Raw genomic sequence first — 56,710 nt, 5'->3', positions numbered from 1 at the left:
CGCCGTGCACTTTGCCGTTAATTGCCACGCCAGCGGCGGCACCATCGACCGACTCTGATACCGCAAAGCAGTTTGCATCATTGGCAACCCGCACTTCACGCTGCAACAATTCCCCTAAATCCACATCGAGGGGATGACCATTGATCCACGTTGAGTTGGCGTTTTTCACTAAACCTGAATAGGGCGATACCACGCCAGGAATTCCCACACCGACTGTGCCTTGCTCGCCGAGTGTCGCTTCCGCTTCCTTGACCAGATTGGCCACCGCAGCTAGCGTGCCCTGATAGTCACGTGGCGTCGTCACACGTTTGCGAAATAGCTCATTGCCTTCATCACTCAGTGCGACTAATTCTATTTTTGTTCCGCCTAAATCGACGCCCATGCGCATCATGAATACTACTCCAGTGTTTAGCCCGCCCTTTAATCAATAAGTATCGATGCTAGGCGGTCGTTATTTCACCCAGTGTTGCGAGCCGTGGTGTTTGAGCAAGAGAGACTACAAGGCTGAGCATCGCGGTTAGTGTCCAACTTTGTAGTCTCTACCTCACCCTCCGAGAACGGCGTATTCGTTGCCGACGGTTAAAAAGTCAGAGTCTACAGCGCCAGCTATTAACACCGTCTGCCGTATTTTATTTCCAACCACTTCTACGGCCCCGCTTGCTGAGGGAATAAGTCTTATTGAGCTGTTGCCACAAATTGCACAGGGGAACAGTATTGGTTTGTTGTTAGCAAACTCGAGCGTATATAACCAATTTTCCCCAGCAAAGCCTCCTGACGAAATAGCTTTAACAGTTACTGTTTCTCTAGGCTTATCTGCCTCGATGGCATAGCAATTGTCTAATGTTCTGGGGAAGGATAACAACTCACGTCGTGACGCTGAGGTTTGCTGTACAAAATCTACACGCCTGAATGCTTCTGAAATTATTGTTGAGTCTGCTATGTCAATGTATACATAGGTAGCCGTGGAAAAATCGTCTACGTCTTGCCAATGGATAATTTCATCTACCGCTGCGGCGCTTAAAATTCTAAAAACGGGATTGGATTTTGCGACAAACCCACTGCGGGTTTTGGCGCCGGCACCGCCCCACCCTTTTGAATAGCAGATATACTGAGCCAGACTATAGTCTCCACCAGCTACTTTAATCCCACCATAACAAGCTCTTGAGTTGTGTGAAAGCCTGGTTGCATTACCTGTGACCGATGCAGAGAGTTCCACATTGACCGCTATGTTAACAGCTCTATTGGCTACTACTGATGAGTTAACAAGCTCTGCTACACCGCTACCAGGCCATGTTTTATCCGATGTGATATCGACCGAACCTGACAGGAACGCATCACACTCACCAAATGATTTGCTTGACACCATAACACCAGTCAAACCAATCTTAGTACCGCTGCAATTGTAAACCTTACAAACTGATTTGACTGGAGATGAATTATCGACTCTTATAATGCTGGCCGCATCTCCAACAGTTGGGTTGAAAGCGACAACCGCCGCACTTGTTGCGCCGAACGCATTGCCCAGATCCATAGAGGAACCATTGGCGTAAAACCCAACCCAACGACCCCCATTGATATACGCTTTAACATCTTCTCCGGTAGCTCCTTCTCCAAGAAATCCCATCTTTCCACAATATTCGGCAGAGCCTATTACATTTCCATCTTCGGGTCTCTTGTGCTCCGTTGCAACAGCACTTGTTCCTGAGGTTATGTGAATGAAATCACCAATACCTACATCATCAGGCGGGCCACACCACGTATCTGCATTGTATGCAGAACAGCCAAGGCTAGCGCAGTATGCATTACCCCCGAGAGCAGCCCCCCTAGAAGAAGCAAAATAGATAGCCGCAACAGAACCAGCCAACGCTCCAGCTACATTTATATGATTATATTTTGAACGGACCACGGCTATTGCATGGCCTCCATTTTCAGCTATCCAACTAGCACGACCGTCATAATCCAAACTGGATGACGCATCGGTATTCCCCCACTTTTCACCTTTTGCAAAACAGGTAAAGTTTTCAGCGGTATATGTACACTTGTCAAATGTTATCGTTGACGGAAACCCCACAGAAACTGGAGATACACTGGCGTTGGCCGCATAAAAACCGCCATTTCTTATGGTAAATTCTTTTCCGACAAGCTTAAGTGGTGAAAGGTTACCTCCACCATAAACCCGAAAAAAACCACCCTGCAAATCTATCTCAAAATACCCATCATGTGCCTGAGCACCTGACAACATCGCTAGAGCTTGTTCGGTATTGTCTACATTTGAACCTACAGTTAAACCATAATCACCAGCCTTAAAGGTTTTAACTGGATCGGCTTTAAATTTTACGGCGACGCCTCCAACATTCAATCCGCTGTCTGTTATAGCCAATACCTCTCCTGATGCAAATGGATATATCTCATGTATATTTCCATTTGCATTGACGTGAGTAATTGGCAACCCACCATTGGCATCTGATGATGGGATAAAATCTCCGACTTCTAAATCCCTAAACAAGGGCCATATTCTAGCGTTTTCCCCCAACACCCTTTCATAACTTAAAGCTAAATTATTAAAAGCATTTGCTAGGTTTTTATCGCTTTCTGAATCAAAAACCACTCCTGCGGCGCTTAATGCATTCTGAAACTCGGCTATCACATGGTTAAACCAATCCGCACCTGGGTAGCTGGGAACATTGTTTTCACCTGACTCGGTAAACCAGCCTGCTAGGCCTGTTCGTGGCTTGTTTGCTGGGCGCTGTTCGGCTTGTGAACCATTGTGTAACGGATGCATGTTAACTCTCCTAATCGAAATTCATTTAAACGCCGTTTAAAGCGGTTTTGTTGATGTTGAAAAATGCCTAAACGGCGTAGTAAAACTCGTAAAATAATCCGCCCACTTTGTAACGCTGTAGCGTGCATTCGAGCACACGGGCATCGGACGTTAACAAAGGGGTTAATACATCATCCAAACAGGTCATGTATGCGCCTGGTATGCCGTACACATTCACCCGCAATATGTAGCGATATTTCTGTTCCCATAATGGGTAAGTGCATGAGCGTAAACAGTGGTGCGGGAACGTCTCATCAACCTCAACCGTAAAGCCCAAATCAGTGGCTAATTTCTGGATATTCCACGCTTGCAAACCACCCTTACGGTGGTACTTCTCAACCACTGCATAACGACGATATTCAATGCTTGATACTGGCTCTGCTACGCACTCCGGAAGCCCTAAATAGTTTTCCCAATCTTCTAGTAGCTCTAACGTGGTTTCTGGCCGCATCTCAAGCAGCAAGTTATCAGCGCTTTGCTCAGCACGTTCTAGCCTTGGCGCATATCCTTGGGTGTACTTATATAGGTCGAGTGAGGTTGCTCGCTGCCACAACACTCCGCGTGGCATTTGCGCTAATAAAGCGTTAGTCCACTGTGCTACGGAGTGCCCCATGTAATGGCTCCCAATGCATGCAGTTCAGTGTCTATTGCAGTGACATCAGCGCTTAAATCCAGCTCATAATCATTCACACCGACGGTTGAGCCTATGGCCGTTCGTACAGCACTTAGCAATAAAATTGAACCTGGGCTTAGTGTCTTAAAATAGCCCTCAATACTGGCTTTAACGCTCTGCTGCAACTCAGTGGTATCGGGGGTTAATGCAATGGCTAAGTTGGTGGTTTTGAGGGTGAGCGGAATGTAAACCGCTTCTATGCCACCTGGGCGACCTACATCCGTTCCGGTGGCTGGGTCTTTGTGGCGATAGATATAATCGGCCATCGTCAACTGGTCGATGTAGGTGGGTAAAATATCGGGGCGAGAATCGAATACAAAGGCATAGCCAACTGTGGCGGGTCCTTGGTAATTATCCACTGCCCACGCGCGATCAACGCCTGCCACTTCACGGCACCAACCTACATAATCATGCACAGCACCACCCATGGGCGGGTTGCGCTTACGGAACAATAAACGTTCAAGTACTTTTAATGGGGTTTCTAGTTCTGCTCCGCCCGTAATGCTGCCAGCAATGCCATTTGGTTGAATGCCTGGCACAGTTGAAATTAGCGTAAGCGTTTGACCTGCTAACACGTTGCCAGCAATCCCTGCTGCCTCTGCTTCTACTTGTACAACTACATTGCCACCGGATGGCGCATTCGATAGCGTCACTTTAAACAAGCGGCCATCTGAATGCGTCATCACAGTGTCAATAGGGATCGTGGTATTACCCACAAATGTCACGGGGCCTGCGGCGCTGGTTGCCAGCTTTTGAATGATTCCCTCAGAGCGTGCAGTGTCGATAATCGTCTGTTCTTCTGACTCCGATGAAGGGATGATCTGGCGTACTATCCAGCTTTGATAATCATATAAATCACGTAGGCTTCCGCTGACTGCTGAGTTAAGCGCTTGCTCGATGCCAAACTTAGGTAAAATTGAATCTAACGACGCTTCAATGTCGATTAAACCGCTTTCAATCAGTGTTCTAAGCGTGGGTACATTAAACGGCACTTTGTGTCTCCCATCGTTTTGATACAGTAAAAGAAATCACTGCGTTGTCGGGTTTAGTGATCACAATATTTAAGGCTAGGGTTTGAAACTTGGGGATAGAACCTGTCACAACAACGCTCTTTGCCGTTACGCCATAACCGTCATCACGCAGCATCCAAGCGAGCGCGTCCTGTGCATATTTAACGGCTTTATTGCGCACTTCGGTGGTCATCTTTTCACGGTATAACAACCACAACTTGCTACCCCAAGGGGATGAAGAAAAGGTATCGCCAGGCCAACCGCGTAGGTCGCTTGAATCATCGGGTAAGGTGTCTGAATCATCAGCGCGGGCGTCGGTGAACAATGAGATCAAAGCGAGGGTGGATATCTCGTTTCCGATACCGTCACCCTCGCCATTATTGAACTCAATTAGCAGCCCTGTATTTTTCATCATGTCGAACACGATGCTAACGCTCATAACTAACTCACTCTGGTGGTGTAGTCGGTCTGCTCTCAGCGTCTTTGTGGATGTGCCCAAGGTAAGTAATACTGTTCGCGCTTAAATCAGATCCAGTGATAACACTGTCTGAAGTAATACCGCTTACCGCATAAATCCCGAGGTCTGTTGATATGCCACCAGTGACGTGTAAAGGACCTTGAATTAAAGACTCTGGTGAGATGATAGTGAATGAGTTGGAAGCATTGAAAATAACGTCGGTTGCTCCAATGGTGAAGCTGTTTTGGATTTCAAAGATAACATCAGTAGCAGTAAGGATAATCTTACCGTCTTCGGTTAAGCGGATTTTGTGACCTTCGAGATGGTATAGAAAAACGTCGCCAAGTTCACCCTGTGGCCGACATTTTTTATCTTCAACCGCAATCGCCACCAAGCCAGATAATGAGCCACCCAATGCCGCCACAATCGCCTCAGCACCTTCTGGTGGGTATGAACTCATGCCATAGTTTTGGAAGCGTTCAATATTGTCTGCTGACTCATCTGCATGCATCTTAACTTGCAAGTTCTGGCGCTGTAGGTCCTCCACTATGCCGCTCACTACCGCACGGGTAAGCATGCCCGTAATGCGGCGGCGGATAGGGGCAAGCAAGCGTTCAATATAGCGTTCAGTTACCATTTGGTTGTTTCCAATCTGAGCCTGTAAGCTTAGTGGCTTTAACGACTTCCGCAGGAATGTCCATAGCATCAGGGCGCACTACGCTAATCACAGCTAAACGGCCTGATTCATCTTCACTGAACATGATTGATAAAATCAGCATTTCTTCATCTAGCCCCATGATCTCATCAATCACAGGCACTAGGGTGTTGATGTTCCAAAGCTTGCCCGTTTGCGGAATACGCCAACCTGTCACCGTATATTCAACGCTGTTGGCTTTAGCGATACTGCGCTGGCGTTCCCACTGGCCACGCTTAGCTGCACCTTCAGCGGTAGTGATTTCTTCATTAACAATAATCAACGGGCGATAGCGGCCAATCTCATTATCTTTCACATCGGCTTTAATGCCTCCAACTGAAGTTAAAGCGGCAGGATCCCAATCCTTTCCATGTGCCGCGCCTGCGGCTTTAATGGTGAAATTACTGTAGCGCTGGCGCCAACTAAAACGCCCCCGAGCCGCTTTAACGTTTTCACCCAGTATTAACGAAACACCCGCTTTAACTTTGCTGGCACGGGTAATCACTAAGTTGCCAAAGGTATCGCTGGTTAGTAGCACGCCACGCTGCTTAGCGAGGCGTGATAACAGTTCGTGCGGGGTTTCACCCTGTTCGATTTGAATACGTTGGAATAACTCACCCACATCGGTATTCACAATCACTTTAATGCCGAAAGGCTTACATACCACCTCAGCAATTTGGGTTAACGTTTGGCTGTTGAATTGGCCGCTTGGATAGTCAATAGAGCAATCAACAAGGTCAGCAGTTTTATCGCGGCCACTGACGCTAATGGTCACAGTGCTATCATCGTAACTTGGCACCCAGTCATCTACGTAGCCGGTGATCACGCGCTCGCCACCGATATCAATCGTGCAGGCTTGTCCTTGGGTGATTGGCTCCTTAAACTTCTTATACTGCTGTTCGTCTCCTTGCCACTTCCATGTGAGTTCTAAATCAAATGCACCCGACATGGCATCGAGCGAGCGGGTAACGCTTATCTTGGTCCAGCCCTGATAAATATTGCCACCGGCTTTTAATACGATTTCCTCACTCATTAGCTGATCACCTCAACGGTATCAGTGGGCAAGATAAATGCGGGGTTAGCAAAGCCGTTACGTTGTACTATGCTGTCACGGCGCTCGGTATTACCCGTTTGCTGCCACGCGACCAAGGCAACTGGCACGCTTTCTTTAGCTTGATACAAACTCACTTGCGGTAACAATTCAGCACGGGCACGAGTATCGGCCAATACAGCTTGGCGTAATACGCGCATCTGCCGCCAGACTGCCGAACTACCCGAATCAACAGCAGCTGCTGCATAAAGAGCAAGTTGATCGGCAATGCCATAGCCAAGACTTTTTAATTGCTGCCCAGTTAAGATCGCGTTGCGTTCTGCACCCGATAAGCTCTCAATTACTTGCGCTTCATCATTCAGTTTTTTAACAATCTCAGCATCACTTAAGGCAGAACACTGAGCCACAATGGCACTGTTTAAGGTCAGCGTTTTAAAGGTTTGGGCATTCGACAGCATAGCGTCATTTTTTGAGGGGTTAGCAAACTTAGGCACAGATCCAGCCATGCCACCGTCACTTGATATATTGCGAGCAAGCCCACCTGTCACAGCGAGTTCTGCGCGCATACCGTCCCAACGGTTTTGCACATTTGAGTAAACATCTAATGCACGGATCGGGTCTTTGACTACGCCTTTAATATCCTCAAGCAAGCCCATTGTTTCACGGGCTAAGTCGCCAGGGTAAGCGAGTAGATCACCAATGCTATCTTTAGTGCGCATAAGGCGATCAGTCCATTGGCGCAGGTCATCAGGTAGCGAGGGTAAATTGCGGGTGAGTTCATCTAAGTCATCTAAAAATACATCAACCATGTCGCCCATACCATCAAGCGTATTGGTATCAAAGTCATTCTCAAATGCTGTATTAACCGCGTCTTTAGTATTTGCTGATTCTGTTTTTACTTGAGTAGCGGTATCAGATTTTGAATTGGGGAATAAGTTTTCACCCACTTCAAATACTTCAAAGTTAATAGTCGCAGTGCCGTCAATGCGATTCACTAATTTATGGCTTACCTTGCCGACTTGAACTTTACGAATACCAAACCAAGGGTGAACTAATTCCCCTGGTCCTTGTTTATTCAATGCCTCAAGAATGGCTTGTAATTGCTCAAAGTAATTATCACCGACAACACGGCCACTAATACGCTCTTGCGTTAAGACCTTGCCGTTGTCTTCGGTGTAGCCAATTTCTTTTTTAGGGTAAGCGTGGGGGATAGCACGACGGCCACTTTCGCCGTCGGCCTCTTCTAGTAAAAATTCAACACCCCGAAACGAGGCGGTTAAACGGTCTTCGAATGCCATTTAAAACTCCTTTGCGTGGGGTTAGTTGATACCCGTATCAGGGTCAACGGAGATGCCAATGGGCGCTTTAGATACGCTAAGCTTTGCCCGTTCATCAGTTAAGTGGAGTTTAAGATCAATGCTACCTTCAAGGGCTCTGGCATAGCTGTTGATATCTGATTGAGTTTTTGCGTCAAAACTCGTGTTAGGTTTGGCGACATCTTTAATTTTTTCTTCACCGAAGATACTTGGAAATACATCTGATAGTGTGGTGGCCTTAGCCCATTTAGCAAAATCAGTATCACCTACCGAAGCATCAGCAATAGATTCAATAATGGGGTACATTAATAATGCAGCTGCACCTGTTTTGGCTGCTGAACCAACTTTGCTCCATTTGCTTTTCCCTTTACTGTCACCACCCATGGCATCAGTAATGTCAGCACCCATAGCGCCACCCATACCACCTGCGCCCATGTTGACGACATACACAGGCATCACGCCCATATCAGCAAAGCCACCCGCACCACCTTTGCCATTTTTGCCTTTACCTTTGCCGCCAAAGTTATCGCCAACCCATGACACAGCATCAACGGTCTTTTTAGCCGCCACTAAGCCACCGACTACCCATAGCGCTGCTTCGCCCCATTTGAGCCAGTTATCTATGGTCTTATCGTCCACACTGTTTATGGCATCAGCAAGGTCTCTAATCGGTTGTGATAACCGACTTTCGGCAAATTGACTAAATGACGTGTTTAACGACTTAATGGCATTATTAAATTCAGCCGCATTTTTAGCAGCGGCTTTTTGGGTTTCCCCATATTCACCTGTAGATTTGTTCATTTGCTTGATTAAATCTTTATTCTCCTCAGAAAATAAAGACGTCAAACCTTGGATTGCTGTTTGGTCGAAAACATCACCTAATGCCATTGGATTATTTTGTGCTGCTTCTAAAATCTCTAACAGTAACTCAATTGGTTCGCGTAATTCTTTAGTGCCTTTTTTAAATACATTGATACCTTTTGAATTTAAAAACTCAACTTTATTTTTATCACTGAATGCAGCAAATACACCTTGAATCGAGGTGAGTGATTCGTTGGCATTACCTTTAGTTTTTGCAAACAACTGAACCAATGAAGCCATTTGGGTAATGGCCGCAGGGCCTTTACCTTGGTATACCGCAAATAACTGCTCTGATATTGATGCTAAATCTTTTACGTTTACGCTACCCACGGCGAACTGACTGTATAAGTCATCAATCACGTTCATCACTTCTTTAGCGTCTTTAATACCTTTCTCGCGGAACTGGGCAAATAACGCGCCGCTTGATTTGGCATCGGCACCAAACGCTTGCATGAATAAACCCATGTTCTCAAGGTTATTCTGCACAAACTCAAAGTCCCCCGTCTTACCTAACAGCTCGTCAACAGCGGCGGTAAATTGGGTGGTATCAATGCGGATGTCTTTTTGATTGGCTAGCTCAAGGATGTTGCCTTTCAGCGTGGCAACTTGGTCATCAGTCAGTTTGGCGTTAGTGCCTAGGCGGGTCATCTGCTCACTAAAGTTGCCAATACTACGCACTGTGGCACCCGTAGCAAATGCCGCAGCAATCCCCACATAGCGATTGCCTAACGTATCAATACCACGGCCAGCCACTTCGGTAGAGCGCTTAATCATGGTCATTGCCGTGTCATTCTTTTTGGCAAAGTCACTCATCGATGTGCCGTACTGACGCGCTTTAGCCGCAAGATTGCCAGCAAGGTTTAAAATAATATCTGTTTTAAGTTGCTGGGCCATGGATTAACTCTCTTAACTTTCGGTAGGTACGAACAAGGCGACGCAGGGACATTGCAGATGAGACGCTTAGCGGAATACGAGAACTCATAGCAAGCTGTAAGTCCTCGCAAATATCGGCTAGCGCCTTAAGATCGCCCCCGTTCTGCTAGCGCCTCTGCAATCATCTGGTCTAGTTCGCTGGCCTTAACCTGTAACATAGTGAAGTCGTCTTGGTGCAGCTTGCGCAGTTCCTTCACACTAATAGGCCCGTTTACTTTGCCGATGTATTCGACTTGGCGTACTAATAGCTCCAAGCCGTACAGCACATCTGAGGTGTAGCAAATCGCCTTGCCGTCTTGGACGATCACTTTCTCGGCGGCTAACTGGGCATCAATATAATCACCCGAGGTGAGCTCACGTAGGCCCACCTCAAGGTTAACTGTTTCGCCAACTTTGAGGCCATGGGTGAGGTTAAACGTCATGTCAGCCATTAGATGCGCTCGACCTTATCGCCGTGAAATGTGCCTGTAATATCGCCACTATCACTCATAGAAAACGGCGCAGTTTGTGTTGCTCCCGTCATCATGAAGTCCACGCCGTTATCACCTTCCCATGTCAATGTCGCATTTTTAATTTTTGCGATATCAAGCACGTCAACATCTTCAGCGGCGGCGATAACTACAGATATAGTTGGAACGGTATATTCACTTGAGAATCCCCAGTTTTTCCCATTCCCAGTATGCGGAGTAGTTGTTGCGCCACCTGGATTTAATGTTGAACCTTTTTTGGTTTTCAATTCTTTGTTGTTGGCACGTATTGTTACTTGCCCAAGGATAGTTTGTCCCATTGTGATTGCCCCCTAATTAGAGTTTGAACTGCATCAACGCAGCAAAGATACGGAACTGGTTAACGATGTCAGGATTGAACACGCAGTTAAGGCGGTTTTGATCGCTGCTATCGCGGTAGACCTGCAACGTCTCTTTAAAGCCGTCAAAGTCTTCTATTAAGCCTTTTGGAACCCAGTCATTATTTGCAAGTGCAAGCATGGCGTTACGCATGATCTTAGGCGTGACAACAGGCTGACCTGGATCAAGCCGCGCTAATACATCGTCTCCGGCTAACTTGTGGCGCGGAAAACTATTAGTCACCATCACGCGCAGTGAATAACGTAGGTAGCCCAAGGTCGCTGGGGTGGTGATATCCAAATAGCTTGGGTCTGGATCGCCGTAGCTGTTCTCGCGGTACATAGACACTTCGCGCTCAATCGCCACTTCACCGCCTGGCGTTACCATATAGGTGGCAATGCCGTCACCTAATAACAAGTTGCGTTCGGTTGGGTCCCATTGGATTTCTTTAGCAGGCGGCAACAGGCTAGTCATCACCAGCGTTTGCAGTGGTCGAGCTGGATCAATACCTAATGAGTAAGACGCTTGACCAGCGTAAGCTGCTGCCCATTCCCAGGGTGAGTGGGGCGCTTTGTTGGTACCCATACAGGTAAACAGGTAGTCATTTCGAGCAACACCAAACGCGCCAGACTCAGCAAAGGTGCCACGGAACGCAGTGTATGCAATGCCTTCAATCATCTTAAGTGGGCCCCAACGATTTACCAGCTCATCACGTAGCTTGTTCATTGATTGGGTGTCGTTATAAGGCATCACCAAATGGTTGTACCACTCGTTCGGAATCGTCGCGATAACCGCATCCATATCTGGTGTTCCTGCACCGCCCGTCATTTCAACCACGGTTAAGGTGACACCCTGCGGCAGCTGCTCGCCATCATAGTAGTTGTAACGAATATCGATATCGTTAGTGGTTTGTCCCTTCCACTTGGCGGTTAACTCAACAGTTTCGGTGGTGGCGGCTTTAAGTGCTGCGGTAACGGGTAGATTTGCATTAGCGTTAATCTTGGCAATCATGGCCGTGGCAATAGTTGCCGCTGTTGCGGCTTCGTCTACGCCCACTTGTACCGACTCACCCGCGATTAACAATGCAATCACGCCCGCTTTAGCCGTGGTGGCCGCGATAGTGATCTCACCCTTGGCGGCACTTCCTGCGCTTAAGTCGGCCACACCCAAGGCATAGACATCGGTATAGCCGTTAGACTTGCGGAACATTTTCAGTGTTCGCGCCAGCATCGAGCCTTTGCCATACAGCGCATCCATTTGGCTTTCGCTGTTGGTGATGCGGTTTAAGGTCAGGGCGGTGGCGGTTCCTGCTACCAGCTGCTGACCGATCACTAATACTTTTTGCGCAAGTGCAGGCGTACCCGATAGCGCGTTAGAGTTTTCGATCTCGATATAAACGAGAGGGGCCTTAATATCGTTAGGGATGCTACCGAGTGACATGGTTATGCTCCTGCTTTAGTGGTTGCTGCTTTGGCAGCTTTAACTTCGACTACATCGACATCGTTTAAGCGACGCACCCAAAAAGATGAACGCTCAACCTTTTCGCCTTCGGCATTAAGGTATTCGCCGTTCGGCTTGCGTACTGGTACCGCAGCTTTAGCGGGCTTTATGTGGATTAACATCTTCTAACTCCTGATTTTCATTTAATGGATGGTCTGATTTAACGCACTCATAAACAACATTACCTACGTAAAACCCTCCTAACTTTTCACATTCCATTGCAACGGTATGATGAGCTTGCAACCAACCAAACCAGCATCCAATCAAACCAAAAAATAAAGCTGTTAATGCAAACGAAACAAAACTCATAACCACCTCTACTGCGGTAATTCCACCACGCCTTCGAGTACTGGCGAACCGTCTGCTAATTCGGCTTTAATGCCAAACCGTTCGAAGTTATCGAGCGTGCTTAGGTCGATTTCTTCATCTAAATACCATTGCTGAGTCCAGCTAACCGACCATACTGCAAGGCCAAGGTCATCAATCTGCGCGCCATACATGTTGTCACCGCGTACCGCTTCTGCCTTACTGTAAGCGGTTGGCAGGGCCCCACGGCGCAGCAATAAGCCCGCGATCTTTCCCGCAATCACTTCGGCGCGTTCGTCTTTCTGGTACCCAAATTGGTCAGTCGTAAAGACGTAAGCGGCAAAGTTCACAGTACCTATGATGCGATTACCAATGCTCTCGTACTGGGGCACACGTAGCGCTGCGATACGAACGCCGCCATCACGGTTAGCTATCCAGCGCTTAATATCCGTCGGCGTATCAAACTTGCCTATGTGGCGCTCAACCGTTTGCACTCGATCAAGTTGCTTATCTGTGCCCTCAAGCTCTGGCTTTAGATAATCAACTACTTGTTGGCATGCCCAAACGGTTGAGCCTACGACACTAAACGTGGGTCTGGTTGTCATTGGATCAGTCCTTCAAAAAAGCTACCCAGTACGGCATACACTTCGTTTTGGTTGTCACGGCTTAAGCCTAAAAACTCTCGCTGTGGGATATTCATTAGCCGGCTAAAAGCCCTGACTGATTGATAGACTGGGAACGCCAACGCTTTGCCAAATGCCTGTGTAATAAGGCGCGTGTGCGCATCCACTTGAACCGCACCGCTAAAGCCGTTTTGAGGTACATGGGCATAGGCCAAAGGAGAGCCAATATGGACTTGGTCCTTTGCAACCACGTACTGGATTGAATCGAGCAAATCCCCGTCACCCTGTAATAGCGACTGATTACCGTGACGAGTCTTGGCATACGCACTAGACCACGCAGCCCAAGGCTTACCATCAGGAGATGATTTTTCATCAGCAATACGTCTCCGAGTCTGGCTTTCAACTATGCCGCCGAGGGCATCTAACAATTCCGCTTTGTGCTTAGGATCGCCAAGGGTATCCATGAGCTGCTGATAGCGTTGCAGCTCATTGGTCCCTGTGACCTGTACACTAATCGACATTACAGAACGCCCCGTAAGCTATCGCGGGTAAAGATGCGCTCATTGCTTTGCACTAACTCCACTTTGCCCAAACTGGTTTCAGTTGGCTTATCAGCCTTAGGTAAGCCCAAGTCGCGCTTACCCATACCGATTGCATTCAAAGTAGTTATGGCTTTGTCATAGCGTTTTTCTAATAAGTCAGTGGCTTGATGATCACGATCCGCTAACCAGTAGAAAGTGATAGTGATGGCCAGCTTATTCAACATGCTTGGCACAACGGCCAAGGGCAGTGCATAGCGCGTTAAGAATGAGTTGATCTCATCATCGGCTTGCTCCAACGCTTGATTGATGAATGTATCGCTTAGCTCGCCTGTGGTGCGGTCAATCGCAAAATTCCACAGCATCGACTCATCGCGATCAATCAGGTCTTGCTTAGTTGCATAAACTGCCATCACTGCCGCCTTACTGTTCTATTACGCTAGCTGGATCGATAAGGCTTTCGAGTTCCACGTCGGCCACGACCAAGTGGGGTTCACTGTGGACACGCTGAGCCTTTTCAAGACTGAGGCACACCACGCGCTCTGCATCATGCTCAAGCGTAGATACATCGTTTTGGCCGACATGATCCCCATCAACCACGAGCACCAATGTTTCTGTGAGACGATGGAACTGCACACCCGAACGCCAAAATCCAGCGTCCGTTTTAGCGCGCACTGTAAAGGCTCCAAGGATGTGCAGAGCATTACCGTTAGCGCCATTAGTGACATCATTACCTTGCGATACATGACCTTCATTTGAACCTTCCTGATTAGTGGGTTTTAGTTTGGCCTGTTCGTCCGCTTTGGCTTTCGCCTCAGCTTCGGCTTTAGCCTGTTCTTCTGCTTGCTGTTTAGCCTTGGCTTCTTCCTGTTCCTTAGCTAACGCATCTGCTTCTGCCTTAGCTTTTGCTTCTGTATCAGCTTTGGCTTTGGCTTCATCACTACTTACGGCCGCGTTCTGTTCGGTTTGCGGCGCATTGATGGCAGTATCCGTTGCCACTGGTACAACTCCATTGGCCGTAACGGCCTTAGCTTTCTGCGCTTTAGTTTGTTGTCCACTCACGTTGAACTCCTTTTAAACAAGGTTTAAACCATTCAGTTGCTAATTAATGGGGCGCATCCTTGCGCCCCATTAATGCTTGTTTCGGCTTGGGGTTATGCAGTAATCATTGGTGAAATAACAATCTCAACATCGTTGAAGTAGATGTTAGTGTCGCCACCTTCAATCAACATGCGGCCGATCAACTTCTTCGCAGCGGCTTCGTTATCAGGACCAACAACTAACTTAGTGGCACGGGTACCAATTGGCGTACCGTCAACCTTTTTCATCTTCATCAACAGCTTTTTAGCGGCTGCATAGTTGGCTTCGTTCAATACTGCTTTAGAACCAATCGCCAGTTGTGGGAAAGAGAAACCGACGTTACAACGGCCATCAACACCCGCCGCATACTTGTTATTAAACCAAGTGTATTCTTCGTTCGGGTTCATGTTTTTAAACACGAATGGGCGACGGTTCTGGAACACAATAGGCTTAAGCACTTTGGTGTCATCAATCAGGAACCATGGCTCACCTGTATCAGTGGATGGCGTACCGATAACGTTTGAGAATACGCTAGCTGGCGTAGTTTCTAACGGATGGTCAGTGTCAAAGTAGTTTTGGCCGTCATAACATAAGGTCGTAAAACCAGCCGCTAACAATGGATATGCCAAGGTGTCTGGGAAGTAAGCAACCTGATCACCATAGTTCTGCGCAATCACACCGTACTGACCAATTTGGTCATCATCTACGTTATCGCGTGAAATAGAGATTGAGCTTTCAAAGGTTTTGTTTTCGACTGAGTAGCCGCGCTTACCCAAGTCAGCTAATTGGCGAGCACCTGTCCATTCAACAATGCCAGGCAAGTCTTTTAGCCAGCCATAAAAGTTAGCGGCGCTTGCACTTGGCACTTCAGTTGCAATCATAGTCCACTGCGGTTTTGCAGCAGATAAACCTTTGGTATAGGCCGCTGACATCGTGGCCTGTAGTGCTTCTAGCACTTGTGCTTCAGTAGCCATTAGTTAGCTCCTACGTTCATTTGTTGTTTTGCCGCTAGGAAATCTTCTTTAGAGACACCCATCTTGCGACACATTGCGATTTCATGTTCTTCAAGCGCCGCCACGCCATTAGTATCAACAGGCAGCTTCTTCTGTGCGTTGGTCGCAATAGCTGGAGCCGAACCCACAAAGTTTTTGAACTGCTCGATGCCACCCTCTGTGCGACACATGCCAACAAACATATCTTTGTTAGCGGGTGCGACCTTGCCAGCATCAATGGCAGTTTGTACCAGTGCATCAATCTCTTTATCTGCAATGGTCTTGAGCGCAGTCTCTGCCGTAGTGGCACGGTTAAGCGCGACTTGGTGCGTCTCAATTGGAATGAACTTGTTTAAGTCCGGTGTATTGGTGCGGTTAAGCGCAATCTGTTCGGCTTGCTTAATTGCGTTAATCGCAACTACGGCTTGTTCTGCGCTGGCATCTTCTGCAAGGCCAAGCAGATCAGTCAAAAGCTTTGGCAGCTTCATTGGGTCATCCTCTTTTCTGTTAAGGGCTGGTACATCTAGGTTTGGGCTGTTAGTGAGTCCAGCGCTTGCTAGGCTGTAGACAATGCCTGTCGCTGGATCATGGGCAAAGCCTGGTGAGTAGAAGGCATACTTCTTCTCATCAATCATTTCGCGGCCTTCGGCGTTCCACTCGACATAACCCCAAATCTCACCAGCACGGTTTTCAACTTTGGTTATCCAACCATAAGCCGGAGCGGGTTCGCCGTTTGGCGCTTTTAGATGGGTAGCGTGTTCAACATCGAAGGGGCGTTTTTTGGTAAAGCTAGCGACGACAGCATCAGGATTAGGGTTCATCCATGAACGTCCATCAATCCCTGTAAAGTTTCCGGCTGGTATCATCGGCAGCCAAATGCCTGGCGCATTGGCTTCGAGTGCCATCATGTTGAAGCAAAGCGCTGTTAGGGCAGTGACTGGCATGGGTTAAACTCCGTTAAGAATTACATATCAACCTCCTAATCGTGGTTGGTATGGGTAATCTGATATTGATTAACAACGGAGTTCAGCATGCATAAAAAAAGCAACTGACGATAAATAACGTCGGTTGCTCTAATAGTGGGGTTCAATTATCGGGGGAAGAGAGACGAATGCAGATTGATAGCACGAACATGAGGGCTTAAAGATTACCCTAAAAAAACAGGTTGGCAAGCGCGTAACTGCAAGCCAACCTAAAACACCAAGTCAAACCATGTTTAAACCCTGTTTAAATCTTCCTACAGACGTTTAAACTTTTTTGCGAGTAACTTTGTAGCCAGTAGTCAGTTAAGCATCAGTAGCGAGCGTTTGACGCATTCGCGCTTCTTTTTCAGATAAGTCATTGGCAAGCATACTTTCACGCCCTTTGCCTGGGTTGTAGTTCCAACCTGGATCAATCCCCTCCGGCAGTTCTTCCACTTCCCCTGTGCGCCGATTTACCCAGCGCTTATTTTTACTGGCGGGTGAAGTGGTAGACACTTTACCCGATGCGATCAACTTGTCGGCCTCGTACTGCGAGACTTGCCTTATCCAACACTTGCAGCCCCAACCGTTCGGTGTCATGTGAACGTCCCACCACGGATCATCCGCAGGCAACAAAGTGTTATTCCACTTTAGATGCTCAATGCGGTGTTGTTCACTTGGACCAAGTTGATATAGCAAATAGGGCAAGGTGCGCTTAGTGCGTTGGATACGTTCCCATTGACCTGCGCTTCTGGCGGTGCGCATGTTGGTTTTGTAAATGGTTTTTATGCGACCTTCGCTACCCAATTGCACTAGCTTGGTTTCGTCGGTCAATGGATCTTGCATGGTCTGCACCCCCCACCAACCTGACTTCACTAATAGCGGTTTAAGGATATCGCGGAACTGTTCAAAGGTTTGGCCGCTGGCAATCGCGTCTTCAACAATTTGTTTTACGTCAACCAGTAGATCGGCGTTCATCATCTTAGCGACGGTAAAAGCGTTGGCCTGTTCTTCTTTCCAGACATCCAGAAAGTCGAAGCCTGGCTTAATGCCTTTGCGCTTGAACCATGCTAGTGCTTCTTTAGGTATCAAGGGTTCAGCCATCTTGGTTGTCTCCTAGACCACGTAGCTGGAACATGTACTGCGCCATCTGGGCGATAAACACTTCCGCGCCGAGCTGCTCTTGCAATGCTGGCAAGCCTGCTGCGAACTGCTCATAGCTGGCTGACTTGTTAGCAAGTTCAATAATCGGATTCATAAACTCGTCGGCGACTTGTTCCCACTCGCTCATAGCCTCATTAGTCAGTGCATCAATCTCGGCTTCCGCAGTATTCATCACGCGGTTAATGGCTATACGCTGCTCATGCTGGCGATTCGTTGCAATCGGCATATCAAGCATACTGGCAGACTGTAGCGGCATTAAGATTTCTTCACCGTCTTTCACTGTGCTCAAACCAAACTTATCAGACATTTCAGAGGTCGAGACTTTTAGGCCACGGTCAACCAATGGCGTGATGCTTTCGACAAACATCTTTAAGTCTTCTGGCTCAGGTACCTTGATCCGCACTTTCGGATAACGCAGCTGCACACCCCAGTTAAGTATGATGTATGGCTTGATCAAGTACTCATTGATTGATGACTCAAGTTGCCGCGCATCCCACTTGGCAATGTCAATGCGCACTTCGTTATGCACAGTTGCTTGGGATTGCGAGCTGCCGTTATCGGCGGTCATGGTTTGGCCGAGAACGGCTTTTGATACTTGCTCATCACACCAACGGGCCATGTTCTCAAACAGGGTATTACCGCCATTGCCTTTGGCCGTTTCAACCATTTCAATTTTCATCGACTCAGGGATCACGGCACCCGCATCGCTGGCTATCCGGCCAATAGCATTAATCAATGTATCAATGTCATCTGTGCTGGCGTTCGCGCCGTACTTACCAATGCGCACTGGGATGCCAAACACCTCAGCGAACGCCCACCAATCTCGAATGGTGAACGACTTAAGCATGTACATCACAGCCACTAAACGCGCTAGGCCATTGCGCCACACGCTACCCGACTTAGAACGCGGCGTGTGCAATATAAACTTATATGGATCAAGTGGCGCACCCATGGGCGCATCTTCACTAATGAGCAATATCTGCTCAAGCGTTTCTTGATCTTGGCGCAAGTAACGTGGGTCTACCCATTTATAATCCTGAGGTTTCCATGGGGTGGATTGGGTATCCCAAAGAATTTGCACCACGGCCAAGCCTTTCCCTAGGCCATCGAGCAAGTCGAAAAACAACTCAGGGATTTGGTCATCGTCCATGATCTCCCGCACACGTTCAGCCATAAGCACATCAATGGCTTCATCACTGGCCGCTTCTACTGTTGGCGCTATTGCGGCCACAGCTAACTTGCGCGTTCGCAGCTGCGCCGAGTAATGCAGATCACGCTCTTCAATTTCTTCGGCCAGCGTCATGTAGGCTTCGGGGTCGTTACCGTCGATCACACTACGCAGCACAGCCGCCAGACGGTGGGGCGTTAAGCTTGATGCCACTGGGTTAGCGCGTGGATTGCGCACCCCAGTGGTATAAGCACGGGCAATGTCTTGACTCATTACCTGCTGATCGACTTTAAAAGGCTTGCCCGTAGACGGGTCTAAAATGCTGCTCATAGTCTTATCCCTTTGCCGCGTAAGTCTTGGTGCGGTCTGTCTTCAAATCGGTTGTTATCGGCGGCTGTGCCAAAGAATTTGCGGTGTTGCTCATCTTGCTCGGCTTTGATTGTGTGCAGTTCATAACGAGTGATGTCGGCTTTAGACGCCAAGATCCCTAAGAAGATAGCGACTGCACTATCGCCGTGGCGCTTGTTTCCGTCACTGCCAGTGGTGCGGCTATCGTCAATGCCTGGCACACCACGATAGATTTGGATCTGGCCTAAGTCGGTAATCACATCTTCATGCTTAGGCAGCAAGATCTCATCGTCTTCAAATAAGGCTTTAAAGCGCGGCATGTTCTCGCGATAGAAGGCCACAGACAGCATGACCTCAACCACCTCAGCACCGTATTTATAACGGGCTTGTTCGGCTAAGTATTGGCCGTTACCACGGGCATCGAGATAGATACCGTCTCGTCTTGGTAGGCGATCACAGATGTAATACAGCGCTTGTTCTTGCTGCTTGAATGGCACGTTTTTTAACTCAACTAAAAACGGCACAGTGCGCTTAGTGTTTTCTTCAACAGTGATTGGGGCGAACACGGTTAAGTCGCCACTCCGCGCAAAGTCTTCACCGAGTGCATGGCGCAAATTTACAGGCAAGTTCTTAAGTACAGGCTCAAGCTCTTGCTCTAACCACTCTTGCATCTCACCCTTACGCGCATGTTCGCTTGCTTGGTTAAACAAAGTTGATCCGGTAAAGCGCAGCACGGGGGCATCGAGTATCGCGGCGCGTTCACGTAGGCCACGGCTAATGTAAGCGCCGCCACCGTTCTTAGGTACACAGTAGTATTCTTCTTGGGCGTCTTCTTCAGTAGCAGTGGCTTTGATCAAGCCTGCTTTCCATTCATCCTCAGCCGCTTGGCTCCACTCTTTACCGCGAACCTGGCATATACGTTTGTATAGACCATCCGCGCAGGCATCATCTAAGGTGATGCGGTGCACTGAGTAATCTTTTTTACCCGCACGGGAATCGTTAATCAGGGTATTAAATAGGTTATCTGTGCCATTGTGGGTTGAGATCAAGCGTATCTTTGCGCCCCACATAGTGAGCGCTAAAGCGGCCTTAAGGACTTCGGCTAGCTTCTCGTGGAATGCGGCCTCATCAATGGTGACGTTACCCTGCATACCCCGTAGGTTTGACGGGTTACTGGATAACGCTTGAATTTTAAAACCGGATGCAAAGTAAATGCAGAAGGTCAGGATCTCTTTACCGTCCTGACCATCGTCAATAAATAATTCTTCTTGGATCTCGCCAGCCGCTTTATTGAATACCTTGGCCCACATGGCCGCAGCATCAATAAACTCCCGCGCCATTTCTTTGTTGGAACCCACATAGAAATGATTGGTCCCACCTTGGCCGCGTGCCGCACTGGCACACAGTGAAGCATCACATGCCTCAGCCCAAGTTAGCCCCGTTCGGCGTGACTTCTCGCCAATCTTTAATGGGGCTTCATCAGCTATCCAATCTTTTTGGTAGCCGAGCAATACCGCAGTAGGATCAAAGCGACTAAGAACTGACGCTTCATAAGTAGGATCAAAGGTACTGGCCGAACTGCTCAGCGCTAAAGCAACACCAGCAGCGGCACCTAATACCTTTTGCTTAATGCTCATTATGCAATCCCCAATATTTCACGCTTAAGTAACTCAACCGCATCTTTAGTTAAGCCAGCTGTCTTGGCGACTTTCACCGCTTTATCGGCGGCTTCAATTGCAAAGGCACTACGGATCTCTTTCTCAACTTTAATGCTCGACATAGCGGCGGCTTCGATGCGCTGCACCACAAGCGCTAACTGCCCAAGTGCTTTGGGGGAAATGGGTTCAGCGTCTTCTTCTTCGGCGGCGTCCATCATCTTCATTGAGGTTTCAAACGCCATTGTGCGCACAAATTCTTGCAGCAGCTTGCCCACATCAGATGTGGGCGCTTCGCCTAGCTTGGCTGTCCATACTTCGGCAACTTCGCGGCTTTGGCGAATACGTTCACCTATGGTTTCAAACTTTTTAGCAAAGCGATTAAACCCGGTGCGCGATAGCTTGGCATCTTCTGGCAAACCCGCTTCATCAATCATTTGATTGACGGCTTCAAGGATATCTTTTTGATGCATGCTGCCACTGCGTAACAGCGCATGCAGTTGATCGCGAATTTCCTGCGGCAGCAAATTCACCTTTGACTTACGGCTACTCTTTGCATTAGTAAGATTAGACATAGTGCCCCCTTATGCCCGTGGGCGTTTAACACCTGGCACTGTTGCTTGACCGGATGCCACATCTTCACCACGGCCAGTTAAGCGGGCAATTTGACACTCGGATAAATTACGCACTGATACTAAGCCTTGTTCTTCGAGCCATGCTAAATGAGTGCGTACTTGGTCGCGGCTAATGTTATGGCCGTAGGCTTCAAGACAAGAATCAACAATTGATTCATTGGCTTCATAGGCTGGCATCTCACGCAAAGAGCGTAAGATCACTAGCCGTTGGTCTTCGATTAATAGCTCTTTAAATGACATATGATCCCCTATTTATCATCCTTTAAACGCTGTTCTAATAGCAGTTGTGCAAGGTGTTCTACTGGTCTAATTTTGGCTTCGAGTGATTCAATTTTTCCATTGGTTCGCTCTAATGCAATTAGCAGATCCGTCATCTGCTTTTGAGTTGGTAAGTTATCAACGTGAGCTTTTAACTCGTCCACTTTCTTTTCAACCTTGGCTAAGTCTTCGCGCTTGGCATACGTCTTAGAGAGCAATGTTAGAATTACCATCCAAGCAATACCGAATAATGTAGATACCATGGGCCAGTTAGATTTAAGCCAGATCTCCATTAGCGTTCCTTAGCCGTTTGGCAATCAATACAGCGCACCGCATTTTTGTTAGCAGCTAAACGCGCTGACGGGATTGGCTCGCAACAGGCGACACAAAAACGGCTACCGTGTTTATCTATTAAGGGTTGTTCAACGGCATGGTCTAACTGCCGAGCAATGGCGTTATCTCTAAACACCTGCTCAACTTCCTGTGCGCGATCAAATGGGTTAGTCATTAACGCCCCTTGATAATGTTGGCGCCAACGTTCATGAGTGTACCAACCACTTTTTGGCCGCTGCCCTTGGGGTGCGGGGCAAAGCCGTCTAGGGTACGTAAGCCAAGGTAAGCCCACGCGGGGCTCGATAGCAGCGCAGCAACTGACACATCAATGCCCACGCCATAGCCAAAGGCATTAAGTACTTCCATCAAAAAGCAATAGAGGATCACTGCCCACATGGACTGACGCGCCATTAATGGCCGAGTGGTACGGATGTAAGGATCTTCGGCTTTATCGCCACTGCGGATTGTCTCTTGAGTTTCGTGGTGCTCGACCTGCTTATCGTTAAGCGCAAGCTCTTGGCGGCGGGTGATCTCCTTTTCCATTTCCACTTTAATGCGCTCAAGTTCCACCATCGACTCGGGTGATAGCGTTTGCATTTTGCGAGTAAGCGCCATTTCTTTTTGCTCACTGCTAAAGCCAAGTACGTCATCGACTTGCTCAACCATTCCTGCGATTTTATCGGCGGTATCACTGCCGCCAAAGAGTGATGAAATACCACGAATTGCAGCAGGGCCAACCTGCATAGCCATTTGTGCCACAGCCATAATTAGAGGGAGTGCCATTGTCGTAAGCTCCTAAGTTTGGATAATTTGTCAGTGCCAGTGGGCACAATAGATTGATTGAGATGAATGCGGATATCGCATTGAGAAACGTTATGCCAGGCATGATTAAAGTGCGCTTGCATAGTGCCGCAATGGCTAAACAACGGCGGCTGAGGTACAGGCTCGCCAGTGTGATAAAAACGCAGTTCAGCATTAAGGCGCATCTCGCGCCCCTTAGCTTTTGAGTAGTCCCAGTTCTTACCCATCTATTGGATCTCCCACGCCGCACTAGTCAGGCTGACTAAGCGGTTATGCCAGCCTTCAATAAAACGACCTTGGGTAATATTCTTTATGATGATACGGGCATAGAAACGCGCACGGCGCAGGCCATAACGGGCACAGAGGTATTCAACATCGCAGCCATTCACAGCGGCGCGAGTGGCGGGGCCAATCTTGCCATCGGCTTTAGTGCCAGCGATTTCTTGCAGCATCAACAGCGCATTGGGCACTCCATGCTGTACAGCAGCATCGAAGGTATACAGCGCAACAGGGCCAGACCACTGCGCACAGAACGCGGGTTTCCAATAATAGGTGTGATAAATAGAAACGATTTTATCTAAGGTGAGCGCGGCGATGTCGAGGTTAGGGAATGCGCGTTTACTGATACCGCCTTTGGTTTCACCGCCAGCATCTTTGGGATCATTCACATAGCCAAGGTTCGGTTTGGGGGTACCGTCTTGATTGAGTGCGCCTTCTTCAATCAGTATAAAGCGCACAGCATGAATAAACTCAGGCGAGTATCCAGCGGTTGAAAACGCTATGCCGACAAAAGAGTGAGAGGATGAAAACATAAAAGCACAACCTGATTAAAATAGCCTAATCGGATTGTGCTTTTTATAGTGACTGGGGATTAACTAACGAGAATTATTCACTTACTGAAACTGGTAAAAAATAACTATCATGCATAGTTGCATTTATTTTGCAAAAATCAAGGCTCTCTTGTTTCCCTGCCACAAGAAACCCATTAATACCATTATCGTCACCACCAACATATATCCAGTGTGTATGGCCGCTTCTATCATCTTTTATTTTAAACTCAATATCATAAGTCCAACCGTATTTTTCTGATCGGTATCCAAGCATACCAGCTTCTTTAATTGGCTTAGTTAGATCTAGTTCCTCATCACCCCAACTACCTGTTTTGTTTTTAGATTCATATCCAATAACGACATCGCTCTGATATGAAGCATTTACACTGTTAGCCTTCTTTACTGGAGGACAAAGCTGAGATAAAACAGAACCAGCATCTTTAATTTTCTCTGAATGTTCAATGTCACGTTGATTAATTTCAAAGGAAAAATCATCATCTGAATTACTACATCCAAAAACAAATACTGTGGAAATTAAAAATAATAGCGGCATTTTCTTCATAACACTGTCCCTTAAAACAATTCTGGTTGTCGGTTCTTCACTTCGCGTTTGCGCATCTTAGCAATAACGCGATAGATATGCTGCATACTCTTATCGTATTTGCGCGACAGTTCCTCAACGTTATCGCCTTTGAACTCATGCCAAATTGACAGATTCATGATCTCAGATTCAAGTTGACGGCCACGGGGTAGGTACAGCTGCACACCACCGAACTCACGACAAATACGATTTAGTAATGCAATGGCAATTCGAGTATCAGCATCATGCACTTCAAGTTCATGTTTAAACATGACATAGATTTGGCGCATCGCTTCAGGCCACCGCTGTGACTCTTCATCATCAGCTATGCGTTCAACATCTTCTAGGCTGACATTATCGTAACCAAAAAAGTCGCCGTTATCTTCGTTTGCCGCATTGTGTATATGAGTTGTTGATTGAGTCATTGCCGCCACCTTTCACCAGATAGAAAAACACCCCGCATGGCGAGGTGTGTTAAGTATACGGCATAGGTGATCCCATCTTCATGGGATTGGGTTTTGGTCTGGTTTGCGCTTAATGTAAAACTCTTCATAGTGGGCGGCTAATTTTTCATAGCCTGCCTTGTCTGTCAATTTATCATTAAGCGGAACGCGGCCACCACGGGCGATGATGGCATCAGCCATACAGCGCCAATGCCACTTCTTTAACGCTTCCAATACCATCACAGCCTGTGCTGACTTTAACCATTCTATACGGTCAATGCCTTGGCCGTTGCTAGTTTTAGTCATGCGTTTAACGTAGGTATTAAGTGCGACTTCTGTTCGACTACGCACAAAGCCTTGGTCATACATGGTTAGCCAAATGGCGTGGATCTTCGGCACCTCCGCCGCCTGTGGTTGAGGCTTAGGCTTTGGCTTAAAGCCGCGCAACTTCATTGCGGCCACGACTGCATTGAGTTGGGTTTCACTCAGTCCCTTAGCACTGCGTTCGCCGGTGATCTGTTCTAACAAATCGCGATACATGGCATCGTCCAGTTGCAGATCACGTTTACCGATTTGGACCAGCTTAAGAGCGTTAGACATAGTTAACCCCTTAAGAAATTATCTGTTTAATTTCGACAATTTGCTGACCTGAAATTAGTTCAGCTGCTGCTAAAAATTCAGATGGTGAAGTATGCAAAAATATTGGCTTAAAATTAATTGACCTCACATTAATATTTCCTCCACCATATTTAGCTGATCGAGACATTTTTAAAGCGCTTGGAGATGCCTGTTTAAAAAGTGAAATGACTTTACTCGCGGTAGCAGAGTTTACCCAAAAAGCTCTTTCAATATGAGCCCTACGAATTACCCCATGCACAATTAGAACTGCTTCGATAAAACGAAACCTTCCTAATGTCTTACCATCAAAATCCATAAATAATCCTATGCCGCGTTGCGGCTTTCATTACGTTGTATTCGTTCACTGCGGTGCTCTGACTGACACGCTTTGCAATGGCATTGCAGGCCATCAGCTTCGCGTGAAGAGGTAGACCAAAACAGCGTATCTTGCGGCCAAAACTCTTGGCAGCGGGGGCAAAGTTTCAGTAGGCCGAGTACATCATCAACAATCGCCGTACCGCGTTCCATGCGGCGAGCTATCAGCATGGGCTTCATTAGTGGCGTGTATTCACCGAACATAGTTTTAACCCCCGTTTACTTTGGTTTTAAACCGCGTTTAAATTTCTAAACTTGAATTTTTAACATCACTTTTGTGATGTAATTTATTTAAGTGTTGCCAATCTAGCGCCTTGAGTTCTTCATAATCTTTCGCAAACTCATTGAGCTTATTTAACGCTCTATTCAAATTTTGTTGTTCTACACCGTGCTTAATTGCAGCATGCTTTTCACGCATACCGAATTGCAAATGCTCATAAATCGCGGCAATGATTTCGGGACTTCTAATACCCGTCATCTTAAGCATTAGCTTTATGCGCTCTGGTGACTCTGCACCACGTAGTAACATTTTCATTTAAGCTTCCTTTGGCTGCTCATCAGTGCTCGGCTACCACGCCGAACAGACAAGCAAGGCACCACAGCGCCTTGCTTGTTTCGCTTAGGCAACGTCTGCTTGTTTCGTTTTTAAAAAATGAGCCTCAGTAAGTTCTAAGCCTTCAAGCTTTTTAAACTGGCGGCACAGCACAGATGATTTTGAGAATAACGGTTCAAACCATTCGCGACGACTATGGAGATCGGGATATTCTTTTTTAGCTCGGCGTTTACCATAAATCTTTTCAATATCAGCGATGAACTTAGGTTCATAACGGGAACGACTGCGCTTACACCAAACCTCTGGCAAAATCTTTGGTGAGTCTTCTGGACGGGTAAACCACTTACCTAGAATTTCACCATTGATATAAACCACTAAAAGCGTGGTTGACTCATTTTTACGTTCGCGAGTAACGCCAATTTTATGGCCTTGATAGTTAAATTTAACGCTTACAAAATGGCCTGATAACTCTGCCTCAATCTGTTGCCATTGCTCTTTTGTAATTACTGCTGTACTTGCTGTGGTTTTATTCATCGTCCCATTCCTTCTCATGCGGGTTTGTCATAATGATCCGCTTGGCCTTTACTGCGCTGCGTGTACGCCAGTCGCTACCAAACTCTTTTACTGCCCAAGCCTCAGCGAGTTCTTTGGTTTTGAACCTGCCATAAGCCATGATGTTTTTGATGATGTCCTCATGGCGTTTGCTCATGCTCACCGCCAGTGCTTAACGCTTCACTCTTAGCGTGAACCTCAGCACAAAGCGCCTCGTATTCTTCGCGTACGTTCGAACCTTCATTACCCAGTACAAAGTTAAGGGCGGCGATATAACCATCCTCAAAGGTGGAATCAGGGAATGCCGTGCCAGCGCGTTCGCTTTCGATCAATGCTTGGGCCATTACGATTTCACGTTCTAATTCACCTTTGCTGTAGGGCGCAGTGAACAGCCATTTAAGATCATTCATCATCGGTTTCACTCCTTCGTGTCTTGTCATACACGGTGACTATGTTGTGGTTAGTGATAAGGAAGTAGGCACACTCGCATTCCAATATTCGTTTTGGTTGCCAGCCTGAACGCTTCCTTATCCGCCGCAGCTGCTGCTTAGTGGGTCGGTGAGCGGTGGTTATCGCCTCGACCATCTGCGGCCAGTTGCGGCCCGTTCGTTGTCGCCACCTTTGTACAGCGTGGCGACTTACGGTTACTTCTCCGTAGCGGGTCAGTAGCAGATATTGCATGGCTACAACTTGGCGATATCGAGCGCAATTTGCTTATAGGTGCCATCGTCTTGGCGTTCGTAAACGCGCAGGTAAGGCGTACTTCCCATCACTTGGATTGAGTCAGCGATGGCATCCATTGCCTCACGCCAATCAGTGTCATCGATGTTTAACTGGCGCAGGCTCAGCACTTGGTTAATGTCGATACAACCCTGCTTATTGACCTTGAATGACAGCTCCACCAAGGCTTTGATATGGTCGCTCGAACCTACCGACCAACGCTGAATACATTCATCAATTTTCACCTTGGCCGCTTGTATCCGTTCATCAAAAATGCGGTGCTCGCCTATGCTGCGCTGGACCTTGTACTTGCCATCAAATGACACTAAAGAAACATTGCCCTTAGTGCCGCCAAACTTGACGCCAAATTCGCTGGCGCTGAGGTCGATAAAGTCGGCAACTTCTCGCATTGAGGTTGCTTTGTATGTCGCCATGTGGCTTTGCATTTCTTTGGCAGCAGTGACGATTTTGAGCACGACTTCATCACGCAGTTTGTCGATGTCTTTCACTTGGCTTTCTGGTACAGCATGACCGAGTGCATTTAAGCGGAAGCCCTGTGGGGCGGGTTGGTTAGTCATTTGTTTTCTCCACGATATTGAAAGAGAAGTTTTCACCATCTTGAACAACTTCTACCTGTTCAAAATCGAGTTCTTCCAAGTCATCAATCGCATAATCTAAGGTGGCGTAATTTTGTTTTGCTGCATCAACTTGGCTTTTGTAATTCGCTAATTGCTGCTTTAAAATTTCCATGTACTTCGCTTTGGATATCAATTTTTTGTCTGTCATTTCAGTTCTCACTTATTAAAAATTCTTCGGCCACAGGCTGATTAACTCAGGTGAATATTGATTAAGGGTTTGGCAAATCTGCGCTGGTATTTCCATGCCATCATCTACCCAGCGCACGAGGCACCCGCTGTAACTAGCAACACAGATCTGATTCACTACACCGTGCAGTACTTCGGTAATGCGAACCGCTTTTGAACGCAGTTTGAACGGCGGTTTATCTACGTCGATCACTGGCGTTAAGTGCTGACTGTTAATGCTGATCACTGTGCAACCATGCAGATTTAAACGGCCAACAGCGATAAGTGCTTGCGCTTGTTTTTCGAGTTGAGTTTTCATCTCATGCCTCCTTCACTTCTCGGTAGATAAGCCCTGGTGCAATGACCTCTTCGTCATCACGCATTTGGTCTAAACAGAACCCGCCGCGGGTATTGACACCCACGCGATCAAACTCAAACTTTTTACCGTGGCGATTAGTGATAAAGCGGTTAGCTTCAACTGGCTTACCCTTGATGACTGCAAGCACTTTCTCTTCAATCTTGTTTACTGTTTCCATATTGATCCCCTTGCTAACATCCAAAACAAACACCACCAAAAAGACTGAATATCCATTCAACTAGATTGAATACGCAGTACCCGACACACCCAATTACAACAACCCAAAACAGTTGAGCGACTAGCGCTAATGTTTCCATCACTCACCTCACTCGTTAGTTTCTAGTTCGGCAAATGCAGTGCGTAGCAATTGCTCTGTGATAGCCGCGCCTTTGGCGAACATGGCCGCCAGCTTTAGGGTTTTACTCAATAGGCGTAGGCCACCTGGGCGCTCACTGATTTGGATCATCAAACTCAGTTCCGCGCCTTCTGGCACTTTCCACGCTTTAGCAATGGCGCGAACGTCGGCTTGCTTGGCTTTGTGGATGCCACGCTTTTTAGCTATGCGTGAGAACAAGCGAGCAAAGTCTTCGTTGCGGCGTCCGCCTGTGAGTTGGCTATAAACCTTGTTGTTACCCACCAGTGCCATACCGATCCCCGTTTCTTCTTGGAGGATGCGCAGTTCTTCTAGCGTGGGGTAATCAAGGTGATCGGCTTCATCAATAATCACTAAGCCTTCACTGCCATTCAGGCGCTGACGGATAACACGGGATAGTGAACCTTTACGGCGTGGCGCATCGTCCATACCGAGTTCCATAGCGATTTCATACAGGCATTCAGTGAGGCTTGAACGGCTTGGGCTGGCGGTGACTTTCCAGACGTTGTTGTTAGTACGTTTGTATTCATCCAGCGTTTTGCTTTTACCGACACCGGATGCGCCGTAGATCACCACAATAGATTCGGTGATTTGTGCATAGGTGAGGTCGTCCATAATCAACTTGGCGGTGGGCGTCCACACAAAGCCAGGGTCCATGTTTGGGTTGGCTTCACGTTGTTCACGTAGGCGCAGCCATTTGGCTAGCTTCTCTACAATCTTGACGGGATCGGCTTTGTATTGGCCGTTAAGTACTTGGCTTAAAGTGGACGGGGCGACGCTGATTTCTTGCGCCACTTGTCCGCTGGTCACGCGCTGCGCATTAATCAAGGTTGCTATGCGCATGATGACGTCTGTTTGTTTGCTTTCGGCCTTCGCTAGGCTGTGTACGTTGGTCATATTCATTCCTTTTATTGCTCGTTTAACTAGGGTTTACAGTCGGTTTAAAGACGGTTTTTACTTTTCAGTTCACGCAGGTAGGCAACGCTTTCGCTAAAGTTAGCGGCGCACTCGGCTTGGTGGTCTGAGTCGTGTTCATAGTCGTAAGCCATAGCGGCAGCGGTGTTACCGATTGAGGTCGGGCGCACCATCATTACCACTTTGGTTTCGGGGATAATCTCTTCGGCTGCTGGGCGCATCATTGCGGCAAGTTCAAGTTGGTCTACGCTGATTTTTGCAGCCGCAGCCAGCTTGTTGCTCTTAGTAAACTGAGTACGTTTACGCTTGGTTTCACGCGCTGATTGGGTATCACCAAAGGCATCTTTTTCAAGACATTCAGCGGTACAAATATGCACACCGTTGAGGGCGTAGATCTCTAATGAGTCATGCAGCTTTAACGGGTCAAAACGAGCGACCAGTTTTTGGCCGACATAGTTCATCATCGTCTCGTTGAAATAACGGTTTTTACGGCCTTTGATACTGCCGCCAGCATCGAGCACAATCGTACCGTGCTTAGATACCCGCACCGCTTCGGCTTGCAGCATCATCAGTTGCAGCTGTGCCTTGGTGGCTTTGCGTATTTCAGCGTTTTGGTAGCTGGTATCAAATGCCTGATCAAAGCTCATAAAGCCTTTGCAGATTTCGGTATTGCGGTTTTCTTTGGCGTTGTACATTTCAACACCCTTAGCAATGGCTTTTAAAAAGTCCTCTGCTGCTATGGCTTTGCTGCCGTAGTTATCCGGCTTCGCCATTGGGTTAGGGCCTGTATAGGCACCACGACATAACGGGTGTTTATCTATGTATTCCTCAAGCCCACCCACGCCGAACATACGTTCCACAGGCTTAGCTTGGCCGTGGCCTTTACCGAGGATCACACTCGACCAATGCAGCTTGATCCCAAGCATGGGGATGATGCCTAACGGGTCATCTTCTTTAACTTTAAAGCGGTAGCGGTTAGCCACGCCTCCGGTCATCCATTTGTTGGCCGCTGCGCGGGTGTTATCGATCGTGATTTCTTTTGGCACACCGTACTTTTCGCATACGTCCATCAGAGACAAACGGATGCTGTCGGTGTTTTCGCTGATATCACAACGCCAGCCAATGATCTTACGGCTGTAGATGTCTTGCCAAAACCACGTTTTAGGGCGCAGTACTTCACCGTTAAACCACTTCACAAACACGTTGTGTAAGTAGCCATCACCATTTATCCATTCAAGCGCATGCAAGCCTTCGACTGTGCGTTCTTGCGGTGGGTAAAGTTGGTGCAAGGCATGCTCACCTTCACGCAGTAGCACTAATTGCTGTGCGGGTATTTCGTGGGCTATACGGCGGGAAAGGCTTTTTAAACTGGGTAACACCCAGTCTTTACCTTTAGCGGTATCTTTTAAGCGCTCGTAACACACAGTCATTGCTGGCTGCTCTAATGACAGGTAATCAGCTTTAAAGGCTTCCCATGCATCTGGTGATACAAACGCAAATTGGTTTTTCTTCTTGGCCTGTGAGGCTTCAAAGTGTTTCGGCAGCAAGGCTGGCGCCCAATCGGCTTCATCAATCCCTTTGACCATAGAGCAATGACGGCGCAGCGTGCTAAGTGCAATGCCGTACTCGGCACAAACTGAGTCATACGCATCCATCAATTTGATGCCATTACGCTTAAGCGCAAACACGGCTTGCACAGTACGCAAAGCAAATTGCGCTTTAGCCTGGGCTGCATGATTGGTTTTATTCCAACGCGCCCAAAGTGCTTCACGGCAATAGGTCTGCTGGCTTTTCTTTTTAGGTAATGCCAGAACTTGATCGCCAACTTTGATTTGGCCTTTGATTTTATAAAGGGCGGTTTGAGTTGCCGTCGGCAATAGGCTGATATGGTATTCCATAGCCTTACTGCCTAAGCGTTTCCTTTCCATTTCTGGTTTTTCTGAGGAAAGCTTTTTAAGCAAATCTCTTGTTCTTCTTGCAGATGTTGGCATACCAACAATACCTGCAACTTCATCAGCTATTAGCCACATATGGATTACTCCTTAGCTCGCTATATGCAATGAGCGATAACGGCTAGGCCATACTTCTTTTGGAGACTTACCAATAGCTTCTGCAATGATTCGCTCGCCCTTAGGCCAAGGTGAACGCAGTGCATTAGCTAGTGTGTTTTCACCTAATCCCGCGTCCCTTGATAGTTGACGAACGGACAATCCACGCTTTTTTAGAGCGGCGATAATGTCGGCTCTATGCCAATCACTTCCATCTTGGTCGCTTTTTTGAGAGACTATTTCGTTATTCACCTTAGTTACCCCTGCTTGTTGCTCTACTTAGTAACTAGAGTATTGATCCAACGGACACCTATGGTCAATAGATAAGGACACTATTTTTATTTTAGTGTCCCTTTGTGGGTTTATTCAAAGGCTGTTTAAATATGGAAAAGAGTATTAAATACAATAACATTGATGAATCGGACAGCAATTTACACGAAAAGGAAATAGAGTCCCTTTCTCACGTAGATCAAAGGACGGTATGGTTTATCGCATCTGAAGTTTCTGGATTACCCCAAATGCCAACATCGGACAGACGGGCAAGGGACGAATTAGAAAGACTTTTGAAAGGAAGAGAACATTTAAAGCGACGTAGGCAGGGAACTAAAGCTACTGAGTATCATATAAGCATTTTGCCTCCTGAAGCGCAGAGGTGCATTTTTAATGATAAGTGGGATGGTATAGATGAGCCTATGGGGAGCTATTCTATTAAGCGGGTTACACCTGACTTTATGGATGAGTTTGAGCTGATATCTCTTTATGTAATGAAAGCATCAAACGGCTTAGCTATTTACCCAAACATAGATCAACTTGATAAAGTAAAGTATAAGCCTGTAAGCCGTAACTGGTTGAATAGAAGGTGTTTTAATGGTAATCAATTAGCTTTGATTTTTGCCATTGGTGATAGCATGATGCCAACAATTAACAATAATGATGCATTGGTTGTACACCTGTTCAGGAATATACCGCAAGATGGAAATATCTATGTTTTTAGACATGAAGATAAGTTGTTAGTCAGAAGGTTTCAAAGCATCCTTAATACCTGGCGCTTAATCACAGATAACCAATCTCACGTTGATCTAGATATCAATCAAGAGGACCAACATCAGTTCACAGTTGTTGGGCAAGTGGTCCGAATATCAAAGGATATCGGCGACTGATTTAAATGTTTAAACGGGTTTTAAACTAACTTCCAACATAATCAGCTAGTGCTCAATCTACTAGGCTAAATCAGCACATTTTAAAAGGAGTGCTCAAACCACTAGATTTTTAGATGGCAATAAAAAAGGGCGCTATTAGCGCCCTATGTCATTCCATTAGATCCCGTATCCGCTCAAGCAATAATGACTTCTTATATTCTAGTTCACCAAGCTCTTGGTACAGCGATGCTAACTCGCCGCCAGCAACAGAGGCTTTAACCGTTGCATTAAAAGAACCCGCCATATCCGGCACACCGTCTTTCCTTTTCAATGCTTGCTCATACCTCGCTACCGCAGTCCTGCTAGGTTCGTGAAGCCAATCAGCGATAGCGGTACTATTGCCATAGGCTTCCTTTCTAATCATGCTGTCAAGCTGTTCTTTCAGCTCAAGCAGTAGATTCAAAACAAAGTTTCTTGCTCGCGACATCTCAACACCTCCCGTTCAATTAATCCCACTATATCCCACTTGGGCTTGATTGGGAAATCCCAGTTGTTCCGCGTTGATCCAATATGATCCCTAGCCTATGTTTCTGTTCATCTCACTAGTCCCTATACACCCAGCCTGGCGCTGTGGCAATAAAGTAAGGGTTTAAAATGTCAGGTTTTTGATTATAAGTTAATGGTTCACCTGACTCATAACAGACAACTGTGCCGCCTGCACTTTCGAGCACAGCTTGCGCCGCCGCAGTGTCCCACTCGCTGGTAGGGCCCAGTCTGGGGTACAGATCGGCACTGCCTTCTGCCAACATACAAAACTTAAGCGAGCTACCCACGCTTAAGATGTCATGCTCGCCAAACTGTTGTAAATATTGCGCTAAACCAGGGCTCAAGTGCGAGCGACTGCCCACAATCATCGGCATCGCACGTGGCACTTTAGCGCCCAATAAAGGACTTTCTTGACCCGCTTGTTGACGCCATGCACCTAAATGCTTAGCGCCATAGTAATAGGTATCGAGCACAGGCGCATATACCACACCTGCGATTGCAACCCCTTGATGGATAAGCGCAATGTTGACGGTAAACTCGCCATTGCCCTTAATAAATTCCTTAGTGCCATCTAAAGGATCAATTAACCAATAGGTTTGCCATTGACGACGCTCATCCCACGCAATATCCGCCGCTTCCTCAGACATAATAGGAATACCGACAAACTGCTGCGCCAATGCCGCCACTATTACGTGGTGCGCGGCTAAATCGGCGGCCGTCACGGGACTATCGTCGCCCTTGTGGCTCACCGAAAAGTCATCTTGACCATAAACCGTCATAATGGCATCGCCCGCCGCTTTGGCAATCGCGACCACTTGTAATAGATCTTGTTTGGTCAATGTCTGTGCTATTGTCGTCTTGTTTGTCACTGAAACTTCCTTAATGCATTAAATATCTTGGCATTATGCCATTGTCATCCAAGGGGAATTTAGAACAAATTCATCATACATCAAGCAAAATAGACTAAGACTCGCGGCCTAAACCGCGGCACACAAAACCACAGATTAACAAAGTGATTACGATACTAAGGCAAGCCATTGACGCTGAGAAGGGGCTTGAGTCCAGCTGCATTCGTATTCACAGCCTATGTTTTCATATTGATAGTCTACATTTGTCGCTTAAATCTGATTATTGGCGGGCTTATGGTTTTCGACAGCATTAAACGCTGGATAACGTAAACGCTTAACGCCTGATTAAAATTGCCTAAAGCAAAATGTGAGTCACACTCAATATCGTCAAGATAACCGCCGCAACATGCGATTCAGTTGCTGACACCAATCTTGCCACTCGATCTGTTCGGGCATCGACAGTGCGTTATTGACCCCCAAAGTGGAGCGTAATTTACCACTGTTCAGCACGCTATAACTCGGCCTTTTTGCCAAATTCACGCCGCGGTTTAATGCCTGTTTAGCGTAATCAGCACTGGTAATTGGCTGGATGACCACAGGTTGACTTAACAAATTAAGCGCTAGGGCTTGTCGCTGGATTTCACAGGCAAATTCATACCAACTGCATTGGCCTTGAGCGCTGTAATGAAATACGCCTGAGCGCTGCTGCATGACTAATTGCCAAATCACCTTAGCGAGTGTATCACTCCATGTCGGGCAGCCGATTTGATCGGCTATCACCTGCAAACTTGGCTGAGTACGCATCAAGTTCAGCATGGTGTTGACAAAATTATGCCCATCTTGACCGTAAAGCCATGAGGTGCGCACAATCGTTGCGCAATCACCCAAGACCGCCACTACCTTCTGCTCACCGAGCAACTTACTCTTACCGTAAGCAGACAACGGCTCGGGAGCATCAAGTTCAACAAATGGCCTTGGTAAATGGTTTGGATTTGAATTTGGAGCTAAGTCAGGGTTTTGATGCTGTTCAAAGTCAGCTTCTCTAGCATCACTTACAGCACGTTCAGTTGCATGAGCAATACCGCAAACAGCATGACCACCAAACACATAATCGCTCGACACGTGCAGCAAGCGCGCGCCCGACAGTAAACATTGCTGCGCCAATAACTCAGGGCCGAGTGAATTCACCCGATGCGCTTCGATTGCGTCATGCTCAGCAGCGTCAACCGCATTATAGGCCGCGCAATTGATCACCCAACTGGGTCGATATTGATCAAACACTGCAGCAATATTGGCGGCATCGGTAATATCTAACTGACTGTGACTTAAGGCATAAAGCTTCAGCAGTGCGCCAGTGTTTGTGCTCGAGTTTGCACTTGTGATGCTATTTAGGGCTAACTCGCCAATATCGGCAGCGACTCTCAGTAACGCCTGAGCGAGCTGACTCTTCGCGCCCGTGATTAACACGACTTGCGGGATGTTGGCTTCTGTGGTGCTCGCCTCAGCGCATTGAGTTGGCATAGCCTCAGTGACCACGATTTTCATCACTAATATTATTCACTATGCTTCTATTAATTCAGCATCGTAGCTAAATAAGGGGATCAAATCGGCGACGGTTTCATGACCACGGGCGGCTAAAAAGGCCAAGAGTGCCGAAGGACTGCGATTGAGTAATCGTGAGGGCGGATAAGCCACTTCATCGATGATCGCTTGCGCCCGCGCAAAACCGCCCAAGCTGAAAGCCACATGGGAATCAGAGCCCATAACTAAAATAGTGCCAAATTCCTTGGCCGCTTTAGCAATCGCAGTGCAATTGGCTTCGCTGCCCTTACGGGATACTTCAAAGGAGGAATTGTTAATTTCAAGCGCTACACCGTATTCGGCAGCGGCGCGGGCAACGGCTTCAATATCAATCGGATAGGCGGGGTTTCCCGGATGAGTAATGATATCAACCTTGCCACTCTTAATCGCATTAATCATGGCCTCTGTGTGAGTCGCTTTATCTGACGGCGGATAGACGGGTTCATGGAATCCCGCGAGCACAATATCGAGCTGCTTTAAATAATCACCAAAGAAATCAATCTCGCCGTCGATATTTTTAATATTGGCTTCGATACCACGCAAAATCCCGACGCCATCGACCATACGCGGCAACACTCTTAAATTCACAAAGTGCCAAAAATGCGGCGCATCGGCCATCGCAGGCCCATGATCTGTGGTGGCAAATAAGCGAATCCCCTTCTGTTTTGCCACTGCTAAGTAGTCATGAATCGTGCTATAAGCATGGCTCGAAGCCACAGTATGGGTATGAGTGTCGACTTGGTACTGCATGGTTCACCTCAGTCAAATGATTCAATCAATTTAGAAAAACTGGCCACGATTTAGCTAAAGAGCGATAACAATTCATCGGCGCTTCCTTGCCATGTGCCCTTGCCTTTACCTTCGAGAATACTGTCCGCCAGACTTTGCTTATGCTGCTGCATTTCTTGGATTTTTTCTTCTACTGTGCCTTCGGCAATCAGCTTATAGACAAACACGGGCTTATCTTGGCCGATACGATGGGCTCTGTCCGTTGCCTGCTTTTCCGCCGCTGGATTCCACCAAGGATCATAGTGGATCACAGTATCCGCCGCGGTGAGATTAAGCCCAGTGCCGCCTGCTTTTAAACTGATTAAGAACACAGGCGTATCGCCCTCTTGGAACTTATCTATCTGCGCTTGGCGCAGGCGAGTTTGCCCGGTGAGCTTACTGTAATCGAGCCCTAAGTCCACCAGCTCTGCTTCAATCAGGCTAAGCATGCTAGTGAACTGGCTGAAAATTAATATCTTACGCCCCTCTTGCACCATCTCGGGCAAGTTCTGTTTTAGCCAGTCTAACTTAGCATTACTCTTCACTTTTTGGGCTTGCTCTAACTTCACCAAGCGCGGATCGCAGCAGGCTTGGCGTAGCTTAAGTAAAGCATCGAGAAACTCGATATGGCTGCTAGCAACACCTTGAGAGGCAAACAAATCCCGCAGTTTTTTCTCCATCACCAGTCGAATACTCTCGTAGAGATTTCGCTGATCTTTTTCTAACTCTAAGCTCTGGGAGATTTCGGTTTTAGGGGGTAATTCACCGACCACTTCATCTTTGGTTCGGCGCAGCACAAAAGGCGCAATCCGTTGACTCAAGATTTGCGCTTGTTCCCTATCGCCATAACGTTCAATTTTGTGCCTAAAGGATTTGTTAAAGAAGGCATTCGTGCCGAGTAGTCCGGGCAAACAAAAGTCCATCAAGGACTTAAGTTCACCTAAGTGATTTTCAAGCGGCGTACCCGACAGACACAATCTAAACGGCGCTTTAAGAGCTTTAATCACTTGAGTCACTTTCGCCTGCGCATTTTTAATCTGCTGCGCTTCATCGAGCACGATATGTTCAAACACCTGCCGTTGGTAATAGTCACTGTCGCGCACAATCAGCGGATAGGTCGTCACCACAATATCAAACTCACCTAAGCGCTCGAGCAAAGGCTTACGCAAGGCGCCATGAATCACGACAAGCTTTAACGAAGGTGCAAATTTCGCGGCTTCTTTCGCCCAATTGCCCACTAAACTCGTTGGGCAAATAATGAGGCTCGGTACATGGCTAGCACCCGTCGGTTTTAACGCTTGCTGCTTGAGTAAAAAGGCCAAGGTTTGAATGGTTTTACCTAGACCCATATCATCGGCCAAAATACCGCCAAGCTGATATTCCTTTAAAAAACAGAGCCAATTTAAGCCTTGCTGTTGATACTGGCGTAACTCAGCATGTAAGTTGTCGGGGACTGCAACCTCTAACACACCGTTAAAATTTTCAAGCTTAGTTGCTAAACTGCGTACCCGTTCACCATTAAGCAGACGAATATCGCTGTCGGCAAAATCATTTAATAGGTGGGCACGGTATTTAGGCAAAGACACGCTATTGCCTTTATGGCTGTCGAACAGTTCTAAAATTATGCTGATCAGCGGCTTAATCACGCTAGCTTTAACTTTTAACCAATCGCCATTTGGGCTGGGCAGCAGTAATTCTGCATCATCAGCTGGTTCACCATACAGCTTAAGCCAAGTGGCAATTAACGGCAGCATAGGCACCATTTGGCCATCGATATCGGCATTCAGTGACAGGGAGAACCAGCCCTCTTGGGTATCATCCAGTTCAATCGCCAGCGGAGTATCAATCACATTCAAGCTGAAGTGGTCGGCAAAATGCACTTGGTAGCCCAAGGCCTCTAGCGCCGGGATGTCCTGTTGAATAAAGTGCAACCAAGCATCAATGGTTTCTGGCAGTGACCCTAAACCCCAAATGCTGACATAGCTGCCACTGTTAGGGATAAAAGAAGGCGCCAGCTCCACCAGTTCCAATGCCATTAAACGATTAATCGCATCCATTTCCGCATCGAGTTGACGCGCGACTTGATAGGTTTTGCCTTGATGGGTAACTAAGGACAAGGGCTCGTCGGGATATTGGCCGCCAAGTACCACGTCTTGATAGACAAACTCCAGCAGCACCAGTGGCTGCGCCATAGCAAACTCAGGTAAATCCTGCGAGGTTAAGGTCAAACGGACTTGCAGCGGCACTTGCAGCTCGACAAAATCAATCGATGCGGGCGTAGGTACGGTTTTTGCCGAAAAGTGTTTAATCAGTTTGTGGCTCACCATTTCAATCTGCGAGCTAGGCACTGGCGGCATCTGGCTGAGTAACAAGAGTTTTTCAACGCTGATCTCTGTCTCTAATGCGCCTATCTTAAAATAATCTAAATCGATATAAGTCGGCGGCTCACAGGGGATCAGCTCCCAATTGTCCTTATTGGGCAGCATCAACTGCATCTGTTTATGCTCGGCATCCTTATCCAGCCAAATGAATTCTGGCTTTAACGGTTCACCTCGGGTAAGCGCTAAACGGCTCTCTTCCCAAAAACATCGCCCGGTGACGAGCATTTTTTCCAGCGCCATAGCGCCTAACTGAGCTTTAAGATACAAACGCGAGGCACCGTGGCGACGAGTCGACATGATGAGATTGATGATGAGTACGTCTTCGGCGCCAATCCAAGCGGGCATATAGTATTGCACATCGGATAACGCGATTTTCGAGCCTTTGTTATAGCCGCCCTTCTTCGCCAGCTTGCCTTTTCTTAGTTCAAGGAAAACGCCGTTATCATCTTTGGATAACACGTACAGCACGCGATCGTCATAGAGTAAATCGACATTTGAAACCGTGAGATCATCACTTTCGTCTAGCAAATGTAACCACTGGGCAATACGTTGATCTTCAACGGTTCTATCACTCAGTAAACTGTAAAGCACGGCGGCAATATGCTTGCAATGCCCAGTGGCGGGGCATGAACAGAAGCCATTCATGATCAACTTATGGTTAACACTCACGAGGCGAATATCTTGACGATAGGGCAGGGATTCCGTCCCCATGACGCGACCTTCAATATGACGAAAATCGGCATTCGCTTTGGCGCTCAAGACCCGTCCCTTCATCACATAATCACGGGCGCGCATTAAGGTTGGCGGCGTGAATAATGACTCAATAGTAGTGCGAGTCAATTGGATAGGATCTTGGGGGGACAAGCGATTCATGTAAAAACCTTGAAACTAAAAATATCAATACCTAACAATAGCAAGCCATTGCCGAGCGACATTTATCAATGAGTTGTGTGGGATTGTATTGAAAGCCTTGGCCGAAAGCCAGAATGATAGCCTCTATCGATAAACCCACCCTGCCTGCAAGATTAAGAGAACACACTTATTCGCAGACAGGGGATGGATTTAAACTCGCATAAAGCCATTGATAAATCAGGTGTTAGCCTTGCATTAATCACTAAGCGTTAACGGTTGCAACCAAGGGCTAAACTTTAGCTTTAGCCTTTTGCTTTAGCCTCAGCACTTTTTGTATCAGCAATGTAGCGATCGACCAATGTTTCTAAGATATCCAAGGGCACGGCGCCATTTTTCAGTACCACATCATGGAAGTCTCTGAGATCGAACTTATCTCCTAGGGCCGACTTGGCTTTTTCACGCAGTTCGAGAATTTTCATCATGCCGACTTTATAAGCCGTCGCTTGGCCTGGCATAACGATATAACGCTCAATCTCTGCCGTGACATCACGATCGGACATGCCAGTATTTTTCTTCATATAGTCAATCGCTTGTTCGCGAGTCCAACGGCTATGGTGAATGCCTGTATCCACCACTAGACGTACAGCGCGGAACAACTCTGCCTGCAAACGACCGATATTATCAAAGGGATCCTTTTGAAAACCGAGCTCCCACGCTAAACGTTCGCTATATAAAGCCCAACCTTCAATGTACGCCGTAAAAGGCGCCATCTTACGAATAAGTGGCATACCCTCTAACTCCATCGCCACTGCGATTTGGAAATGATGGCCAGGGATCCCCTCGTGATAGGCTAAAGTGCGCATACCGTATTTAGGCGTGGCCTTGATGTCATATAAATTGGCATAGAAACGCCCTGGACGACTACCGTCAATCGCGGGCTGCTGATAATAGGCACCCGGTGCTGTTTTCTCTTTAAATTCAGGAATGCGCACCACTTCCATGCCCGCTTCGGGTCGAATACGGAAGGCATCACCGAGTCCCGCATTCACTTCATCAAGAATATGTTGATAATCAACCAGAATTTGCGCTCTGCCCGCATCGCTATCTTCGTAGTAAAACTTAGGATCGGCGGCTAATGCTTCAATCGCGACCGAGAAACCTTGGCTTATATCGTAACCTTCAGCGGCTAAGATAGTCATGATCTCGCTCTGAATGCGATCCACCTCTGCCAGCCCTTTGGCATGGATTTCGTCAGCAGTGTAATTAGTGGTCGTAAAGAACTTCAGCAATTGCTCATAGACAAGGTCGCCATTTGGCAACGCCCAGTAACCATCATCCGTCTCCGCTTTGGCTTGTAACTGGGTAAAGTAGTCGATAAATAATTGATACGCTGGATGCACGTAACCTTTAATGTCCGCTTCGGCCGCTGCCAATAACCGTGCTTGTTCATCGGCACTGATATCCGTGTCAGCTAATTTGGTTTTGAATGAACTGTATAGGATATTGTCTTGAATCGGCGTCGCGACAAAATCATTCATCTCGGTCAGTACCTGCTCAATCACAAACTTAGGCGGAATAATCCCTTTAGCTTCACGGATTTTTAAGCCTTCGAGAGTTTGCGCAAACTTAAGTTTCACCTTTTGTAAACGCGACAGATAGTTTTCAGCATCGCCCACCGAGTGAACTTGGTGCTGTGCCTGCATAAAGCTGGGATAACCGTTTTGCACGCCAAACAACTGATTAAGCGGATAGTTATGGTAACGATACGGCTCAGAGACCAATGCGAAATCGGCAAGATATAAGGCAATATCCTTGGAGATACGTTGATTTTCATCTAAATCCGCATCGGAATAGCTCAATAAGGTTTCACGCAGATCTCGCACTTGCGCGAAAGTCTTATCCATCGCCTCTGGACTATCATCATCCAACTCGGCGTTATGGCCTGTAATCCCTACCGATTCTAAGAAGCCCAATGAGGTCAAGGTTTCAGGGCTTTCGAAAGCCATCTTGACCACACTTCGATCTAAGAACGCGCGAAAGAAAAACGGTTTTTTCGCAAACCATTCATGGGCGGCCAGCGCCACTAATAACAGCACTAAGACTAAGCTGCCGAGTCCAATCCGTTTTAGTACTGTTTTCAACGTCATTCTCCATTCTTATTATATTGGGTCTACAGTTATCGCACTGAATCTAAAGCTCAAACACGCTGTTATTTTGCAGACGAGAATATCACCAACACAAATAGGCAACAATTTAATAACGTAACTAAGCGTGACTGAATCCTTTCTCTGGCATACAGGTCGCCTCCCACACTCCACAGACACCTAATAGGTAAACTGTCACTAAGTCGCGACAAACAGACAAAATATTTTTTACGCTCGATAACTTTCAAACTAGCTTTGTATCCAATTGAATATAAACAGTTATAAAGTATAACCCCCCCCAAATCTTTCTATAAGCCTCTCTATAGATGAAAGGTATTTCAAAATAAAGCTATACAAACCCCTAGAGTGTGTTAATCTGCACTCCGGCCTGTGATTCAGACCTATTTATAAGCAATATTATGTATTTGAAAACCTTCGCTACGCCTGTAATATTTTTTGCTGTCATGAAGCTTTCCACTCATAACTTATCATCAATGTAAATAATTCTATTTCTGGCTAACATCCCGCATAATTGCGAATTATTTGTTTGAAAATTTTGGAGACATTCATGTCTAAAACTACTGGTGTAGTTAAATGGTTTAACGAAGATAAAGGTTTTGGTTTTATTTCTCCTGACAATGGTGGCGCTGACGCATTCGTTCATTTCCGCGCAATCGTTTCAGAAGGCTTTAAAACTCTTGCTGAAGGTCAAAAGGTTTCTTTTGATATCGAACAAGGCCAAAAAGGTCCTCAAGCTGCGAACGTAGTTATTCTGTAATTAGACTTTGTCTAATTTAAGTTAACAAGTTCCAGACAAAAATGCCGACATTATGTCGGCATTTTTATATCTGCGTTTTCATCCATCACTACTCAAAAGTTAACCTATTGCCTTTACCATTAGCCATGCAGCAGTTTAGCTTCCGCTTTCTCAAGTCTTCGTGGCTTACCCACTATCAGTAAGATATCCCCTGCACGAAAAACCCAGTCCTGCTCAGGATGTTCCACTTCGGCGCCACTGCGACGAATCGCCCTTAACTCCACCCTCAATGTTTCCCACATGATCTCAGCAACGGTTTTACCAATCGCATCTGCACCACGCGGTAACGCCACCGCATGCAATGACTCTAAGGTGAAATCGGTTTCTGTACCGGAAAAGAAGCCATGCAAAAATTGATAATGATTGCGCCGCTCTGACTCTAAGCGTTTTAAAATGCGCGCCAAAGGCACACCACATTGATGTAACACCTGTGACACTAACATCAGGCTGCCTTCCAAAGATTCTGGGATCACTTGATTGGCACCGGCTTTTTTAAGTAAGTCTAAATCACTGTCGTCTTTAGTTCTGACTAAAATTTTAGCTTCTGGCGCCAATAACTTACATAAGGGTAGAACTTCTTCTAAACTACGCGACTCACAAAAAGTGATGACGATCATCTTGGCCTGCTTAACGCCAATTTGTTTTAACATCGCCCATTTACACACATCACCAAAATAAATAGGTTCGCCAGCACGACGCGCCTCAGAGACACGAGTCGGATCGAGATCCATGACCAGATAAGGTACAGCTTCAGTTTTCAAAAAACGGGCAATGGTCTGCCCGACTCGGCCGTAACCAAAAATCATCACCAGATCATGCTCATCCATCAAGAGTGGCACAGCTTCATCCACATGTTTTGCCTGCCTTATTCCTAACACCCACTTAGCAATATCCACGCTATGGCGAACTAACCACGGGGCTATCGTCATGGAAAGCACGGCGACCATGACTAACATGGTACTGATTTCATTGTCTAAAAGTTGATAGTTAACCGCTAAAGCCAACACCACAAAACTAAATTCGCCCACTTGGGCTAGGCTCATGGCGGTGCTCATGGCAATCCGAAATGGTTCGCCAACCAATCTTAAGATCCCATGAATGATCAGCGCCTTACCTATTACAACGGCCACTAAGATCAACAATATCTGCCACCAGAAACGCATCACTAAGGTAAAATCCAGCATCATGCCGATGGAGATGAAAAACAGCCCCATCAATAGATCGCGAAACGGCCGGATATCCGCCTCAAGTTGGCGACGGTACTGGCTTTCTCCTAGTAGCATACCCGCCATAAATGCCCCCAGCGCCATTGATAATCCCAGCCATTGGGTAAATGCGCCTGTCACTAAGGCCACCACCAGTGTTGATAACACGAAGAGTTCGTTAGAGCGGGAGCGGGCAACTTCGTCAAAAATCCGCGGCAGTGCCCATTTGCCAAAAGCCATCAAGAGGAAAAAGGCCAAAATACCTTTGAGTAAGGCAAAGGCGATATCCGCAAGCATCAAAGGTTCGCCGCCATTGGCCAATAATGGCAATAGGATCAACAGCGGCACAACCGCTAAATCTTGGAATAATAAGACACTGACGGATAGCTCACCATGACGACGACGCAACCATCCTTGCTCATTGAGTAATTTAAGGACGATGGCAGTGGATGATAAGGCAATGGCAGCTCCGATAACCAAGGCTTCTACCCAATTAAGACCACACAACAGGGCCACGCCCATAGTCAACAGGGTCGTTATTACCATCTGTGCACTGCCTAAACCAAATACGGTACGGCGCATGGCCCACAGCCGCGGCACAGAGAACTCTAAGCCTAAGGTAAACATCAGTAGCACTACCCCAAGTTCAGCGACAGATTGCATTTGATGCTGGGTAAACCAATGAAAACCGCTCGGCCCACTCACTACACCAGTGAGTAAATAAGCCAGAATTGCGGGTAAGCCCAAACGGCGCAGCACAGCAATAGCCACAATGGCAATCACTAGCATAAGTAGTACTTGGATTAAGAAGCTATGTTCCATTGGGGCTATGACTCCTGTCAAAATGCTGACGTGTCAAAAAAACTAACGCTGAGTTTTAAGCTTAACTGAATGACTAACAAAGACAAATTTTATTAACAAATATTACGGCACGGTATTTGCTTAAACTAGGTAAGAGATGTATCGCACTAACATTTGCTGGAGTGATGATTATGGACTTTGGCCTAGCGACCGAGCTATATCCCGACGAATATCGCTATCAAACGGAACATTATAGTCCCAATGATAATCCATTGGACTTGGTACAAGTGATCCAACAACTGCACGCCAGTTTAGATCCAAGGACAGTCTTTGCCTGCTATGGCAAAGTGCTGGGACAACACTTGCCGATCCAAGGTGTGCGCTTAAGTTATGGCGAACATAAATTAAGCTGGGGCAAACGTTATGGTATCAGCGTCAAACGACAGCTCATATGTGCAGGTATGCCGCTGACGATTAAGTACCAGTTATTGACGCCACTGACGCCATCGCAAACCTCGAACCTGAAAGAGATTGAGCCGCTGTTATTGCAACCGTTATTAAATGCGATGCAATACCAAGAAATGTCAATGCAAGCTATGTTTGACTCGCTCACAGGTTTAGGTCATCACCATTACTATAGTCAAAGTCTCAGCAATGCGACCGCCAGAGCCCATAGAAAACAAGGTTCTGTCGCTCTCATAGTGCTCGATTTAGATAACTTTAAACAGCTAAATGATAAATTCGGCCATAAATGTGGTGATTATATTCTGAAGGAATTTGGCGACATCATTCGTGCGACCATACGTAATACGGATCAAGCATTCCGTATCGGCGGTGACGAATTCGTTATTATTGTCCAAGGTAATATTCATGCGGCAGGCTTATTGTGCGAACGGATTGTCTCAGCCATCAATCAGCACAGTAGTTTCACTCAGTTTGGAGTGAGCTGTAGTCTAGGTGCGGCAGAATCACACGATACCATTGAAGCCGAACAACTTTATGAACTTGCCGATAAGGCACTATATCAAGCCAAAGCAGCCGGGCGTAACTGCTATAAACTCAGCCAAAATCAATTAGTTTAGACGCGCAGGGATGCCAAATGAAATGCGATAACAAACTCGCAGCGCGTAATCTGTGAAGGTTCAAAACGAAAGGAAAGTTACTATCTCAATGTAGATCTCAAGGAAGATTCGAATCAAACTGACGTGCTGCGACCTACTCTTTCTTACTTTGCTGCTTTCCTACTAAAAAGAATAACACTGCAACCACTCACAAAAACTCCAGCGACAACTCCCAACCCCTTGCTTCGCCAACCGCCACTTATAAAACGCTTAAACAAGCACTTAAATAGAAATTTGAGAGACCTGCAAACCTAGTCCATTCGACTCAAGAATAAAGCTTTTTTCAACCCAGAGCCCAATCGCCATCACCAGTTGCTCGTTATAGAACACGAAACCGACCTTTTCACGTACCCAAGGCGGAACGCCAAACTCTTGCCACAGTTTCTTTAATTCTCGGCCCTTGCCACGGGAATGGGGATGACAGCGACATTGCCCCGCAAGTTGATAACGCACACTCACCACTTCATCTGGCCGAGGAAAGCGAGCTCTAGGCCCTTGTCTAGAGGCACTGAGACGTATCGTCTCACCACAAGTAACACCAGCAGGTTTCACGTCTAATTGAGTCACATCCAATTGAGTAACGTCTGATTGAGTCACGTCCAATTGAGTGATATGGCCCTGCACTAACGGATTTAGAAGCTGCGAAGGAAATGTCCAGCTAGCAGGCTTAACATGACGCGGACGGGCTTGATACTTAAATAAATACATTTGATTGGCAAAGCGGCGGATTTCACATTCACCGACACGAATATGCACTTTGGCATCATCTTTCGCGGTTAAAAGCTGAGTGATGATCTGATTAAGCTGCACCTTTGAGGGCAAGGCAAAACCTTGTGATTCGATAAAACCCCGCAACAGTAGCGCTTGCCAGTCGGCTGACTGCTCGGCAAAACCATCGAGCTTGAATACACTTTGAGTATGGTAAGGCGCTTGAGTTAACCATAAAGGTAAACGTTCACTCACCTGTAAATCCAACGTTGCCTGTTGCTCAGCGCACAATGCCGCGCTGCGACTCGCGGTTGTCGCAATACTCGGCCAGCGCGCTTTCAAGCTTGGAATGATTTCTAAACGTAAAAAATTACGATCGTACTTATCGTCTTGATTACTTTCATCTTCGATATGCACTAAGCCTTGCTGTTTCGCGTAGGCTTCAATTTGCTCACGGCTAATATCCAATAACGGCCGCAGTTGTCTGCCTTGTGCTAATGCTTGTACTTGCCCCATGGCCGCTAGCCCTTTTGGGCCCTGACCACGCTTGAGCGCCAGCAGAATAGTTTCCAGCTGATCATCTTCATGATGGGCCGTCAGCAACACATCATTTGCACTTAAATGCCGTTCAATCGCTTGATAACGGACTTTTCGTGCTTCTGCTTCAAGGCTTAATCTGGGTCCGCGATTAACTGTCACTCGCTCAACCGTCACGGGCAAACCATAATGCTGACCGCGCTCAAGACAATGCTGCGCCCAAACCTCAGCGTTGTCGCTTAGGCCATGGTGCACATACACCAGTTGATAGCTAAACTCGGGATATTGCCGCGCAAACTGACTTAAGCCAAAGGCCAAAACTTCGGAATCAACCCCGCCACTGTAAGCCAGCACTAACTTGCAGTCAGGCGCTAACGACTGCGCCGTCAAAAAAGCACTAATATGCATGCTGAGATCGCCAACTGCCAATGGCTCGTCAAGCTTAGCCGACATAAGTTAACTTCATCTGTTTGCACCTAAGACATTCACCAACATTAGAATAAAATTCGCACCTTGTTTGGCCCGAGCAGCGATTCAAGCGAGAGCATCAAGTCATCGGTCGGATTCACTCGCCAAGCATCGGCTAACCTAAACTGACCTTTGGCTTGGGCTTGAGCGTAATTGATCACCACAGGCACAGCGCCGTTACGCCACGGGCTTAGGGCTTGCTCGAAGGTATCGAGGGCAGATGGCGTTAACTCACTGCCATCCATATCGATTTCTAGCGCCTTAGCAAAGTGGCTGCGCGCCTCACTGATATCAATGATGTTACGCGCCGTCATGCGGTTGCCGCCGGCGAAATCATCATAACTCACCTCACCTTCACAAATGAGGATGCGGTCTTTCTCCAGCAGATGATTAAACTTTTCAAAGGCTTCGGTAAACAACATGATTTCAAGACGCGCGCTCTTATCATCAAGCGTCAATAGGCCCATTTTCGAGCCGCGCTTAGTCAACATCACGCGTGTTGCCACCACTAATCCCGCAGCCTTAGCGGTTTTACCGCGTTCGGTCGGATGCACATCTTTCAAACGACCGGACGTGTAATGCTTAAGCTCTTTTAAATATTGATTGATCGGATGACCGGTCAAATACAAGCCTAAGGTTTCACGCTCGCCTTCAAGCCAAATTTTATCTGGCCAAGAGGTACATTCAACAAACTGCTGCTTGCTGTCTTCGGGTTCACTGTTGAGCAAACCAAACATATCGTGTTGGCCAATCGCTTCGGCTTTGGCATGTTGATCGGCGGCGCGAATCGCTTCAGGCAAGGTAGCCATCATTGACGCACGGTGCGGCCCAAGATTGTCTAAGGCACCCGCGCAGATCAACTTTTCAATCACGCGCTTATTGAGTTTTTTCAAATCAATGCGGGCACAGAAATCGAATAAATCTACAAAGGGGCCGTCTTTACGCGCCTCTAAAATCGATTCAACTGGGCCTTCACCCACGCCTTTAATGGCACCGATGCCATAAACAATGCGCAGATCATCATCGACGGTAAATTTGAACAAACCTTTGTTCACATCCGGCGGAATAAGCGGCAAGCCCATACGTTCACATTCATCGACCAAGGTCACAATCTTATCTGTGTTATCCATATCGGCCGACATTACCGCCGCCATAAACTGCGCAGGAAAATGGGTTTTAAGCCATAAGGTCTGATAGGAAACCAGCGCATAAGCGGCGGAGTGAGATTTGTTAAAACCGTAGCCGGCAAACTTTTCCACTAAGTCGAAAATCTTCATCGACAAGTCGCCATCGACGCCGTTATTGATTGCTCCTTCTTTAAAGATACTGCGCTGCTTGGCCATCTCTTCGGGCTTTTTCTTACCCATAGCACGGCGCAGCATGTCGGCGCCGCCAAGGGTGTAGCCCGACAGCACCTGCGCAATCTGCATCACCTGCTCTTGATACAGAATAATGCCGTAGGTCGGCGATAATAGTTCTTTTAATGATTCATGCTGGTACTGAGAATCTGGGTACGAGACTTCCTCGCGCCCATGCTTACGTTCGATAAAGTTATCTACCATGCCCGATTGCAAGGGCCCCGGACGGAATAGTGCCACCAGTGCAATCATGTCCTCGAAACAGTCGGGCTGCAGACGCTTAATCAAATCCTTCATACCACGGGATTCGAGTTGGAATACCGCCGTAGTTTCATACTTTTGCAGCAAACGGAAACAGGCGGGATCCGTGAGTGAAATCGCCTCAATCCGTATTGGTTTGCGCCCGTTTTTCACTTCGACCTTGTTCACCATCTCGAGCGCCCAGTCGATAATCGTCAGGGTTCTTAATCCCAAGAAGTCGAACTTAACTAGCCCTGCAGTTTCAACGTCGTTTTTATCAAATTGTGTTACTGGGTTTTTGCCTTCTGCATCGCAATAGAGCGGCGCAAAATCGGTAATTTTTGTCGGTGCGATCACCACACCACCGGCGTGCTTACCAGCGTTACGGGTTACGCCCTCGAGCTTACGGCACATGTCGATCAGATCTTTGACGTCTTCATCAGCATCATAAGATTCTTGCAACGCTGGCTCGACTTCAAAGGCTTTCGCCAGTGTCATGCCAGGTTCAGGGGGAATGAGTTTAGAAATTCGGTCAACGAAACCATAGGGATGACCGAGCACACGGCCAACGTCGCGGATAACCGCTTTTGCCGCCATAGTACCGAAGGTGATGATTTGCGATACCGCTTCGCGGCCGTACAACTCGGCCACGTGGTCAATAACCTCATCACGTCTATCCATGCAGAAGTCGACGTCAAAGTCGGGCATGGAAACACGCTCAGGGTTCAAGAAGCGTTCGAACAGTAAGTCAAATTCGAGCGGGTCTAAGTCGGTGATTTTGAGCGCATAGGCCACAAGTGAACCCGCGCCCGAACCACGACCAGGCCCTACTGGGATACCGTTATCTTTACCCCATTGAATGAACTCCATTACGATCAAGAAGTAACCGGGAAAGCCCATCTGATTGATTACTTTGAGTTCGATATCGAGCCGCTCATCGTATTCGCCCCGTTTCTTGGCGCGCACTTCGGGATTGGGGAACAAAAACTCGAGCCGCTCTTCAAGGCCCTTCCTCGAACAATCAACCAGAAAGTCTTCGATGGACATATCGCCCGTCGGGAAGTTGGGCAGGAAATACTCGTACAAACGAATCGTCACGTTACAACGTTTAGCGATTTCTACACTGTTCGCCAGCGCCGCGGGAATGTCGGCAAATAGCTCGCACATTTCCTCTTCGCTACGTAAGTACTGCTGTTCACTGTACTTTTTAGGACGGCGCGGATCGGCAAGGGTAAAACCATCGTGGATCGCGACTCGAATTTCATGGGCGTCAAAATCTTCAGGTTTAAGGAACACCACCTGATTGGTGGCGACCACTGGAATGCCTTTCTCCTGCGCTAAGATTACAGCCATGTGTAGATAGCGTTCTTCGTCGGGGCGACCGGTACGGATAAGTTCAAGAAAATAACGATCGGCGAAATGAGTTTGATAAAACTCACATAAAGATTCAACCTGAGTGCTATTACCCTTGAGGAGCGCCTTACCCAGATCGCCCTCTTTGGCACCCGATAACAGCAAAATGCCTTCGTTATAGGTGAGTAACCACTCTTGGTCGATCACCACACGCCCAGCCACTTGGCCACGCAAATAGGCCTGACTGATTATTTGGGTTAGATTCTGATAACCAACATTGTTCATCGCAATTATGGTTAAGGCGCATAATTCGCCTTCAAATCCTGGCACTTGCATCCAAAAATCGGCGCCGATAATCGGCTTGATCCCCGCACCATGGCAACCACTGTAAAACTTAACCAAACCACAAAAGTTGTTTTGATCAGTCAGGGCGACAGCCGCCATTCCCTGCGCTTCCACCTGCGCCAAAATCGGCTTGACCTTGGCCACGCCATCGGTCATTGAGAAGTCACTGTGGACACGAAGATGCACAAAACGAGGATCGGACATAATTAGGATTATCTTTGAATAGCAGGTTAACAATAACTAGAAAGCAGACTAACAAAGTCACGCAGCCAGAGCCAGTGACTTTGCCGGATAACGGAAACTATAGTGCTAAAAGCAGCGCTTACAGTCCCAGTAATGCCTTGACGGGTTTGAAACTTTTACGATATTGGTCAAACACACCATGTTCGGCTATGGCCTCAAAATGCGCCTTAGTTGGATAGCCCTTATGTTTTGCAAAACCGTATTGCGGATAAGCGGCATCGAGCACGTCCATCTCGCGGTCCCGCGTCACTTTGGCGATAATCGATGCAGCACTAATACTGGCAATTAAACCATCACCTTTAATGATGCTGTGACTGGTAAGCCCAGCGCCATTATGGGCAACAAAGATGGGGCTACGATTGCCATCCACAAGCACAAGCTCAGGGGCAATATTAAGCCCAGCAACCGCGCGCTGCATTGCCAACATAGTGGCGTGCAGAATATTCAGCTCATCGATTTCAGCAGGACTGGCACGGCCAACCTGATAACACAAAGCTTTATCACAAATCTCATCGAACAGGGCTTCGCGGCGTTTCTCACTAAGTTTTTTAGAATCATTCAGACCACTAATGGGCTTGCTCGGATCTAAAATCACTGCGGCAGTGACGACGTCGCCGACTAAGGGGCCACGGCCTACTTCATCCACTCCGGCAATCAAACCCGTCGAAAAGGCCAGCAAATCGGCTTCAGTTAAACTTTTATAGGTTGCCACTAATTAGCCTCCTGCGATTTAGCCTGAGTGTGTTTAAGCTCAACCAGCGCCATTACCGCTTCAGCAGCTTTTAAGCTTGCATCACGACGTAATACTTGGTGTAGTGCTTCAAACTTGGCTTTAAGCGGCGCAAAATCGCGATTGAGCTCAAGGGTCACGGCCGCCGCAATTTTCTCTGGGGTGCAATCTTCTTGGATAAGTTCTGGGACGAGATCTTTTCCAGCAAGCAAATTCGGTAACGAGAAACGCTCGACCTGCATCATGCGCTTAGCAATGCGATAGGTTATCGGGCTCACGCGATAAGCCACCACCATAGGACGCTTGACCAACATGGCTTCTAACGTCGCAGTGCCAGAGGCCAATAAAATCCCATCGGCCGCTGCCATCACTTCACGGGACTGGCCTTCAATCATGTGGATTTCAAGATCAGGCGCAAAATCCTTCAGTGCTTGCTCAAATTGGTCACGGCGTTTTTGATTCACCAGCGGCGTCACAAAACGTATGTCTGGGAAATTTTGTTTGATCAACAAAGCCGCTTTCACAAAAGGCTCGGCCAGTTGCTTTAGCTCTCCACCGCGGGAACCGGGCAGGATCGCTAAGTATTCGGCATCGGCATCTAGTCCGAGCAAGGCACGGGCTGCGGCCTTATCGCTTTGCATGGGAATATCGTCGGCCAAAGTATGACCCACAAAGGTACAAGGCACCTGATGCTGATCGTAAAAGGCTTTCTCAAAAGGCAACAGCGACAACACCATATGGGTGGCTTTGGCGATTTTGAATATCCGTTTTGGACGCCATGCCCACACAGACGGGCTTACATAATGGACCGTCTTAATGCCACGCGCTTTGAGTTTAAGCTCGAGGCCAATATTAAAATCCGGTGCATCAATACCAATAAAACAATCGGGCTTAAGCGCGGTAATCTCTTTAATCAGGGAGGCACGTACTGTTAATAAACGAGGCAAACGGGATAGCACTTCAACAATTCCCATCACAGCGAGTTCTTCCATCGCAAACAGGGATTTAAAGCCGAGGGCTTCCATGCGGGGGCCACCGATACCGACAAAATGCGCATCGGGATGAGTCTTTTGCAGCGCCGCCATTAAACCTGCGCCTAAAGTATCGCCCGAGAGTTCTCCGGCAACCATGGCAAACACTAATGGAGTTTTATTGCTCATAAACCAATCATGTCTCATGAATGAATGACATTGGATGACGGAGCGAACAACAGCTAAAACACATCATTCCAAGCCATACTGATGTAAATTAATGATTAAGCTCATTGATGGTTGAATGCACAAGGACATTACTAACAAAAACGTCTAACCACCCAATAGGCTTAAGCCAATAATACAAAAGGGCATAAAAATGCCCTTTTGTTGTCTTGTGGTCATCAAGTTAGCGAATAATGCCGCGACTCGATGACTTTACAAATTCAAGGAACAATTTCACTTGCTCATCGTTCTGCGCATCTTCAGCCAACGCTTCAATCGCTTCTTCAACTGTCAAGCTGCTGCGATATAAGGTTTTATAAGCGCGGCGCAATGCCAATTGGCTTTCTTTAGAAAAACCACGACGCTTCATGCCTTCGCTGTTTAAACCGCGTGGAATCGTCGGTTGACCCGCCGCCATCACAAAGGGAGGTACATCCTGCAGCACTAAAGAACAACCTGCAGTAAACGCATGGGCACCGATATGCACAAACTGGTGAACACCCGTCATGCCGCCTAAAATAGCCCAATCACCCACATGTACGTGACCCGCGATAGAAGCGTTATTGGCCATGATCACATTGTCGCCGACCACACAGTCATGGGCGATATGTACATAGTTCATAAACAGGTTGTTAGACCCAATACGCGTCTCACTGTTATCTTGGACTGTACCGCGGTGGATAGTCACGTTTTCACGGATAACGTTATTGTCACCAATGATCAGTCTTGTGGGTTCGCTAGCGTACTTTTTGTCTTGGCACTCTTCGCCTACTGAGGCGAATTGAAAAATACGATTACCTTTGCCGATAATCGTTGGGCCTTTAACAACCACATGGGAACTCAACCAACAATCATCGCCAATTTCAACGCCTGCACCGATATAGGTCCAAGGGCCAATAGTGACGTTATTGCCAATTTTTGCATCGGGATGCACAAACGCTAATGTATCTATCACTGACTAATCTCTCTGCGGGCACACATGATTTCAGCGGAACAAACCACTTCACCATCCACTTTGGCCTCACCGTAGAAGACGCCAATCCCGCGGCGCTCTTTAATCATTTTGACATCAAAATGGATTTGATCTCCTGGCTCAACAACACGTCTAAAACGCGCATTGTCGATACCAGCAAAGTAATACAACACCCCTGGAGGCGGCACATCACTGCTCATGGTTTTAAATGCTAACAGGCCAGTTGCCTGCGCCATGGCTTCTAAAATAAGCACGCCTGGCATCACAGGTTGAATCGGGAAATGTCCCTGAAAAAATGGCTCATTTATTGAAACGTTTTTAATCGCCTGCAGACTGACACCTGGGGTGTAATCCAGCACACGATCGATCAATAAGAATGGATATCTATGGGGCAGATATTTAAGTATTTCTTTAATATCCATAGTGTTCATTTGATTAGACACGAACCGAGTTCCTCAAATTGCCTTGGAGCAATTAATCTGGTGTTTTTAAATTTTTTTCCAACGTTTTAACACGATGGAACAGTTCATCTAACTGACGGAAACGAACTGTGTTTTTACGCCAAAGTTTATTGTCCATTGCCACAGTGGCAGAAGAGTATAAACCGGGCTCACGCATATGAGTGGTAATATTCGTAGCACCAGACACATGCACACCATCGGCAATGCTCAAATGACCTGCGATGGCACAACTACCACCAATAATACAATATTTACCAATAGTGACACTGCCTGCGATGGTCGTACTGCCAGCGATAGCGGTATTCTCACCGATAATATCGTTATGGGCAATTTGTACTTGGTTATCGATAATCACCCCATCGTGGATCTCGGTATGGCCTAATGCACCCCGATCTACCGTTGAATTCGCACCTATCTCAACCCGATCGCCGATACGAACGCCGCCCGTTTGTGGGATTTTAATCCACTGACCGCGTTCATTGGCATAACCAAAACCATCGGAGCCTAATACAGCGCCCGAATGGATAATACAATCTTGTCCTAAATGCACATCGTGATAGACAGTGACATTAGCCCACAAACGCGTTTTTGAGCCAATAACCACATCTTGTCCGAGCACGACACCGGCACCTATCTGGACATTTTCACCTAAAATGACGTTCGCACCAATAACCGCATTCGCCCCAATCGCAACACCTTCACCTATATGGGCAGAAGCGTCAATTTGAGCCGAAGGATGGATACCCTCAGCCGCTTTAGGCGTAGTGTCCAGATACTGGGCAACACGGGCAAAACCGACATAAGGATCTTTTACAATTAACGCAGTACCTTGATAATCCTGCGCATCTTTAGCTGACAATAACACCGCACTCGCTTGAGTTTCCTCAAGCTGAGAGCGATATTTACTGTTGGCTAAAAAAGAGATTTGACCTGCTTTGGCATGTTCTAAGGTCGCCACACTATCAATAATTAGCGTTTCGTCGCCTTGGATATCACCGTCTAATAACAGGCCTAGCTCTTTTAAAGTCACACTATTCATCTATTACTTGCCTTTGCTTAAGGCTTCAACCACTTTGCCACTGATGTCAGCGTTAGGCTTAACATAAATGACTGCACCACGTTGTAATACCAAATCATATTGGTCTTTTTCAGCGATAGTGTTGATGGCTTTCTGCACTTTAACTAACAGTTTATTTTGCTCTTCACCTTGGCGACGACGTAAGTCTTCATCCAATGCTTTGCCTTTTAACTGATATTCAGATTTTAGCGATTCCATTTTACGAACCAGTTCCGTTTTTTGTGCATCGTTCATTAACGCACCGTCACGTTGCTGCTTCTCCATTAGAGAGCGCATTTCTTCTTGCATTTTTTGGACATCAGCCATGCGATCGCCAAACTCTTTCTTCAGAGATTGAGAGATCTGTTCACGTTGTGGTAGCTGTTCGAACACAGCGCCCATATCCACTACGGCAATTTTCTCAGCATGTGCCATTAACGGCGCGCCTAACAAAACTAACGTCATCAGCGCGCGATTTACCATCTTGTTCAAAATAAACTCCTTGTTACCTTGTTATAGTCAGCAAAACTTGCCGAGTGTATGCCTTTTAAAAAGTTTTGCCAATATTGAAAGAGAAGATCTCTGTTTGGTCGCCTTCGTATTCTTTAATCGGCCACGCTAAGCTAAACACCATAGGACCCATAG

General features: G+C 47.2%; 65 protein-coding genes and 1 other RNA gene (2 of these 66 only partly in view). 3 read left to right on the top strand and 63 right to left on the bottom strand.

The window, feature by feature from the left end; genetic code table 11:
• The 47 genes from mak to FW758_RS01390 form a co-directional block, all read right to left on the bottom strand.
• Positions 1-391: the start of a fructokinase gene (gene mak / locus FW758_RS01620; RefSeq protein WP_446444466.1), read on the bottom strand. It extends 479 nt beyond the left edge of the window; 391 of the gene's 870 nt are visible here — the first part of the coding sequence; it begins with the start codon at positions 389-391; the stop codon falls past the left edge of the window.
• Positions 392-544: 153 nt separating this feature from the next.
• Positions 545-2,782: a hypothetical protein gene (locus FW758_RS01615; protein WP_446444465.1), complete on the bottom strand. Its 2,238-nt coding sequence runs from the start codon at positions 2,780-2,782 to the stop codon at positions 545-547.
• Positions 2,783-2,849: 67 nt separating this feature from the next.
• Positions 2,850-3,434, bottom strand: coding sequence for a YmfQ family protein (locus FW758_RS01610; RefSeq protein ID WP_446444464.1), 585 nt, complete (start codon positions 3,432-3,434; stop codon positions 2,850-2,852).
• Entirely contained in the window at positions 3,419-4,486 is a 1,068-nt protein-coding gene (locus FW758_RS01605; protein ID WP_446444463.1) for a baseplate J/gp47 family protein, read from the bottom strand. Before FW758_RS01605 ends, FW758_RS01610 begins: the two co-directional genes overlap by 16 nt.
• Positions 4,476-4,943 (bottom strand): phage GP46 family protein, encoded by a 468-nt coding sequence (locus tag FW758_RS01600; RefSeq protein WP_446444462.1) that lies wholly within the window; start codon positions 4,941-4,943, stop codon positions 4,476-4,478. Before FW758_RS01600 ends, FW758_RS01605 begins: the two co-directional genes overlap by 11 nt.
• A 7-nt stretch (positions 4,944-4,950) precedes the next feature.
• Positions 4,951-5,598 (bottom strand): phage baseplate assembly protein V, encoded by a 648-nt coding sequence (locus FW758_RS01595; RefSeq protein ID WP_446444461.1) that lies wholly within the window; start codon positions 5,596-5,598, stop codon positions 4,951-4,953.
• Entirely contained in the window at positions 5,588-6,688 is a 1,101-nt protein-coding gene (locus tag FW758_RS01590) for a phage baseplate assembly protein (protein ID WP_446444460.1), read from the bottom strand. The genes FW758_RS01595 and FW758_RS01590 overlap by 11 nt, the downstream gene beginning before the upstream one ends.
• On the bottom strand, positions 6,688-8,004 hold the full coding sequence (locus tag FW758_RS01585) for a DNA circularization protein (RefSeq protein ID WP_446444459.1): 1,317 nt from the start codon (positions 8,002-8,004) through the stop codon (positions 6,688-6,690). The genes FW758_RS01590 and FW758_RS01585 overlap by 1 nt, the downstream gene beginning before the upstream one ends.
• Positions 8,005-8,025: 21 nt before the next feature.
• Positions 8,026-9,777 (bottom strand): hypothetical protein, encoded by a 1,752-nt coding sequence (locus tag FW758_RS01580; protein WP_446444458.1) that lies wholly within the window; start codon positions 9,775-9,777, stop codon positions 8,026-8,028.
• Between the two features lie 125 nt (positions 9,778-9,902).
• Complete coding sequence (locus FW758_RS01575) at positions 9,903-10,247, bottom strand: phage tail assembly protein (RefSeq protein ID WP_446444457.1); 345 nt, start codon at positions 10,245-10,247, stop codon at positions 9,903-9,905.
• A complete protein-coding gene (locus FW758_RS01570; protein WP_446444456.1) occupies positions 10,247-10,603 on the bottom strand; it encodes a phage tail tube protein in 357 nt (118 codons plus the stop codon). The genes FW758_RS01575 and FW758_RS01570 overlap by 1 nt, the downstream gene beginning before the upstream one ends.
• A gap of 16 nt (positions 10,604-10,619) precedes the next feature.
• Complete coding sequence (locus tag FW758_RS01565) at positions 10,620-12,101, bottom strand: phage tail sheath subtilisin-like domain-containing protein (protein ID WP_446444455.1); 1,482 nt, start codon at positions 12,099-12,101, stop codon at positions 10,620-10,622.
• 2 nt (positions 12,102-12,103) lie between these two features.
• Positions 12,104-12,283, bottom strand: coding sequence for a DUF2635 domain-containing protein (locus FW758_RS01560; protein ID WP_446444454.1), 180 nt, complete (start codon positions 12,281-12,283; stop codon positions 12,104-12,106).
• Positions 12,258-12,470: a hypothetical protein gene (locus tag FW758_RS01555; protein WP_446444453.1), complete on the bottom strand. Its 213-nt coding sequence runs from the start codon at positions 12,468-12,470 to the stop codon at positions 12,258-12,260. The genes FW758_RS01560 and FW758_RS01555 overlap by 26 nt, the downstream gene beginning before the upstream one ends.
• 8 nt (positions 12,471-12,478) lie before the next feature.
• Positions 12,479-13,072, bottom strand: coding sequence for a hypothetical protein (locus FW758_RS01550; protein WP_446444452.1), 594 nt, complete (start codon positions 13,070-13,072; stop codon positions 12,479-12,481).
• Entirely contained in the window at positions 13,069-13,611 is a 543-nt protein-coding gene (locus FW758_RS01545) for a phage virion morphogenesis protein (RefSeq protein ID WP_446444451.1), read from the bottom strand. The genes FW758_RS01550 and FW758_RS01545 overlap by 4 nt, the downstream gene beginning before the upstream one ends.
• A complete protein-coding gene (locus FW758_RS01540) occupies positions 13,611-14,042 on the bottom strand; it encodes a gp436 family protein (protein WP_347674927.1) in 432 nt (143 codons plus the stop codon). Before FW758_RS01540 ends, FW758_RS01545 begins: the two co-directional genes overlap by 1 nt.
• A 10-nt stretch (positions 14,043-14,052) precedes the next feature.
• Positions 14,053-14,691, bottom strand: a complete 639-nt coding sequence (locus FW758_RS01535) for a hypothetical protein (RefSeq protein ID WP_446444450.1) — start codon at positions 14,689-14,691, stop codon at positions 14,053-14,055.
• Positions 14,692-14,783: 92 nt separating this feature from the next.
• A complete protein-coding gene (locus FW758_RS01530; protein ID WP_446444449.1) occupies positions 14,784-15,683 on the bottom strand; it encodes a Mu-like prophage major head subunit gpT family protein in 900 nt (299 codons plus the stop codon).
• Complete coding sequence (locus FW758_RS01525; protein ID WP_446444448.1) at positions 15,683-16,645, bottom strand: phage protease; 963 nt, start codon at positions 16,643-16,645, stop codon at positions 15,683-15,685. Before FW758_RS01525 ends, FW758_RS01530 begins: the two co-directional genes overlap by 1 nt.
• 342 nt (positions 16,646-16,987) lie before the next feature.
• Complete coding sequence (locus FW758_RS01520) at positions 16,988-17,767, bottom strand: phage head morphogenesis protein (protein ID WP_446444447.1); 780 nt, start codon at positions 17,765-17,767, stop codon at positions 16,988-16,990.
• Positions 17,760-19,325: a DUF935 domain-containing protein gene (locus FW758_RS01515; RefSeq protein ID WP_446444446.1), complete on the bottom strand. Its 1,566-nt coding sequence runs from the start codon at positions 19,323-19,325 to the stop codon at positions 17,760-17,762. The genes FW758_RS01520 and FW758_RS01515 overlap by 8 nt, the downstream gene beginning before the upstream one ends.
• Positions 19,322-20,980: a terminase large subunit domain-containing protein gene (locus tag FW758_RS01510; RefSeq protein ID WP_446444445.1), complete on the bottom strand. Its 1,659-nt coding sequence runs from the start codon at positions 20,978-20,980 to the stop codon at positions 19,322-19,324. Before FW758_RS01510 ends, FW758_RS01515 begins: the two co-directional genes overlap by 4 nt.
• The gene (locus FW758_RS01505) at positions 20,980-21,573 is read right to left on the bottom strand and encodes a DUF3486 family protein (protein ID WP_446444444.1); all 594 of its coding nucleotides are present in this window, start codon (positions 21,571-21,573) and stop codon (positions 20,980-20,982) included. Before FW758_RS01505 ends, FW758_RS01510 begins: the two co-directional genes overlap by 1 nt.
• Before the next feature lie 9 nt (positions 21,574-21,582).
• Positions 21,583-21,873, bottom strand: a complete 291-nt coding sequence (locus FW758_RS01500) for a VpaChn25_0724 family phage protein (RefSeq protein ID WP_105251997.1) — start codon at positions 21,871-21,873, stop codon at positions 21,583-21,585.
• Between the two features lie 8 nt (positions 21,874-21,881).
• Positions 21,882-22,184, bottom strand: a complete 303-nt coding sequence (locus tag FW758_RS01495) for a DUF2730 family protein (RefSeq protein WP_347674911.1) — start codon at positions 22,182-22,184, stop codon at positions 21,882-21,884.
• Positions 22,184-22,399 carry a TraR/DksA family transcriptional regulator gene (locus tag FW758_RS01490; RefSeq protein WP_432342535.1) on the bottom strand — a complete coding sequence of 72 codons (216 nt, stop codon included), beginning with the start codon at positions 22,397-22,399 and terminating at the stop codon, positions 22,184-22,186. The genes FW758_RS01495 and FW758_RS01490 overlap by 1 nt, the downstream gene beginning before the upstream one ends.
• Positions 22,399-23,007: a hypothetical protein gene (locus FW758_RS01485; RefSeq protein WP_446444443.1), complete on the bottom strand. Its 609-nt coding sequence runs from the start codon at positions 23,005-23,007 to the stop codon at positions 22,399-22,401. Before FW758_RS01485 ends, FW758_RS01490 begins: the two co-directional genes overlap by 1 nt.
• Positions 22,992-23,252, bottom strand: coding sequence for a hypothetical protein (locus FW758_RS01480; RefSeq protein WP_446444442.1), 261 nt, complete (start codon positions 23,250-23,252; stop codon positions 22,992-22,994). The genes FW758_RS01485 and FW758_RS01480 overlap by 16 nt, the downstream gene beginning before the upstream one ends.
• Positions 23,253-23,837, bottom strand: coding sequence for a glycoside hydrolase family 108 protein (locus FW758_RS01475; protein ID WP_446444441.1), 585 nt, complete (start codon positions 23,835-23,837; stop codon positions 23,253-23,255). It abuts the gene before it with no gap.
• Between the two features lie 73 nt (positions 23,838-23,910).
• Positions 23,911-24,417: a hypothetical protein gene (locus FW758_RS01470; RefSeq protein WP_446444440.1), complete on the bottom strand. Its 507-nt coding sequence runs from the start codon at positions 24,415-24,417 to the stop codon at positions 23,911-23,913.
• 11 nt (positions 24,418-24,428) lie between these two features.
• Positions 24,429-24,860, bottom strand: a complete 432-nt coding sequence (locus tag FW758_RS01465; protein WP_105252004.1) for a Mor transcription activator family protein — start codon at positions 24,858-24,860, stop codon at positions 24,429-24,431.
• Positions 24,861-24,938: 78 nt separating this feature from the next.
• Positions 24,939-25,478 (bottom strand): gp16 family protein, encoded by a 540-nt coding sequence (locus tag FW758_RS01460; RefSeq protein ID WP_259212269.1) that lies wholly within the window; start codon positions 25,476-25,478, stop codon positions 24,939-24,941.
• Positions 25,479-25,488: 10 nt separating this feature from the next.
• Positions 25,489-25,812 (bottom strand): hypothetical protein, encoded by a 324-nt coding sequence (locus FW758_RS01455; RefSeq protein ID WP_446444439.1) that lies wholly within the window; start codon positions 25,810-25,812, stop codon positions 25,489-25,491.
• 8 nt (positions 25,813-25,820) lie between these two features.
• On the bottom strand, positions 25,821-26,042 hold the full coding sequence (locus FW758_RS01450) for a hypothetical protein (RefSeq protein ID WP_432371130.1): 222 nt from the start codon (positions 26,040-26,042) through the stop codon (positions 25,821-25,823).
• Between the two features lie 70 nt (positions 26,043-26,112).
• Positions 26,113-26,406: a hypothetical protein gene (locus FW758_RS01445; protein ID WP_432342521.1), complete on the bottom strand. Its 294-nt coding sequence runs from the start codon at positions 26,404-26,406 to the stop codon at positions 26,113-26,115.
• Positions 26,407-26,415: 9 nt separating this feature from the next.
• Positions 26,416-26,492, bottom strand: an RNA gene (locus FW758_RS01440) — hammerhead ribozyme type II.
• On the bottom strand, positions 26,491-26,958 hold the full coding sequence (locus FW758_RS01435) for a hypothetical protein (protein WP_446444438.1): 468 nt from the start codon (positions 26,956-26,958) through the stop codon (positions 26,491-26,493). The genes FW758_RS01440 and FW758_RS01435 overlap by 2 nt, the downstream gene beginning before the upstream one ends.
• The gene (locus FW758_RS01430; RefSeq protein WP_259212256.1) at positions 26,951-27,133 is read right to left on the bottom strand and encodes a hypothetical protein; all 183 of its coding nucleotides are present in this window, start codon (positions 27,131-27,133) and stop codon (positions 26,951-26,953) included. The genes FW758_RS01435 and FW758_RS01430 overlap by 8 nt, the downstream gene beginning before the upstream one ends.
• Positions 27,117-27,389 carry a hypothetical protein gene (locus tag FW758_RS01425; protein ID WP_446444437.1) on the bottom strand — a complete coding sequence of 91 codons (273 nt, stop codon included), beginning with the start codon at positions 27,387-27,389 and terminating at the stop codon, positions 27,117-27,119. The genes FW758_RS01430 and FW758_RS01425 overlap by 17 nt, the downstream gene beginning before the upstream one ends.
• A gap of 270 nt (positions 27,390-27,659) precedes the next feature.
• A complete protein-coding gene (locus FW758_RS01420) occupies positions 27,660-28,274 on the bottom strand; it encodes a DUF3164 family protein (RefSeq protein WP_446444436.1) in 615 nt (204 codons plus the stop codon).
• Positions 28,267-28,482: a hypothetical protein gene (locus tag FW758_RS01415; protein ID WP_140393424.1), complete on the bottom strand. Its 216-nt coding sequence runs from the start codon at positions 28,480-28,482 to the stop codon at positions 28,267-28,269. The genes FW758_RS01420 and FW758_RS01415 overlap by 8 nt, the downstream gene beginning before the upstream one ends.
• Before the next feature lie 15 nt (positions 28,483-28,497).
• A complete protein-coding gene (locus tag FW758_RS01410) occupies positions 28,498-28,818 on the bottom strand; it encodes a hypothetical protein (RefSeq protein WP_446444435.1) in 321 nt (106 codons plus the stop codon).
• A gap of 1 nt (position 28,819) precedes the next feature.
• A complete protein-coding gene (locus FW758_RS01405; RefSeq protein WP_446444434.1) occupies positions 28,820-29,035 on the bottom strand; it encodes a hypothetical protein in 216 nt (71 codons plus the stop codon).
• Positions 29,036-29,182: 147 nt separating this feature from the next.
• The gene (locus FW758_RS01400; protein ID WP_446444433.1) at positions 29,183-30,127 is read right to left on the bottom strand and encodes an AAA family ATPase; all 945 of its coding nucleotides are present in this window, start codon (positions 30,125-30,127) and stop codon (positions 29,183-29,185) included.
• Positions 30,128-30,171: 44 nt separating this feature from the next.
• On the bottom strand, positions 30,172-32,175 hold the full coding sequence (locus tag FW758_RS01395; RefSeq protein ID WP_446444432.1) for a transposase domain-containing protein: 2,004 nt from the start codon (positions 32,173-32,175) through the stop codon (positions 30,172-30,174).
• A gap of 12 nt (positions 32,176-32,187) precedes the next feature.
• Positions 32,188-32,445, bottom strand: coding sequence for a helix-turn-helix domain-containing protein (locus FW758_RS01390; protein WP_446444431.1), 258 nt, complete (start codon positions 32,443-32,445; stop codon positions 32,188-32,190).
• A 131-nt stretch (positions 32,446-32,576) separates the two neighbouring features.
• Between FW758_RS01390 and FW758_RS01385 the strand changes: the two genes are divergently transcribed.
• The gene (locus tag FW758_RS01385; RefSeq protein ID WP_446444430.1) at positions 32,577-33,353 is read left to right on the top strand and encodes a helix-turn-helix domain-containing protein; all 777 of its coding nucleotides are present in this window, start codon (positions 32,577-32,579) and stop codon (positions 33,351-33,353) included.
• Positions 33,354-33,501: 148 nt separating this feature from the next.
• Here FW758_RS01385 and FW758_RS01380 read toward each other — a convergent pair whose 3' ends face one another.
• The 6 genes from FW758_RS01380 to FW758_RS01355 form a co-directional block, all read right to left on the bottom strand.
• Positions 33,502-33,819, bottom strand: a complete 318-nt coding sequence (locus FW758_RS01380) for a hypothetical protein (RefSeq protein ID WP_446444429.1) — start codon at positions 33,817-33,819, stop codon at positions 33,502-33,504.
• A 115-nt stretch (positions 33,820-33,934) separates the two neighbouring features.
• On the bottom strand, positions 33,935-34,747 hold the full coding sequence (gene cysQ, locus FW758_RS01375; RefSeq protein ID WP_446444428.1) for a 3'(2'),5'-bisphosphate nucleotidase CysQ: 813 nt from the start codon (positions 34,745-34,747) through the stop codon (positions 33,935-33,937).
• Positions 34,748-35,113: 366 nt separating this feature from the next.
• Positions 35,114-36,271 (bottom strand): SDR family oxidoreductase, encoded by a 1,158-nt coding sequence (locus tag FW758_RS01370; RefSeq protein WP_446444540.1) that lies wholly within the window; start codon positions 36,269-36,271, stop codon positions 35,114-35,116.
• Positions 36,272-36,286: 15 nt separating this feature from the next.
• Positions 36,287-37,057, bottom strand: a complete 771-nt coding sequence (locus FW758_RS01365; RefSeq protein ID WP_446444427.1) for a PHP domain-containing protein — start codon at positions 37,055-37,057, stop codon at positions 36,287-36,289.
• Between the two features lie 50 nt (positions 37,058-37,107).
• Entirely contained in the window at positions 37,108-40,329 is a 3,222-nt protein-coding gene (locus FW758_RS01360) for a DEAD/DEAH box helicase (RefSeq protein ID WP_446444426.1), read from the bottom strand.
• A 281-nt stretch (positions 40,330-40,610) separates the two neighbouring features.
• Complete coding sequence (locus FW758_RS01355; protein WP_446444425.1) at positions 40,611-42,455, bottom strand: DUF885 domain-containing protein; 1,845 nt, start codon at positions 42,453-42,455, stop codon at positions 40,611-40,613.
• A 565-nt stretch (positions 42,456-43,020) separates the two neighbouring features.
• Here FW758_RS01355 and cspE point away from each other — a divergent pair.
• A complete protein-coding gene (cspE, locus tag FW758_RS01350; RefSeq protein WP_006080998.1) occupies positions 43,021-43,230 on the top strand; it encodes a transcription antiterminator/RNA stability regulator CspE in 210 nt (69 codons plus the stop codon).
• 119 nt (positions 43,231-43,349) lie between these two features.
• On the opposite strand, the gene FW758_RS01345 is transcribed toward cspE, so the two are convergent.
• A complete protein-coding gene (locus tag FW758_RS01345; protein WP_446444424.1) occupies positions 43,350-45,296 on the bottom strand; it encodes a monovalent cation:proton antiporter-2 (CPA2) family protein in 1,947 nt (648 codons plus the stop codon).
• Between the two features lie 170 nt (positions 45,297-45,466).
• Between FW758_RS01345 and dgcS the strand changes: the two genes are divergently transcribed.
• The gene (gene dgcS / locus FW758_RS01340) at positions 45,467-46,357 is read left to right on the top strand and encodes a diguanylate cyclase DgcS (RefSeq protein WP_446444423.1); all 891 of its coding nucleotides are present in this window, start codon (positions 45,467-45,469) and stop codon (positions 46,355-46,357) included.
• Positions 46,358-46,618: 261 nt separating this feature from the next.
• On the opposite strand, the gene tilS is transcribed toward dgcS, so the two are convergent.
• The 9 genes from tilS to bamA form a co-directional block, all read right to left on the bottom strand.
• Positions 46,619-48,094: a tRNA lysidine(34) synthetase TilS gene (gene tilS, locus FW758_RS01335; RefSeq protein WP_446444422.1), complete on the bottom strand. Its 1,476-nt coding sequence runs from the start codon at positions 48,092-48,094 to the stop codon at positions 46,619-46,621.
• A gap of 41 nt (positions 48,095-48,135) precedes the next feature.
• The gene (dnaE, locus tag FW758_RS01330; protein WP_446444421.1) at positions 48,136-51,609 is read right to left on the bottom strand and encodes a DNA polymerase III subunit alpha; all 3,474 of its coding nucleotides are present in this window, start codon (positions 51,607-51,609) and stop codon (positions 48,136-48,138) included.
• A gap of 118 nt (positions 51,610-51,727) precedes the next feature.
• On the bottom strand, positions 51,728-52,360 hold the full coding sequence (gene rnhB / locus FW758_RS01325; RefSeq protein WP_446444420.1) for a ribonuclease HII: 633 nt from the start codon (positions 52,358-52,360) through the stop codon (positions 51,728-51,730).
• Entirely contained in the window at positions 52,360-53,538 is a 1,179-nt protein-coding gene (gene lpxB, locus FW758_RS01320; protein ID WP_446444419.1) for a lipid-A-disaccharide synthase, read from the bottom strand. The genes rnhB and lpxB overlap by 1 nt, the downstream gene beginning before the upstream one ends.
• 220 nt (positions 53,539-53,758) lie before the next feature.
• Positions 53,759-54,529: an acyl-ACP--UDP-N-acetylglucosamine O-acyltransferase gene (gene lpxA, locus FW758_RS01315; RefSeq protein WP_446444418.1), complete on the bottom strand. Its 771-nt coding sequence runs from the start codon at positions 54,527-54,529 to the stop codon at positions 53,759-53,761.
• Complete coding sequence (gene fabZ / locus FW758_RS01310; protein ID WP_006080990.1) at positions 54,526-54,990, bottom strand: 3-hydroxyacyl-ACP dehydratase FabZ; 465 nt, start codon at positions 54,988-54,990, stop codon at positions 54,526-54,528. The genes lpxA and fabZ overlap by 4 nt, the downstream gene beginning before the upstream one ends.
• 31 nt (positions 54,991-55,021) lie before the next feature.
• Positions 55,022-56,047, bottom strand: coding sequence for a UDP-3-O-(3-hydroxymyristoyl)glucosamine N-acyltransferase (lpxD, locus tag FW758_RS01305; protein ID WP_446444417.1), 1,026 nt, complete (start codon positions 56,045-56,047; stop codon positions 55,022-55,024).
• A 3-nt stretch (positions 56,048-56,050) separates the two neighbouring features.
• Entirely contained in the window at positions 56,051-56,548 is a 498-nt protein-coding gene (locus FW758_RS01300; protein ID WP_011846353.1) for an OmpH family outer membrane protein, read from the bottom strand.
• Between the two features lie 64 nt (positions 56,549-56,612).
• Positions 56,613-56,710 carry the final stretch of an outer membrane protein assembly factor BamA gene (gene bamA, locus FW758_RS01295; RefSeq protein ID WP_311898750.1) on the bottom strand. The gene runs 2,386 nt beyond the window's last position, so the window shows 98 of its 2,484 coding nt (coding positions 2,387-2,484); its start codon lies off the right edge, out of view; its stop codon occupies positions 56,613-56,615.

It is taken from the genome of Shewanella sp. 1180_01 (assembly GCF_052850535.1).
The sequence above is the reverse complement of the archived record's forward strand: the minus strand, read 5'-3'. Positions and strand labels throughout refer to the sequence as shown.

What these genes read in the sequence shown, in the direction of transcription:
- FW758_RS01615 (WP_446444465.1), bottom strand. Translation starts at nt 2,782, where the DNA reads ATGCATCCGTTACACAATGGTTCACAAGCCGAACAGCGCCCAGCAAAC.
- FW758_RS01610 (WP_446444464.1), bottom strand. Translation starts at nt 3,434, where the DNA reads ATGGGGCACTCCGTAGCACAGTGGACTAACGCTTTATTAGCGCAAATG.
- FW758_RS01600 (WP_446444462.1), bottom strand. Translation starts at nt 4,943, where the DNA reads ATGAGCGTTAGCATCGTGTTCGACATGATGAAAAATACAGGGCTGCTA.
- FW758_RS01595 (WP_446444461.1), bottom strand. Translation starts at nt 5,598, where the DNA reads ATGGTAACTGAACGCTATATTGAACGCTTGCTTGCCCCTATCCGCCGC.
- FW758_RS01590 (WP_446444460.1), bottom strand. Translation starts at nt 6,688, where the DNA reads ATGAGTGAGGAAATCGTATTAAAAGCCGGTGGCAATATTTATCAGGGC.
- FW758_RS01585 (WP_446444459.1), bottom strand. Translation starts at nt 8,004, where the DNA reads ATGGCATTCGAAGACCGTTTAACCGCCTCGTTTCGGGGTGTTGAATTT.
- FW758_RS01580 (WP_446444458.1), bottom strand. Translation starts at nt 9,777, where the DNA reads ATGGCCCAGCAACTTAAAACAGATATTATTTTAAACCTTGCTGGCAAT.
- FW758_RS01575 (WP_446444457.1), bottom strand. Translation starts at nt 10,247, where the DNA reads ATGGCTGACATGACGTTTAACCTCACCCATGGCCTCAAAGTTGGCGAA.
- FW758_RS01570 (WP_446444456.1), bottom strand. Translation starts at nt 10,603, where the DNA reads ATGGGACAAACTATCCTTGGGCAAGTAACAATACGTGCCAACAACAAA.
- FW758_RS01565 (WP_446444455.1), bottom strand. Translation starts at nt 12,101, where the DNA reads ATGTCACTCGGTAGCATCCCTAACGATATTAAGGCCCCTCTCGTTTAT.
- FW758_RS01560 (WP_446444454.1), bottom strand. Translation starts at nt 12,283, where the DNA reads ATGTTAATCCACATAAAGCCCGCTAAAGCTGCGGTACCAGTACGCAAG.
- FW758_RS01555 (WP_446444453.1), bottom strand. Translation starts at nt 12,470, where the DNA reads ATGAGTTTTGTTTCGTTTGCATTAACAGCTTTATTTTTTGGTTTGATT.
- FW758_RS01550 (WP_446444452.1), bottom strand. Translation starts at nt 13,072, where the DNA reads ATGACAACCAGACCCACGTTTAGTGTCGTAGGCTCAACCGTTTGGGCA.
- FW758_RS01545 (WP_446444451.1), bottom strand. Translation starts at nt 13,611, where the DNA reads ATGTCGATTAGTGTACAGGTCACAGGGACCAATGAGCTGCAACGCTAT.
- FW758_RS01540 (WP_347674927.1), bottom strand. Translation starts at nt 14,042, where the DNA reads ATGGCAGTTTATGCAACTAAGCAAGACCTGATTGATCGCGATGAGTCG.
- FW758_RS01530 (WP_446444449.1), bottom strand. Translation starts at nt 15,683, where the DNA reads ATGGCTACTGAAGCACAAGTGCTAGAAGCACTACAGGCCACGATGTCA.
- FW758_RS01525 (WP_446444448.1), bottom strand. Translation starts at nt 16,645, where the DNA reads ATGCCAGTCACTGCCCTAACAGCGCTTTGCTTCAACATGATGGCACTC.
- FW758_RS01520 (WP_446444447.1), bottom strand. Translation starts at nt 17,767, where the DNA reads ATGGCTGAACCCTTGATACCTAAAGAAGCACTAGCATGGTTCAAGCGC.
- FW758_RS01515 (WP_446444446.1), bottom strand. Translation starts at nt 19,325, where the DNA reads ATGAGCAGCATTTTAGACCCGTCTACGGGCAAGCCTTTTAAAGTCGAT.
- FW758_RS01510 (WP_446444445.1), bottom strand. Translation starts at nt 20,980, where the DNA reads ATGAGCATTAAGCAAAAGGTATTAGGTGCCGCTGCTGGTGTTGCTTTA.
- FW758_RS01505 (WP_446444444.1), bottom strand. Translation starts at nt 21,573, where the DNA reads ATGTCTAATCTTACTAATGCAAAGAGTAGCCGTAAGTCAAAGGTGAAT.
- FW758_RS01500 (WP_105251997.1), bottom strand. Translation starts at nt 21,873, where the DNA reads ATGTCATTTAAAGAGCTATTAATCGAAGACCAACGGCTAGTGATCTTA.
- FW758_RS01495 (WP_347674911.1), bottom strand. Translation starts at nt 22,184, where the DNA reads ATGGAGATCTGGCTTAAATCTAACTGGCCCATGGTATCTACATTATTC.
- FW758_RS01490 (WP_432342535.1), bottom strand. Translation starts at nt 22,399, where the DNA reads ATGACTAACCCATTTGATCGCGCACAGGAAGTTGAGCAGGTGTTTAGA.
- FW758_RS01485 (WP_446444443.1), bottom strand. Translation starts at nt 23,007, where the DNA reads ATGGCACTCCCTCTAATTATGGCTGTGGCACAAATGGCTATGCAGGTT.
- FW758_RS01480 (WP_446444442.1), bottom strand. Translation starts at nt 23,252, where the DNA reads ATGGGTAAGAACTGGGACTACTCAAAAGCTAAGGGGCGCGAGATGCGC.
- FW758_RS01475 (WP_446444441.1), bottom strand. Translation starts at nt 23,837, where the DNA reads ATGTTTTCATCCTCTCACTCTTTTGTCGGCATAGCGTTTTCAACCGCT.
- FW758_RS01470 (WP_446444440.1), bottom strand. Translation starts at nt 24,417, where the DNA reads ATGAAGAAAATGCCGCTATTATTTTTAATTTCCACAGTATTTGTTTTT.
- FW758_RS01465 (WP_105252004.1), bottom strand. Translation starts at nt 24,860, where the DNA reads ATGACTCAATCAACAACTCATATACACAATGCGGCAAACGAAGATAAC.
- FW758_RS01460 (WP_259212269.1), bottom strand. Translation starts at nt 25,478, where the DNA reads ATGTCTAACGCTCTTAAGCTGGTCCAAATCGGTAAACGTGATCTGCAA.
- FW758_RS01455 (WP_446444439.1), bottom strand. Translation starts at nt 25,812, where the DNA reads ATGGATTTTGATGGTAAGACATTAGGAAGGTTTCGTTTTATCGAAGCA.
- FW758_RS01450 (WP_432371130.1), bottom strand. Translation starts at nt 26,042, where the DNA reads ATGCTGATAGCTCGCCGCATGGAACGCGGTACGGCGATTGTTGATGAT.
- FW758_RS01445 (WP_432342521.1), bottom strand. Translation starts at nt 26,406, where the DNA reads ATGAAAATGTTACTACGTGGTGCAGAGTCACCAGAGCGCATAAAGCTA.
- FW758_RS01435 (WP_446444438.1), bottom strand. Translation starts at nt 26,958, where the DNA reads ATGAATAAAACCACAGCAAGTACAGCAGTAATTACAAAAGAGCAATGG.
- FW758_RS01430 (WP_259212256.1), bottom strand. Translation starts at nt 27,133, where the DNA reads ATGAGCAAACGCCATGAGGACATCATCAAAAACATCATGGCTTATGGC.
- FW758_RS01425 (WP_446444437.1), bottom strand. Translation starts at nt 27,389, where the DNA reads ATGATGAATGATCTTAAATGGCTGTTCACTGCGCCCTACAGCAAAGGT.
- FW758_RS01420 (WP_446444436.1), bottom strand. Translation starts at nt 28,274, where the DNA reads ATGACTAACCAACCCGCCCCACAGGGCTTCCGCTTAAATGCACTCGGT.
- FW758_RS01415 (WP_140393424.1), bottom strand. Translation starts at nt 28,482, where the DNA reads ATGACAGACAAAAAATTGATATCCAAAGCGAAGTACATGGAAATTTTA.
- FW758_RS01410 (WP_446444435.1), bottom strand. Translation starts at nt 28,818, where the DNA reads ATGAAAACTCAACTCGAAAAACAAGCGCAAGCACTTATCGCTGTTGGC.
- FW758_RS01405 (WP_446444434.1), bottom strand. Translation starts at nt 29,035, where the DNA reads ATGGAAACAGTAAACAAGATTGAAGAGAAAGTGCTTGCAGTCATCAAG.
- FW758_RS01400 (WP_446444433.1), bottom strand. Translation starts at nt 30,127, where the DNA reads ATGACCAACGTACACAGCCTAGCGAAGGCCGAAAGCAAACAAACAGAC.
- FW758_RS01395 (WP_446444432.1), bottom strand. Translation starts at nt 32,175, where the DNA reads ATGTGGCTAATAGCTGATGAAGTTGCAGGTATTGTTGGTATGCCAACA.
- FW758_RS01385 (WP_446444430.1), top strand. Translation starts at nt 32,577, where the DNA reads ATGGAAAAGAGTATTAAATACAATAACATTGATGAATCGGACAGCAAT.
- FW758_RS01380 (WP_446444429.1), bottom strand. Translation starts at nt 33,819, where the DNA reads ATGTCGCGAGCAAGAAACTTTGTTTTGAATCTACTGCTTGAGCTGAAA.
- FW758_RS01370 (WP_446444540.1), bottom strand. Translation starts at nt 36,271, where the DNA reads ATGAAAATCGTGGTCACTGAGGCTATGCCAACTCAATGCGCTGAGGCG.
- FW758_RS01365 (WP_446444427.1), bottom strand. Translation starts at nt 37,057, where the DNA reads ATGCAGTACCAAGTCGACACTCATACCCATACTGTGGCTTCGAGCCAT.
- FW758_RS01360 (WP_446444426.1), bottom strand. Translation starts at nt 40,329, where the DNA reads ATGAATCGCTTGTCCCCCCAAGATCCTATCCAATTGACTCGCACTACT.
- FW758_RS01355 (WP_446444425.1), bottom strand. Translation starts at nt 42,455, where the DNA reads ATGACGTTGAAAACAGTACTAAAACGGATTGGACTCGGCAGCTTAGTC.
- cspE (WP_006080998.1), top strand. Translation starts at nt 43,021, where the DNA reads ATGTCTAAAACTACTGGTGTAGTTAAATGGTTTAACGAAGATAAAGGT.
- FW758_RS01345 (WP_446444424.1), bottom strand. Translation starts at nt 45,296, where the DNA reads ATGGAACATAGCTTCTTAATCCAAGTACTACTTATGCTAGTGATTGCC.
- dgcS (WP_446444423.1), top strand. Translation starts at nt 45,467, where the DNA reads ATGGACTTTGGCCTAGCGACCGAGCTATATCCCGACGAATATCGCTAT.
- tilS (WP_446444422.1), bottom strand. Translation starts at nt 48,094, where the DNA reads ATGTCGGCTAAGCTTGACGAGCCATTGGCAGTTGGCGATCTCAGCATG.
- dnaE (WP_446444421.1), bottom strand. Translation starts at nt 51,609, where the DNA reads ATGTCCGATCCTCGTTTTGTGCATCTTCGTGTCCACAGTGACTTCTCA.
- lpxB (WP_446444419.1), bottom strand. Translation starts at nt 53,538, where the DNA reads ATGAGCAATAAAACTCCATTAGTGTTTGCCATGGTTGCCGGAGAACTC.
- lpxD (WP_446444417.1), bottom strand. Translation starts at nt 56,047, where the DNA reads ATGAATAGTGTGACTTTAAAAGAGCTAGGCCTGTTATTAGACGGTGAT.
- FW758_RS01300 (WP_011846353.1), bottom strand. Translation starts at nt 56,548, where the DNA reads ATGGTAAATCGCGCGCTGATGACGTTAGTTTTGTTAGGCGCGCCGTTA.